The organism is Flavobacterium myungsuense (genome assembly GCF_042677265.1).
GTDB classification, from domain to species: Bacteria; Bacteroidota; Bacteroidia; order Flavobacteriales; family Flavobacteriaceae; genus Flavobacterium; species Flavobacterium myungsuense.
Map to the genome: position 1 here is coordinate 1 of NZ_JBHTIZ010000004.1, position 57,671 is coordinate 57,671.

Below are 57,671 nucleotides of genomic sequence, written 5' to 3' on the forward strand. Positions count from 1 at the left end.
ATAGCACTCTTACAACTGGTTGTCAAATTTGTTATTGTAACGGTATAGGTTCCTGCAATTGTTGTCGGAAATGAGGCAACATTTCCTGGATTAGTGACTCCCGCTGGTACTTCCCATTCATAAGTATAGGTTCCTGCTATTGCTGGTGTAGCCGTTAGTGTTGCTGTCTCTCCCGGACATATCGACGGACTGTTTAAACTTACTGTTGGTAATGGCAAAACTGTTATTGTAACACTTCCAGTCTGATTTTGACTACAACTTGGTGTGCCACTAGTAGCTACGCTAACTAATTCGAAGGTGTCATTTTGAGTAGTATTCAACCATGCTTCTCCGTCTGGGTCTAGAACAATAGTGTTAATCACACCGTTCACCGTATATGTTACTGTTGCTAATGGAGTTCCTTCAAAATCTATTCTAGAGGGCGTTCCTGAACAAACTGTTGGCCTTTTAGTTGAAATAGAAACTGTTGGTAATGGCAAAACAGAAATAGTTACTTTTGAAGTGGATTTCGCACACTTTGTAGAAGTAGAAACCTCATAATTAAAATTATAATCTCCAGGCAATAGGGAAGAAATATTAACTTTTCCTAAATACCCATCTATTGTTGGTAAATCTCCTGACCAAACACCAGTTTTGTCTGGATTTCCGCCAAGTAAATCATACAAATCAAAAGGTGGAGTTGTCGGTAAGTCAGAAATACAAAAGCCTTTAGCGCCATCACTACCTGCATTATTTGGGTCTTCAAAAATTGCGTAAACTGACAAACCAAGACTTTCGCATGTATTATCTGATTGTGTTACCTTATAAAGATCACCTTCTTGTATAAATGTATTAAATGGATCTACTATTTCCACTCCTGAAGGAAAATACCAAGAAATCGTATTACTGGGATCTATATTTACAGTAAAGTCTGAAATTCTTGGTGAAGGACTTGAACATATTTGCTGAACAGGATTACCCGTTGGAGGTGCTAGAATTATTATCCTAACCCTGATTCTACTCCTTAAAGTCTCACAACCAGAACTAGATATGAATTGACTTGCATAATAATCTATGTTATTACTTAAAGGCCACGAACTTGCTAATTGAGAACCTCCAGTTGGATTAAGATACCATCTTAAATCGTTACCATTTATTTTTTGTTGAAGATTTGCTACCGTAGATTCAACACAAAAAGTTGGGGAAGGCAAGTCAAATGGTGATGGCCTTGTAAAAAATGTTACATCTACTCTAGGTCGTACTCCACAATTGCCCGCATTACTATCTGCATAATATGACCCAGGATTTAAAACAGTTGTCGCATTTAAGGCAGTACCACCAGTAGGCACTATATACCATCTAACACCACCACCATTATCTGTAGCAATAAGATCACTAACTCTAGCAGGGGTAGGTCGAGAGTCGCAAAAAGATTGAATAGCATTTACAACTGTAGGACATTGTGCAAAGGAATAATTTAAGCTTATAAAAAAAGCAAAAAAAGATAAGAAAAATGAAGGTTTTTTTGTACTAAGAGTAATAATTCTCATAAGCATATATAATTGACACATTAAAAAAATATAGAACAATGAACTAAAAACATTTAAAAAAAAATATTTTCTATTTATATAACATTACAGTATAATTTATAAGAAAATTCTACTAAAAATAACGAACTATATTCCAAAACGATATTAATGAATTAATCATGATGAAAATTTTAATAGTTTAAATATTATGAACAAATTGATTAACAATTTCACTCAAATAGTTGATTACTTGCTGTTTTTTTTAAACATTTAAAATCAAGTATTTATAAAAAATATTCATTAATAAATTTAAAAAAAGGAACTCAAAAACTAAAAAAATCTATTAAAAACAATTTTGGATTGAATTTAAAAAAAATGAAGAAAAAAAAAGGTTGAATTTAAATTCTAATAAGTTGCTTTAATTAAAAAGAAGATTAAACTAAACAAATTAATTTAAAAATAAAAATAGAATCATTTATAATGCTAACCTATAAAATTTTTAATATTATAAACAACAATAACATTTTTTTGATTAATATAAAGTTGCTTTCTATTTTCTTGATTTTTCCTTTTGATTATTGAAATCACAAAAGGCTCACCGTCATCATTTCGGCATTGAAAAGTATATATTTCGTCATTTTCATTTTCTTGAACTTTCTCATAATTCATAATTTCGTAAAGCTGAATTTCTTGAGAATAAACGACAATTCTATTTTTAGTAGTATCTAATGTAATAACTATTGAAGCGTCTTGTAAATCAGACCATTTACCCCAATTCCCTTTTTCGTTTTTTTCTAAAACACTAAAACCTGTGGTTTGAAATTTGTAGACTTGACAATAGGATTGTTGAATAAATGTTGTCAAAAACAAGAATAGTATTATTTTTTTTATTGATTTCATTGTATAAATTAAGTGTCCAAAAATAGTAAATTAAAAGCTAATTCTTTTTAAATCATTTTTCGAAATCTCAAATTCAGAAATTAAATCATTTATTATCTTGTGAACTGATTCAATTTCATGAATTAATCCTGCAACTTGACCAATCTCTAATTCGCCTTCAATCATATCGCCTTCAAACATACCACGTTTTGCTCTTGCCCTTCCCAATAACTCTTTTAGTTCTTCTTTTGTACCACATTTTGCATATAATTGCTGAATATCTTCAAAAAATTTGTTCTTAATTAATCGAACAGGAGCAAGCTCTTTCAATGTCAATTGTGTATCACCTTCTTTGGTTTCTAAAATCTTTTTCTTGAAATTTTCATGCGATGACGACTCTAACGAAGCTGCAAAACGACTCCCTATCTGAACACCATCTGCGCCTAAAATCATAACGGCAAGCATTGCTTTTCCGGTAGCAATTCCACCAGCGGCAATCAAAGGTATTGTAATTTGTTCTTTTACCATCGGAATTAAAGTAAGTGAAGTCGTTTCTTCTCTTCCATTATGTCCGCCAGCTTCAAAACCTTCTGCAACTACCGCGTCTACTCCTGCTTCCTGAGCTTTTAAAGCAAATTTAGAACTGCTCACAACATGTACAACTGTAATCCCCCTATCTTTTAGATAAGAGGTCCACGTTTTGGGATTTCCTGCTGAAGTAAATACAATTTTTACCCCTTCATCGACAATAATTTTTATAATTTCTTCGATATTTGGATACAACATTGGCACATTTACTCCAAAGGGTTTATCTGTAGCTTTCTTGCATTTTTGGATATGCTCTCTCAATACTTCAGGATACATCGACCCTGCACCAATTAGTCCCAAACCACCCGAATTACTGACAGCACTTGCTAATTTGTAGCCACTATTCCAAATCATTCCACCTTGAATTATTGGGTATTTTATATTAAAAAGTTGAGTGATTTTATTCATTATTGTTTCACTATTTTTCCTGTTTGAGAATACCTATTTGAGGTAAGATTGTAGAAATAAATTCCAGAATTTAAATCATCTAAAAAAATACTTTTATTTTCTTTTGAAATCTCTTTTTCAAAAACCTTTTGACCTAAGTTATTATAAAAGGTGACATTAGCATTTTCGAATCCATTTGGAAACGAAATTAAGATTTTATCTTGTGTAGGATTTGGATAAAAAACAAACTCTTTTTTTGAAAACTGTTGTTTACCTAAAGCATTATTTAAGGCCAAATTAAAATCTGGAATTCCATATCCTACCTTTTCATTTGGAGTAGTAAATATACTTGACGATTGTTTAATTAAATCCACAATTTCTGTATTCGTTTTATCAGGCAATGCTTGCCAAAGACTTGCTACCATTCCAGCAATTATTGGCCCAGAAAAAGAAGTTCCGTTAGCAGTAGTTATTGCTCCATCGGTATTAGATAAAACCGATTGCTGTCCTTGAGCAACAACATCTGGCTTTACTCTTCCGTCATAAGAAGGGCCTTGAGAGCTAAATGACGCATAATTTCCTGTTGCATCAATGGCGCCTATTGCAAGTGCATGAACAGCATCAGCAGGAGCTGATATATAACGCCATGCTTTTGAGCCTTGATTTCCAGCAGAAACTACACAAACGATTCCTCGACTAAATGCGAACTCGACCCCTTTTGAAATAAAAGTTGAAGAACCATTCATATCATTATAAGTAAAATCATAATTAGGATTATCAAATTGGGTATACCCTAATGAAGTTGTAATAATATCGACTCCAAGTCTATCTGCCTCTTCAGCCGCTTCAACCCAAAGCGATAATTCTAGTGGACTCTCATTTTTATCATCCTCAGTAATAAATAAATAATAAGAAGCGTCTGGTGCTGTTCCTACCAATTGATTTTCTAGAAAGCCGCCCATTGTTGAAAGAACCAATGTCCCGTGAGAATCGCCAGAATAAAAATCTATATTTCTGTTTACATAATCATAACCTCCTAAAAGTTGATTATTATCTCTTAGCCTTTTAAATGTTTCTGCTGAATTTACACCAGGAAACCCTGCATCCATAACTGCAATTATTTTTCCTGAACCCGTATAGTTTTGTTGATGCAATAAATGTCCATTTAACATTTGAATTTGATTAGCTGAACTTGCATAATTAAAAAAAGACTCCGTTTCATAAGTTTTACTAATTTTCTTAATACGTTTTGGAGCTGTAACTTTTCCCGTAACATTCAAACTTCTGTTAGCAAAATCAATGCGTTCAACAAAGTTTAAAGTTTTAAGTGCTTGAATGTCGGATTGCAATCCTTGAACATGAATAGCATTAAACCACTTCGATTTTGCCATAACTTTTATTCCTTGAGTTGCTGCTACTTGATTAATAAAAGGTTGATAGATAGGAATATCTATAAAATCTATAGGAATATTTTGAAGCTTCCTCCTATCTAATGCTCGTTGTGTAAGCATTGTTAATGGATTTTCGAAATAGGCTTGTGAATCTGGTTTTGAATTAAAATATACCCAGGCATCTTCTTGTGAAAACGCAATAAAATTGGAAAACAGAAATACGAATAGGGCTATTTTTTTCATAAAAAACTGTTCTTATGAAGTAAACTTACGAAATTACTCCTGAACCAACTAATTCATCGTCAAGATACCAAGCCACAAACTGACCTTCAGTAATAGCAGATTGCGGTTCGTCGAAAGCAACATATATTCCGTTTTCATATTGATGCAATGTGGCGTTTTGTAATGGCTGACGGTATCTTATCCTAGCCATAACTTTCATAGTTTCTCCATTAGAAATTCTCAAATCTTTTCGGATCCAATGCACTTCTGATGGCGAAATAAAAAGTGCTTTTTTGAATAATCCCGGATGATTTGTTCCCTGACCAGTGTAAATGGTATTTGTTTTTACATTAGTTGCAATTACAAATAATGCTTCTGGAGTTCCGCCAACATTCAAGCCTTTTCTTTGACCCGTTGTAAAATAATGTGCCCCTTGATGTTTGCCTACAACCTTGCCCATTTCTGGAGTATAATCAATTGAAGTCGATTCTGAAATTAATAATTCTTCGATTGATTTATTTTCTGATTTATTTAAAGTATATATCTCTTGATTGGCATCGATTTCAAAAATTAAACCCGCTTTTGGCTGTAATTTTTGTTGTAAAAAATCGGGCAAACGAACTTTTCCTATAAAACACAAACCTTGAGAATCTTTTTTATCAGCAGTTACTAGTTCCATTTCTGCAGCTATCTCACGAACTTGAGGCTTTGTTAATTCTCCTATTGGAAAAAGGGATTTTGCTAATTGCTCTTGCGATAATTGACATAAAAAATACGATTGATCTTTATTTTCATCTTTTCCAGATAACAATTGATAAACTGGCTGCCCGTTAACTTCAATTTCACCTTTTCTACAATAATGTCCTGTAGCAACATAATCGGCTCCAAGACTTAATGCAATTTTCATAAAAACATCAAACTTTATCTCTCTATTACACAACACATCAGGATTTGGCGTGCGACCTCTTTCATATTCGCTGAACATATAGTCAACAATTTTTTCCTGGTATTGTTTGCTTAAATCTACAGTTTGAAAAGGAATTCCTAGTTTCTCAGCAACAAGCAATGCATCATTACTATCTTCTAACCATGGACATTCATCTGAAATAGTTACTGAATCATCATGCCAGTTTTTCATAAAAAGCCCAATGACTTCATAGCCTTGTTGTTGCAACAAATAAGCAGCAACACTAGAATCGACTCCCCCAGAAAGACCAACAACGACACGTTTCATTGTGAAAAAAATTTAAAAGCAAAAGTACAATTTAAAATTTATTTGCTTTTAGGTTTTACGAGTTTCTTAACCTTTGACATATTTTCTTCGCTAACTAATTTTCCGTTTTCAAAAAACTGCCAAATTCCTTTTTTCTTTCCGTTTACATATTTGCCTTGAGCAACAATATTTCCGTTTGGATCTTTATAAACTGCTGGTCCGTCAAACTCGCCATTATTGTAATTAGAATCTTCTAGAATTACTCCGTCTTTTTCAGAATGTTTTCTATATTTTCCGTGCTTTACTCCTTTAAGATAATAGGTCTCTTCGGCAATTTTTGTGCTCGGATAATACACGCTTCTCAATCCGTCAAGTTTTCCATTTTTATAATTTTCGATAGTCATAATTTCTTTAGAAGCTTTATGATAATACTTCCATTGACCATCATAAAGCCTATTTACTTGTTTGCCTTCGCTTACTTTATTCTTAGCTTGATCGTAAAAAATGGTATAAACCGAATTGTCTTTCGGATTGAACTCTCTTGTCGCAATTATTGATTTTGCATTCGTATCATCAAAAAAATAAAAAATGCCAGTCTCTTTACCATGCAAAAATGTCCCTTCGTATTTTGGTCTTTTAGATTCTGGGTGGAATCCTTTCCAAAGCCCCTGTTTTCTTCCTTTATCATCTAACTTATTAAAATCAGATTGTGCTGCAATTATTTGGAAGGCTAATAAAACTATAGTAACCATAAAATACAAAAACTTATTTTTTTTCATTCCGATTATTTTTGATGTTAGTAAAAAAAATAAAATTAAAAAAGCTTCCGTAATTGGAAGCTTTTTTTTTACTTTTTCTTTTGAATTTTTTTCTGCTCTTCGGCTTGTTCCATCATCTCTCTCATTTTTCTCTGAAACTTTCCTTCGGCTTTAGGCTCTTTTAATTTGTTTTCTTGTATTTGTAAATGAATTTTATTTTCGTCGACTACATACTTTTTAATTACAACCATGATACCAATGGTAATAAGATTAGAAATAAAGTTATACAAACTTAATCCTGCGCCATAACTGTTAAAGAAAAACAACATCATTATTGGAGAAACATAAATCATTATTTTCATTATTTTTCCCATATCAGGCATCCCTTCTTGTTGTGGTGCTGCCATTTGCTGGTCGCCAGATGTCATTTTCATATAAAAGAAAATAGCTATTGACGCTAAAACTGGAAACAAACTAATATGATCGCCGTATAATGGGATATGGAATGGTAATTTTACTATTTCATCAAATGAAGATAAGTCATCCGCCCATAGGAAACTCTTTTGTCTTAACTCGAATGCGGATGGAAAAAACTGAAACGAAGCATACATAAAAGGAAGCTGAATCAATGCAGGAATACAACCTGCCATAGGATTTACACCGGCTTTATTGTACAACTTCATTGTTTCCTGTTGTTTTTTCATGGCGTCTTTCTTGAATTTTTCTCCCAATTCAGCAATTTCTGGTCGCAATACTTTCATCTTGGCTTGCGATAAAAATGATTTATATGTGATTGGAGACATAGCAATTTTTATAATAATTGTAAATACTATAATTGCAATTCCCAATGAAAGCCCAACAGTTGAACTTAAAAATCCGAAAAGTGGAATGAAAATAAACATGTTGATCCAGCCAAAAATGCCCCAACCAAGAGATATTATTTTTTCGATATTTTTATCATAACTATTCAAAGTATTGTAATCTGTAGGACCAAAATACCAATTCATTTTGTAATCAATCTCACCATTATTAAACGCTAGAGGAACATTAGCTTTGAATTGTTTGGTGTAAACCGTATCGACTGTTTCGTCATTAACAAGATTGTTAGAGAACATTTTACCTTTCTCAAAAGGTTTTGAAGTTAGCAAAATTGACGAGAAAAAGTGTTGTTTGAATGCAATAAAGCTTACTTTTTCTGCATTTTCTTCTTTATCTTGACCTTGTGCTACATAATCAATTTTTTCATCTTCGTATTCAAAATATACTTCAGCATATCGGTTTTCGTAAGCTATCCCTTTTTCGTTTCTAATACTTTTAAGATTCCATTCTAAATCTAAATCTTTACTTGTATTTAAAACTTTGCTTAAACCTTGAGAACGAATATCGAAATCAAGCATATACTCATTTGGCTTTAATACATATTTGTATTCTAAAAATTCATTTGCTCCAGCTTTTAAACGCATGGATAAAATTTGATTTTCTCCAACTTTAGTAAGTGTAGGTTCAAAAAATAAATTTTTTGTTTGAAGCGTTCTGTTGTCTTGCGTTTGTAAACTAATATTCAAATCGGAGTTATTGTTTTTTATAAGCGTAACCAATTGACCAGAACCTTTTTTGATACTTTCGTATTTTTTAAGTATGGCTTCAACTATATACCCTCCTTTATTGGCAATTTTTATTTTTACAAGATTGTTCTCTAAAGTTGTAAACGATTCCTTGGCCGAAGGTAATGTTGCAGAATAAGCGAAATTTCCTAATGTTGATTTTAATTGTGCTATTTGCAAAGAGTCGTCAAGCACTGGATTATTTATCACTTGCGCTACTTTTACTTCCTGAACTTTAGCTTTTTTAGCTTTTTCTACCTGCTCTTTTTTAGCTTTCTCGGCAGCAATTTCTTTTGGAGTGGGTTGGTTTTGATACATGATCCATATCAAAATTCCGAAAATTAATATAAAACCAATTATTGAATTAAAATCTAATTTTTTTTGTTCCATTTTTTTTATTTTTTGCTTAAAGTTTTATGACTTTAAGCGATAAGCATTGATTTTATTCTTTAAAAAATTAATAAATACACAACTAATTTATTCCCTAGCCCTGATTATAGTGAAAATCCTTGTTATTGTGAGATTGCCGCGCAAGCTATCAATGACAAGATTGAAACGGAAAGCAGGAATTGCATTTATAAACAAAACTACTATTTCGCTCCTGATTTTTTATTTTTTACCATTGCGGCGACAAAGTTAACAAATAATGGGTGCGGATTTGCAACCGTACTTTTATATTCCGGATGGTACTGCACGCCAATGAAAAAAGGATGGTTTTCTAACTCGATGATTTCTACCAAACCCGTATCAGGATTGACACCAGAAGCCTTTAATCCTGCATTTTCTAATTGTGCTAAATAATTTCCATTAAATTCATACCGATGGCGATGACGCTCTAAAATAGTTGTTTTTTTGTATATTTTGTATGCTAATGTGTTAGGCGAAATATCGCATTTCCAAGCTCCTAAACGCATCGTTCCGCCTTTGTCAGTAATGTCTTTTTGCTCTTCCATTAAATCAATAACAGGGTGTGCTGTCCCTTGATTCATTTCGGTAGAATTGGCATCTTTTAAGCCCAAAACATTTCTTGCGTACTCAATAACCGCCATTTGCATTCCGAGACAAATTCCGAAAAACGGTAAATTATTTTCTCTAGCATAACGAACGGCTTCTATTTTGCCTTCTATTCCTCGTTCTCCAAAACCTGGAGCTACTAGAATTCCGTCTAATCCTTGCAATTTTTCTGCAACATTTTCAGCATCTATATATTCAGAGTGAACAGAAACTACATTTACTTTCGTTTCATTTGTTGCGCCAGCATGAATAAAGGCTTCTAAAATAGATTTGTAAGAATCTTGTAATTCAACATATTTTCCAATTAATCCAATATTTACAGTATGCTTTGGATTTTTTAATCGGTGTAAAAAAGTGTTCCAGTTTTTTAAATCGGGAGCTGCTTTTTTAGGCAAATTTAATTTCTTTAGAGCTACTATATCAAGTCCTTCTTCCAACATTAAATTTGGCACTTCATAAATGGTCGATGCATCGATAGATTGAATCACCGCCTCACGTTTTACATTGCAAAACAAGGCTAACTTATGACGCAATTCGTCTGATATTTCATGCTCTGTTCTACAGACTAAAATATCGGCTTTTATACCGCTTTCCATTAACGTTTTAACGGAATGTTGTGTTGGTTTTGTTTTTAATTCGCCCGCTGCTGCTAGATACGGCACTAAGGTTAAATGAATTACGATACCGTTGTTTTCGCCTAGTTCCCAAACCAACTGCCTAACAGATTCTATGTACGGTAAAGATTCGATATCGCCTACAGTTCCTCCTATTTCAGTAATTACAATGTCGAAATCGCCTGAATTTCCAAGCAATTGCATTCTATCTTTAATTTCGTTGGTAATATGAGGAACCACTTGAACGGTTTTACCAAGAAATTCTCCTCTTCGCTCTTTTTCTATAACCGAAAGATAGACTCTCCCTGTGGTTACGTTATTGGCTTGAGAAGTGGGAACGTTTAAAAAACGCTCGTAATGACCTAAATCCAAGTCGGTTTCAGCACCATCATCGGTCACGTAACATTCGCCATGTTCGTAGGGATTTAGTGTGCCTGGGTCGACATTTATATACGGATCAAATTTTTGAATCGTAGTTCTATAGCCTCGTGCTTGTAATAATTTTGCCAAGGAAGCTGCAATTATTCCTTTCCCTAAGGAAGAAGTCACACCGCCAGTAACAAAAATATATTTCGTTTGATTCATTACTTGTTGTTGTTTGTAGTTGTATTGTTGTGTAAAAAACGAGGCAAAAATACAATTATAATTCGATTTTTAGATTTTTAGATTGTTGGATTTTTAGAAAAATTAATTTGTTATATTTTGGTCCAATAATCTAATTTATCTATGAAGTCTAAAATCTAATTTACGGTTTTGGATATTGCTTTTTTATGTTGCGAATTAATTCTTCCAAACCATTTAATTTGAGTTCATAAATGAGTTGGAGTTGTTCGCCCAATTGTCCTTTTGGGAATCCTTTGTTATTATACCAAACCACATAATATTCGGGCAAATCGATAAGATGCCAGCCTTCGTATTTGCCGAAGGGCATTTTAGTATGAGCGAGTTGGATGAGTTTTTTTTGGTCTGGATTCAAGGTTTGATGTTTTTTAGAGGTTTACTTGCTACACATGTGGCGCATTAAGGAAGCCTAAATTTAAGATTAATAAGTAATTTTACAAGTACAAAGACATATATAAAATAAGCCTAAACCCTTTACATTGAAAAATGGAGGTTGGCTGAAGTATTATATTCCTATTTGTGGTAGTCATACAGATGAAATATTATCTTCCGCCACTAATTATATTGAGAACCGTATACTTTTTGGTTATTATAAACAATATATATGTAAATACAAGAGCAGCAATAATCTGAGTAACTATAAGAAATAATTGGTTTTCTATAAACATCTTCAAAATAGGATATGAAATTACTATAATTGGAGAATGATATAAGTGAAGTAAATAAGAAAATTTCCCCGTGTTATAAAATTTGAATTGAAAATCAATTAATAAAATGAAAATCAAAAATGAAATAGGAAATTTTAGATAGTCAATAAAATAATTCCAAATAATAACTCCTATTATTACGGATATAATTATAAGTGTTTTTTTATCAATACTATTTTTGAATTTTGAATATAAACATCCTATAAAAAATAAAAAAGCAACATCTTCTCTTAAAATTAGTGTCCCAAACAGCAGAAGGGGAACGATAACAAATAAAGTTTTTAAGTTTCTTTTAGTAATTAATGCAATAATCGAGAATATCACAAAAATATCTCTCACGAAATAAGTAGGAGGGTTTATTGGGGGCGAATTAAGTGCAAAAACACCTTCTGTAATTAATGAGAAATCATAGGATAGTCGGTTAAGAGAATTGTATTCCAAAACATAATTGCAAAACAAAGCCATCAATAAAATTAAAATATTAGATATAAAGTAAGGTATGGCCAAACTTTTAATCTTACTTATAAATAAAATTTTTTTAAAGCGGGAAATTTCAAAATACAGATATCCCGACACTATAGAAAGAATGGCTGTACCAAAAGTTGGAATTTTCTCAACTATAAAATAAGCAATTCCATTTGTTAATTCATTTCGGGTATGTGTAAATACAATGAGTATTACAGCAATCAGCCTAATTATTTCAATACTTGATTTCTTCATTAATATTTGTGATCACGGTCGATTCTAAAGCTCATGGCGACTTAAGGAAATCATTATTACCATAATCGACCAAGCGAAGTTATGAAAAGTAAACGAACAATTTACCGCAGACTAGCCATGAAAATTAGTATGTTTTATTCTTTCGCACTTCTAATCTAAATCAATTATTATAGAAATGTTTTCTTTTATTTTGTCAATTAATTCATTTGGTAAATTTCCAACTTTTTTGATCAATCGTTTATTGTCTATTGCTCTAATTTGATCTATCATTATATCACAATTCTCATGTAAATTTGCCATTCCTTTTTTCAAATGAACTCTTAAAATATCAGAATCTTTTTGAACATTAGTTGTAATTGGACAGACAACTGTTGATGGATGCGGGATTTTATTTAATAAATTTGTCTGAACAACTAAAACAGGCCTAGTCTTTCCAGCTTCAGTTCCTATTTGTGGATTTAAATCGGCAATCCAAATTTCGTATTGATTAATCTGCATAGTCCATTTTTTCAAAATCCTTTAATATGTTCATAGAATCTTTTTTGACTAAGCCAGATTCGACTTTAAGTCTTTTCTCTAAAATTTGCCTTTTTTGTACTTTGTTATAGTAATCAATTGCTTCATTGATGTATCGATTTCTAGGAATACTGATACGTGAAAGTATTTTTTCAGTTTCTCCGAATATTGAATCGTCTATTTTTAATGATACTGTTTTCATATACTTTTATTTATATCACAAATGTATATCATTTTAGTATATCATTTTCGATTATATAGCATTTTTTTTGCATGAGGAACAACATCAGTCAGTAAAAAAACTGCTTATCAATTTAAAAGGATTCTTGCGGAAGTTGAGCCAGCCATAGTATTTGCCGAAAGGCATTTTTGTATGAGCGAGTTAGATGAGTTTTTTTTGGTCTGGATTCAAGGTAGATTTTTCTTTAACGTTTTGCCGCTTCAAGCCGATTGCGTCATATAGAACTGCGGTTTTTCCGCTATAAAAAAACGAAGTTATGAACATTAATGTTTTTATTTAAACAAAACGAGCAAATGGCTTGAAACGATTAGCAAATCGGTTTTTAATCTGATTCCACGTTTAGTTTTTCCAATACTGCATCCAATTCAGAGAGTGAATTTGGTTCAATTATATGCGTGTTGATTGTCAATTCCGCTTTGTCAGTTTTCAATGTATAATCTCCAGCAAATTTTTTAATTTGCTTTATTTCAGTAAGATTTATTTTTTTTTCAAATGGTTTATTTACTGAAATTACACCATTTTCTATAGTCATATATTGATTCTTTTTTTCGTATAAATAAGTTCCTAAATATAAAAATGAAATTATAAGAAAACCATAATCTGTCCACGAAGAATTTTCCTTTGTAAATATTCCGAGTAAACTTATTGATAGCCATAAGATTCCAAATATAAGGCTAAAATTAAGTCGTTTTTTTCTGTATTGTATTTTCATTTTCTAAACTGTTTGCTAACTTGTTAACTGTCGCATTTTCCTTATATAATTAAATTGTATTGGAGAGTTATGATTATATCGTATACTATAGATTACTTTGCTTCGTGCCTCGCAACTCCTCGCAATTACATTACTTCCAATTAAAAGTAATTCTCTTATCAATCTCAGGATGTAAACTCAAAAAAACAGGACAGGTCATTGCGGCTCTTTCTAGGATGATTTTGGTTTTTTCATCGGGAGCATATTTCATGTCGAATACAATTTCTATAGCACTTATTCTTCTCGGCTCAGCTTGCATGATTTTAGTTACTGAAGCAGTAGAACCTTCAAGATTGATATTCATGTCGCGAGCTTTAATTCCCATGATGGTAAACATACAACTGCCTAGGGCATTGGCAACTAAATCAGTAGGAGAGAATGCTTCTCCTTTACCGTTATTATCCAATGGTGCATCGGAGAGAATTTTGGTTCCTGATTGTAAATGAGTTGATGTAGTTCGTAAATCGCCTAAATAGGTTACTTTTGAAGTCATTAGTTTACTTGTTTTACTGATAAATCTTCTTGAAACTCCATGATATAAACTCCTTTGTTTGTATAGCCTTCAGAGTTCTTTTTTGAATATTCAAACTTGCTTTCTATTTGTTCGGTTTTATCTTCATTTGCTGACACTTCAAAAGATTTTCCTTGAGATAACCGCAATAAAGTATCAAATGTAATGTCGAAACCTCGAGTGGCAAATTGACTCGGAAATACTTTATTTTTTTCTTTATACTGGTTTTCAAAAATAACTGCTTCTGGCGAATCATTTTCTCTAGTGAGCGAAGGATAAAGCATTTTTAAAATAGTGAGTCTTTTCATAGAAATTTCTTCAAAATCAAGAGTTCCATTAGGTTCGATAATCACCAATTGAAGTTGAAAATTAACCAATTCGTTTAGTAAAACATTGGTTGTACTTAAAATCATTCCTGTTCGTTCTGAATCCATAACCACATAATTCATCTTGTCTTTTACAAACAACGTTTTAAAGGTTATAATATCTAAAGCTCCAGTTTCAGTAAAAGGAACAAACTTGGCCGACGGATATTTTTTAGTAATAAACTCTTTATTGGCAATTTTTTTAGGATCACTGACAACAATAATATTCGCTCCTTTAGCCATCATAAAATCGAACATAGCCGTTTTTGTGAAGTCACTTGGTGGCATGGCTTGGTATAAATTGCTATAGGATTTTCCTATTTCTTTAGATAATGGAGAAATAACTGGAACGTTGGCATCATTTAAAAGTTCTGCCACTTTCTCTACATATTGTTGGTAAAAAGGCCCGATAACAGCATTAGCTTCTTGAAGATTATTGTTTTTAACTACATTAACAACGTTAGAAGTTAACTTACTTTCCTCAGAATCGAAAATCTTAACCTCAACATTTAAACCTAATGTTTTAGCGGAATCAATTGCCATTAAAGCACCTGAATAAAAATCGAGTGTCATGTTTAAAAACGCATCTTTTTTTAATCGAACTCCAATGGTTTTTAAGGTATCTCCTTGTATTTTTGAAGCATTAAAAGGAAGTAATAATACCAATTGCTTTTTGTCTTTAGCGTTGATGGTTTTAGTTAAGTCAGAAAATTTAGCATTTGAATTGGAAAGATTTACAATTTTACCTTTACCTGGTACTTTTAGAATCATACCAATCCTAACTCCGTCTTTTAAAGTCGGATTTAAAGTCATTAATTCCTCTTGAGAAATATTAAAAGACTGCGACAAACTATAAAGTGTTTCTTTTGGCTTAACTTCATAATTAGCAAAACCATTAAACTTTTGTGTTCTAATAACTTCCGTTACCACGGTTTCTTGTTGAATAATTTCTTTAATTACGGGTTTTGGTTTTTGAACTTCTTGAATTACAACTGCCTTTTTTGTTTCATCTCCACTAATTAGTAGTTTAAAACCTATCGTTAAATTGGATACAATTTCTGGGTTTCGTTCTTCTAATTCTTGAACCGTAATTCCATATTTTTTAGCAATTCCGAACTTGGTTTCTTTGGGCTCTACTATATGGTAAATTGCTTTTTCTGCTTTAGAAACTATTGGTTCTTTGGCTACCTTTTTAACAACTGGTATTTCTGCAATTACAGGTTTTGATTCTGTAATAGCAGTTGCTTCACCACTTGGAATTTTAATAACTTGACCTATTTTTAAACCATCTTTAAGCGCCACTTCGTTCAAACTTTTTAAATCATCAACACTTACATTATAATCTCTAGAAATACTGTAAAGATTTTCTTTAGGCTTTGCTGTGTGAGTTTTTGGGTTCGAATTTGAAACTTTAGGCTTAGATGCAATTTCAGAAACAGGCTTGCTTTCTTGTTTTAAAACTGTTTCTTTTTGTGCTACTGTTGGTATCAACAAAACATCATTTTCATTTAAACCAGTTTGAGAGTCCGGGTTTATTTTATAAATATCATAAGGCGTTACTTTATATTTAGTGGCTATTTCTTTAATCGTTTCGCCTTTCGAAACAGTATGCTTAGTAAAACTATTATCTTGTGCAAAAAGGGAACAAGAAATGGAAAATGCTACATATAATGAGACTATAAAATTTCTCATTTTTATGATTTTTTCTGTTTTTAAAATGAAGTAGCTCAATGTAAATCTTATTTTAATTGTTACTTTTAATGATCAGTGTTTGACCTATTTGCAAACCATTTTGCAATAAAAACTCGTTATGTTGCTTTATTTCGTCAATACTTATATTGTACTTCTTAGATATGGCGTATAACGTTTCTTTAGGTTCTACTTTATGTCTGAACTCAATTTCAGCTTTTTTTTGCTTATTTAGCGATTTAGATTCAGTACTTTCTAAAGCCTTTTTTGAAGAAATTTTAATGACTTGACCTATTTTTAAACCTTCAATTAATAGTTCTTTATTATTTAATTGTATCTCCTCTACTGAAACATTGTATTTCTTAGATAAACCATACAAGGTTTCTTTTGGTTCAACAACGTGATTGATTTGAGATGAATCTTCTACTGCAACAATTGCTTTCTCAACAGTATTTTCAAGCGATTTTACTAATGGTTTTTCTTCTATCTTATTCACAGAAATAACCTGAGTAACTTCTGGAGATGGTTTATCTTGGGTTATCGCCACAGGAATAGAAATATCTTTTCTAAGAACTGGAATTTTCAAAACCATTCCTTGGCTTATACCATTTATAGCAAACCTATTCAATCTGTATATTTCCGCAGGATCTACCAAATATTTTTTTGATACAATCATAACAGATTCATTAGATTGTACTTCGTGATTCACAATATCAAATTGTTGGTCATTTGATATATTTTGACCAAAATTATTTATTGATACACAAGTTACAAAAAAAAATAAAATAAGCTTTCTCAAATTTTGAATTTAAAATTATTCCCATTCTATTGTTGCTGGTGGTTTAGAACTAATATCATACACCACTCTATTTACTCCTTTAACTTTATTTATAATATCGTTAGACACTTTCATTAAAAAATCATAAGGTAAATGCACCCAGTCAGCAGTCATTCCATCAGTAGATTCTACGGCTCTTAGAGCAACAACCTTTTCATAAGTTCGCTCGTCTCCCATTACCCCTACACTATTTACAGGAAGTAATATAGCTCCGGCTTGCCAAACTTTATCATACAATCCCCACGATTTTAAACCATCAATAAACACAGCGTCAACTTCTTGCAAGATACGAACTTTTTCTAAAGTTATATCACCTAAAATTCGAATTGATAATCCTGGTCCTGGAAAGGGATGCCTACCCAATAATTCAGGGTCAATTCCTAAGGTGGCTCCTACTCTACGTACCTCATCCTTGAACAGCATTCGCAAAGGTTCAACTATTTTTAACTTCATAAAATCAGGTAAACCACCTACGTTATGATGCGATTTGATAGTTGCTGATGGGCCTTTAACTGAAACCGACTCGATAACATCGGGATAGATGGTTCCTTGAGCCAACCATTTTACATCTTCAATTCGATGTGATTCATCGTCAAAAACTTCGATAAAAGCATTCCCAATAGCTTTTCTTTTCAACTCTGGATCAGTAATTCCTGCTAAAGCATCATAAAAACGTTGGGAAGCGTCTACTCCTTTTACATTCAAACCCATTCCTTCGTATTGATTCAAGACGTTTTGAAATTCATTTTTACGAAGCAAACCATTATTAACAAAAATGCAGTATAGGTTTTTACCTATTGCTTTGTTTAATAAAACCGCTGCAACTGTTGAGTCTACACCTCCTGAAAGTCCTAAAACCACTTTATCGTTTCCGATTTTTTCTTTCATTTCAGTTATAATTTCTTCAACAAAAGCGTTTGGTGTAAAATTCTGAGGAACATTTGCGATTTTTACTAAAAAATTCTCTAACAATTGTTTCCCGTCTGTAGAATGATAAACTTCGGGATGAAACTGAATGGCATAAGTAGTTTCTCCTTCAATTCTATAAGCAGCATTCTTAACATCATTTGTACTGGCAAGGTGAACACCGTTAGTTGGTAATTTTTTAATGGTATCACTATGTGACATCCAAACTTGAGAATTTTCAGAAATTCCTTCAAAAAAAGGTTCTTCACTTTTAATGAAAGATAAATTAGCTCTGCCATATTCTCTAGTATTGGATGGCGCTACTTCGCCTCCGCTAAAATGAGCCAAATATTGGGCTCCATAACAAACTGCCAGCAAAGGTAATTTGCCCCGTATTTGTGATAAATCAGGATGTAACGCATCGTCAGATCGAACTGAAAATGGGCTTCCTGATAGAATTACCGCCTTGTAACTAGACAAGTCTGTTGGAAAATGATTGAATGGAAAAATTTCGCAGAATATATTTAATTCGCGAACGCGTCGGGCAATAAGTTGTGTGTATTGCGATCCGAAATCTAAAATAAGTACGTTGTGTTGCATGTGCAAAAATACCTTTTATATCCGAAAATTAAAATTTAGATACCAAAAAACTCTTTTTGTTTTATAAAGGAATACTTAATCAGCAAATTTTTCGTTATTCACATAATAATAAAAAGTCTGTTCATAAATAAATTCTAATATAGAGCAGTTTTTTAAAAATTTATGCACTTTTGTAAACAAAATAAAAACAACTACAATTTATGGTCATTTTAAATTTTCTATTACAAGCAAATCCCGTTACTGACACCATTGCAAATGCTATTGCAAATCCAGCAAATACTGAAGTTAGCGTTACAGAAAATATTTCCTATTTAGATTTTTTATTAAAAGGCGGAATCATGATATATCCGCTAATTATTCTACTTTTTTTCTGTATTTATGTCATTATCGAGCGGTATTTATCTATCAAAAATGCTTCTAAGCAAGATGTCAATTTGGTAAACGACATTAAGATGCAATTAAAAACCGGAAAATTAGACAACGCAATAATGTTGTGTAGTAGAGAAAATACCGCATCAGGAAATATTTTAAGAAGTGGAATTTCTATTATAGGTAGGCCAATAAGCGAAATTGAATCGGTAATGGAAAAAACAGCAAACATTGAGATTGCTCAAATGGAAAAAGGTCTTGGGCATTTAGGATTAATTTCTGGTATTGCTCCTATTCTCGGATTTATTGGAACCATTTCGGGAGTTATTAAAATTTTTCATACCATTTCTAATACTGGGAATTTGAATATTCAAACCATTTCAGGAGGGTTATATGAAAAAATGATTAGTAGCGGTGCGGGATTAGTGGTAGGGGTTATTGCTTATTGTGGCTATCATTTATTTAACATGATGATTGACAACTTTACTTTAAAAGTACAAAGACAAACGCTTGAAATAATTAATGTAATTCAAGAACCACAAAATGGCAATTAAAAGAAACAAACGATTTCATCCCGAAATCCCGACTTCGTCTTTGAGCGATATTATGTTCTTTTTGTTTTTGTTTTTTCTAATCATTTCAACATTGGCAAATCCAAATGTGATAAAATTAACATTGCCTAAAGCAAAATCAAACGAAACAACCAATAAAGATCATGTATCGTTATCCGTTACAGAAGATAAAAAATATTATATTAATAAAACCGAAGTGTCTTTCGATCAATTAGAGCAAGCATTATACGATGCAACTACTGCAGCCAATGATAAAGTAGTTGTGGTTCGAGTTCCAGCTGATAATAAAGTACAAGATTTAGTCGACCTAATGCAGATGGGGGTAAAATTGAAGCTGAATTTTGTAATCGCAACTTCAAAATAAACCAAGAAATATTTAATAAAGAACCTGTCATTTTGATAGGTTTTTTTGTAAAGCATTTTGATTACTTTTATTGTTTTTTAAACTTTTTAATTTGAATTATTATTCTGAAAATTTTTCTATTAAAACCCTTTTCAAATGGACTATAATTTGTTTGATTATTGGAATACTTTCAGGGTCTACATCATCGTTTTTTTTAGTTTCTTTAAATTGGGTTACTGAATACCGGGAAAATAATTCATGGATAATATGGTTGCTGCCAATTGGAGGATTATTCATTGGTTTGGTGTATCATTATTATGGAAAAACGGCTGTAAAAGGCAACAATCTGATTTTAGAGGAATACGAGAATCCTCAAAAACCCATTCCATTATTAATGGCACCTTTGGTTTTAATTGGAACATTAATCACTCATCTTTTGGGTGGCTCGGCTGGACGTGAAGGAACTGCAGTACAAATGAGTACGGCAATTTCAGATCAACTAACAAGGGTATTCAAATTAAACAATTCTGAGAGAAAAACCATTTTAATTTTAGGAATCAGTGCCGGTTTTGCTTCTGTTTTCGGAACACCCTTAGCAGGGGCAATATTTGCTTTAGAAGTTGTCTTTTTCAGCAGAATTAATTTCAAAAGTGTTTTTACTTCGTTCTTAGTTGCCTACATATCCTATTATGTAGTTGAATTATGGCATGTAAAACATACACATTACTTTATTTCTAGTGTTCCAAATTTTTCGTTTTTAAATCTATTTTGGGTTAGTATTTCAGGTATTTTATTTGGATTAACAGCTCTATTTTTTTCAAAAACCACCCATTTTTGGCATGAATTATTTTCAAAATATATTTCATATCCACCGGTTCGACCATTTGTTGGAGGAGTAATTTTGTCTATAAGCTTTTACTTCATTGTAACTACAAAATATATTGGTTTAGGAATTCCTTCAATAGTGGATGCCTTCAACCATACCAGTGCAAATTATGATTTTTTACTTAAAATTCTCTTTACAGGCTTTACACTTGGTGCAGGTTTTAAAGGCGGAGAAGTAACTCCACTTTTCTTTATTGGAGCCACTTTAGGAAGTTCACTTTCATTATTTATTCCTTTACCAATTGCCCTTTTAGCGGGCATGGGATTCGTTGCCGTTTTTTCGGGAGCTACTCATACTCCTATAGCTTGTACAATTATGGGAATGGAATTATTTGGACTAGAAAGCGGCATTTATATTGTAATTGCTTGTGTTATTGCTTACTTTTTTTCAGGATCTATAGGCATTTATAGTTCCCAAATTGTTAGAGGACCAAAATATAAGCTATACAGAAAATGGAATAGTTCTAATTTAGAAGATTTATAGCAATGAAAATCTTAGATTATTCATAAATGTTTTCAGGATTAGTGTAAAAAAATGTAAATTCGCTGCCTATGAAAAAGGAAGACATTCAAGCACTGGCATTATTGCTTTCAGTACCCAAAAAAATAGCTATAATTCCGCACCGAAGTCCAGATGGAGATGCCATGGGTTCGACATTGGCTCTATATCATTTTTTACTGAAATTAAATCATGAACCAATCGTCATTGCACCAAACGAATTTCCAGATTTTTTAGCTTGGCTTCCAGGTTCTGAGAACGTTTTGATTTTCGAAAAAGATAAAGAAAACACCACTAAAATTCTTCAAGAATCGGAACTTATTTTTACATTAGATTTTAATGCTTTACATCGCACAGGAGAAATGGAGCACGTTTTAAACAAACTGCAAACTACTTTCGTAATGATTGACCATCATCAAAGCCCTGATGATTTTGCCCAATTCACCTATTCTGACACTAGTTTTGGTTCTACTTGTGAAATGATTTATAATTTTATTGCACAACTTGATAAAAAGCAATTCATTGACAAAACGATTGCCACTTGCATTTATACTGGAATTCTAACCGATTCTGGCTCTTTTCGTTTTCCAAAAACAACAGGAACAACACATCGAATTATTGCCGATTTAATTGATTTAGGGGCAGAAAACACTGAAATCCCAACCTTGCTTTTCGATAATAATTCTTATGATAGATTGCAATTACTAGGAAGAGCATTACAAAACATGAAAGTTTTTCCAGAATTTAAAACCACCTATACCTCGCTTTCTCAAAAAGAACTCGACACTTTTCATTATGTAAAAGGCGATACTGAAGGCATTGTAAATTATGGTTTGACAATAAAAGGCATTAATTTTGCAGCCATTTTTATTGAGCATCGTGATGAAAACATTATTAAGATTTCTTTTCGTTCTCAAGGCGATTTTGATGTAAATCAATTTGCACGTAACCATTTTAATGGCGGCGGACACATCAATGCCGCTGGGGGAAAATCAAGTCTGTCTTTAGAAGCTACAATTTCAAAATTTGAACAATTGATTACCCAAATAAAAATTTAAGCTATGATGAACTATAAACAAATTGTTATTTTAATTCTTGGAAGCTTTCTTTTTATAAGTTGCTCTCAACATCAACAGGCACGCAGACCTATATCGCAATCTTCAGGAACTTTCCTTAAAGAATCGGTTGAACGAAATAAAAAATTAATTTCAGGTGAAGAAGCTAAAATAGATTCTATCATTAAAAGTGATCCAAATATAAAATACATCGCTTCAAATAAAGGCTATTGGTATCGTTATGACACTAAAAATACTCAAGATACTTTGCGACCAAGAAAAGGTGATATTGCTCATTTTAATTATGAAATAAAGGATTTAGACGGTAATATTATTTATTCAGAATTGGAATTACGACCTCAAACTTATTATATAGACAAAGAACAAAAAATGATTATTGGTTTACGACACGGTTTAAAATTGATGCGTAAAAACGAAACGGTAACTTTCCTTTTTCCTTCTCATATGGGTTACGGATATCATGGCGATAACAGAAGAATCAGTCACAATCAACCGTTAATGTACACTGTTACATTGACCGATTTTGCATCAGAAACTAAACAAAATATTGAGCCAAAAGAACCATTAAAGACAATAACAGAATAACAATTAAATTTAAAAAATGAAAAAGCAGCTTTTCCTATTACTATCTATAAGTATTTTATTTAGCGCTTGTAAAGACGAATACAGTAAATTACCTGATGGGTTGTATGCTAATATTGAAACCAATAAAGGCAACATCATACTTGAACTTGATTTTGAAAAAGCTCCTATTACGGTTGCAAATTTTGTAAGCTTAGCTGAAGGCAAAAATACTTTTGTTAGTGAGCAACTGAAAGGAAAACCATTGTATAACGGATTAAAATTTCATAGAGTGATAAAAGATTTTATGATTCAAGGTGGAGATCCATTAGGAAATGGTTCAGGAGATACAGGTTATAAATTTAAAGATGAAATTACTGATTTACGTTTTGATAAAGGCGGCATTCTGGCCATGGCTAATTCTGGACCACGAACCAATAGCTCTCAGTTTTTTATTACCCATGTTGAAACACCTTGGCTTGACGGAAAGCATACTATTTTTGGTCATGTTGTTGAAAACGGAATGGAAGTAGTTAATAAAATTGAGCAAGACGATTTTATAAAAAAAATTACTATTATTCAAAAAGGAGAAAGAGCAAAAAAGTTTGATGCTGTAAAAACCTTTACTGATTTTTTTAGTAAAGAAGCAGAAAATCAAAAAAAGCAAGCGCTAATTGATGCCGAAAATCAAAAGATTTATGATGCAAAATATAAGGTAGTTAAAGAAGAAAAAATCGCTTACTTTGAGTCTATTAAAAAAACAGCTACTAAGTCAAGTTCTGGATTGCGTTACAAAATCATTTCTAAAGGAACCGGTAAAAAGCCTGCAAATGGTGCAAATGTATACATACATTATTCTGGGTTTTTAGAAAATGGCGAATTATTTGATAGTAGTGTTCCTGAAGTTGCAACTGCATTTGGAAAATTTGATCAACAAAGAGCAAATGCCAAACAATATGTTCCTATTCCATTTCAAGCAGGAAGAAAAGACGGAATGATACCTGGGTTTATTGAAGGTATAGAAAAAATGGCTTTTGGAGATAAAGCAGTGCTATTCATTCCACCTAATTTGGCTTATGGAGCTCAAGGTGCAGGGGGAGTAATTCCGCCAAATGCTACTATTATTTTTGAATTGGAATTATTAGAAAGTATGCCAAATCAATAAAGAAATTAATTGCAATGAAAATTTCAATTTCAATAAAATAAAAACTAAAAAAGGGAATAAACCTGAACATCCCTGCAATTGCGAAATAAGTAAGGAGAATTAAACATACAACAATGAAATTTAAAGTTATCGTTTTATTATTTTTAGGAATGATGAGCGGGTTTGCTCAAAATACAAAAAAACCAACTGGACCAAAAAAAGCAATTACAACTGCATCTAAAAAAACAGTATCTAAAACGCCTCTTAAGAAAATAACCCCTACTGCTTCTAATGAAGGAATTTTTGCTGAATTTGAAACCTCTAAAGGTAAAATAGTAGTTCAATTAGAATATAAAAAAACACCCATTACAGTTGCTAATTTTATAACTTTAGCTGAAGGGAAAAATACTTTTGTTACTGATGAAAAACTAAAAGGAAAACCGTATTACGATGGATTAAAATTTCATAGAGTAATAAAAGATTTTATGATTCAAGGAGGTGACCCTGCAGGAAACGGTTCTGGAGGAAGTGGTTATAGTTTTAAAGATGAATTTGTACCAGATATGAATTTTGATAAAGCCGGAATTCTTGCAATGGCGAATTCGGGACCAGCCACAAACAGCAGTCAATTTTTTATTACTCACAAAGATACTCCATGGTTAAATCAAAAACATACTATTTTTGGTTATGTTACAACTGGTCAAAATGTAGTAGATGCGATTGAACAAAATGATGAAATAAAAAAGTTAATCATTGTTAGAAAAGGCGAAGAAGCTAAAAAATTTGATGCAGTAAAAACATTTTCTGATTATTTTGCAAACAAAGGAGAAGATGATAAAAAACAAGCAGCGATTCAGGCTGAAGCTAGAGCAAAGCAAATCGCAATTGAGGCTGAAGCTAAAAAAGTTTATGACGAAAAGTATGCACCTGTAAAAGCTGATAAAGTAAAATATTTAGCGGGTGCAAAAGCAACTGCAAGCAAATCGGCTACTGGATTAGAAACAAAAATTCTTCAAACAGGATCTGGTAAAAAGCCAACTGATGGGTCAACAATTTACATACATTATGCTGGTTATTTAGAAGACGGAAGTCTTTTTGATAGTAGCTACGAAGAGGTTAACAAAGTTTATGGTAAATTTGATGCAAATAGAGCTTCTCAAAACGGCTATCAACCATTTCCTTTTGAAGCAGGAAAAAAGGACGGTTTGATTCCAGGATTTCTTGAAGGAATAAGTAATTTATCCTTTGGAGACAAAGCACTATTATTTATACCCTCTAATTTAGGATATGGAGAACGTGGAGCAGGAAATGTAATTCCACCAAATTCGAATATCATTTTTGAAGTAGAATTGTTTGAAACCATACCAACTGCTGAACCAAAAAAATAGTTGTTATTATGAATAAAAAATGGGATTCACTTTGCTGTAAATCCCATTTTTATTTTTGATTACCTAATTTATAATTACTTACTGTTAAACTTCCAGTCAAACTCATCTTTACTATTAATAATGGCTCCAAGTTCTACTTTTACAACCTCTTCAAATTCAGTTTGCAGGATTAGCCAATGATCTTCGTTAAAGTAGTTCTTGAAAGTATCAAATTCTTCTTGCGTAAATTTTACGAGTCCTTTCTCAGCCAATTCCTTTTTAACATCACTGATTTTTTTTCCGATTACTGTTGTTCCTAATACCTGCAATTCAGAACTAGAAGCCACAATATAACCTAATTTAAACGCTTCGTCTTTATAGAAAGTCAAACGCATTTTTAAAGAATTATAAGCTAAAATAATGTTATCATCCTCATCTTTATAATTCCTATTGGGCTGCCCGTAAATAGCAATTACATCGTTTTGTTTCATCCCGAAAAGGAGTTTATCTATTCCTGATTTTAGGTTTACTTTCATTTTATGTCAATTTTACCCAAAGATATTTAATTTGATTGTTTTATTAATTAGAATCTGAACTATAATCACAAAACAAACTATAAATAATTTTTATGTATTGTATTAAAAAATAATATAAAAATTTATGCTTTATTATTTATAGATTTGTTTAAAAATATAAAAAATCATGAAACAATTTATTTATTTATCAGCAATTTGTCTCCTATTTACTAATTGTGTAACCATTAAGCCAGGAGAAGTAGGTTTAAAACAAAAATTAGGAAAACTTTCCGAAAAAGTACATCCGCAAGGACCCGTTTTTTTTAACCCATTTATTTCAAGAATTATTCGAACTTCAATTCAAACAAGAAACTTAGAATTAAGTTTAAATCTACCTAGTAAAGAGGGTTTGAGTATTAACTCACAAATATCAATACTTTATCGACTTGAAAAAACTGAAGTGGTAAAGATTGTAAACGATTTAGGTTTGAATTATGAAGGTATCATTGCTAATGTATTTAGATCAGCGTCGGCAGATGTCTGCTCTCAATATTTTGCAAAAGACATGCACTCTGGGAAAAGGTCAGATATTGAATCTGATATTCAAAAAAGGATGTCTAATAATTTACTAAATAAAGGAATTGTTATAGAGTCTGTGTTGATGAAAAGTATTCAACTACCACAAGGTCTATCACAATCTATAGAAAGCAAATTACAAGCGGAACAAGATGCAATGCGTATGGAATTTGTTTTAAAACAAGAAAAATTTGAAGCCGAAAGAAAAATTATTGAAGCTACAGGAACAAGAGATGCACAAAAAATTATTTCAGAAGGCTTGACTGATGAAATACTAAAACTTAGAAGCATAGATGCATTTAATGAATTATCAAAATCTCCGAATGCAAAAATAATAGTAACCGATGGTAAAGCACCATTTTTAATAAATTAATACCTAAAAAATGCAAAGAATCACAATCGCAAAAGGCGACGGAATTGGTCCAGAAATTATGGACGCCACTCTAGAAATTATTAAAGCTGCAGGTGCACAACTTGAGTATGATGAAATAGAAGTAGGTGAAAAAGTATATCTTTCAGGGAACACTTCAGGTATAGCTTCTGAATCATGGGACATTATAAGAAGAAACAAAGTCTTCCTTAAAGCTCCAATCACAACTCCCCAAGGTGGTGGATATAAAAGTTTGAATGTAACGACACGAAAATTTCTAGGATTGTATTCAAATGTTAGACCTTGTGTTAGTTTACACCCTTTTGTAGAAACGAAACATCCTAAAATGGATATTGTTATTGTTAGAGAAAATGAAGAAGATTTATACGCAGGAATTGAGCACCAACAAACAGATGAAGTTGTTCAATGTTTAAAAATAATTAGCCGCCCAGGTTGCGAAAAGATTGTTCGTTATGCTTTTGAATATGCAAAAGTATACGGAAGAAAAAAAGTTACTTGTTTTACAAAAGACAACATCATGAAACAATCGGATGGATTGTTTCATCAAGTTTTCGATGAAATTGCAACAGAATATCCAGAAATTGAAAACGAACACTGGATTATTGATATAGGAGCTGCAAAAATGAGTGATACTCCAGAAGTTTTTGATGTAATTGTTACATTAAATTTATACGGCGATGTATTGTCTGATATTGCTGCACAGATTGCTGGATCTGTTGGTTTAGCTGGATCTGCTAATATTGGAGAAGAGTGTGCTATGTTCGAAGCAATTCATGGATCAGCTCCCCGTCGTGCAGGACAAAATTTAGCTAACCCTTCTGGATTGTTAGAAGGAGCTGTTATGATGTTGAATCATATTGGTCAAACAGAAATTGCAGAAAAAGTACAAAATGCTTGGCTTAAAACTATTGAAGATGGTATTCATACCTATGATATTTTTAAAGAAGGAATCAGTAAACAAAAAGTGGGCACTAAAGAATTTGCACAAGCAATAGTGGCTAATCTAGGTAAAAAACCATCTCTACTTAAAGAAGTTTCATATGCCAAAGAAGCTGTTCTTAACTTACCTAAATATGTAAAAAAACCTGCTGCTAAAAAAGATTTAGTTGGTGTCGATATTTTTGTTCATTGGAATGGAACCAACCCTGATGAATTAGCAGAAAAAATTCAAAAGCTAAATAATGACAGTGTCAAACTTTCTATGATTACTAATAGGGGAATTAAAGTATGGCCTGACGGATTTAGTGAAACCTTTTGTACTGATCATTGGCGTTGTAGATTTAAACCTTTCAACAGCCATCAAATAGACAAACAATCGATTATTAAACTGTTGTTAAGTGCAATCGATAATGGAATAGATTCTATAAAAACAGAAAACCTATATGAATTTGACGGAAAACCTGGCTATTCATTGGGTCAAGGACAATAATTCAATACTTTTAATTTTATTCCAAATTAAAAAAGTGCTTAGTTATAATTTTTAACTAGCACTTTTTTGTTTTATTTATTTTTTGAATTTATTTTTTCTAAAATTAATATTCAAAAACCCCGTATTCACTTCTAATAGTTAGTTTTTTTGTAGTAGATTCCTCTACACTACCAACAATTTGCGCCGCTACACCAAACGATTCTGAAATAGCAATTATATCATTAGCCATATTTTCTGGAACATATAATTCCATTCGATGCCCACAATTGAAAACTTGGTACATTTCTTTCCAATCGGTTTTAGATTGTTCCTGTATCAATTGAAACAAAGGTGGTATTGGAAATAAATTGTCTTTAATAATGTGTAAATTTTCTATAAAATGTAAAATCTTAGTTTGGGCACCACCGCTGCAATGCACCATTCCATGAATCTCTTTTGAGGTATAGTTTGATAAAATTTCTTTAATAATTGGCGCGTAAGTTCTTGTTGGAGAAAGAACCAACTTACCCGCATCTATTGGGGAGTTTTGTACAGCATCGGTCAATTTTACTTTACCTGAATACACCAAATCGATTGGCATTTGCGAATCGTAACTCTCTGGATACTTATGAGCTAAATAGTTATGAAAAACATCATGTCGAGCCGATGTTAATCCGTTGCTTCCCATTCCGCCATTATAAGAAGTTTCATATTTAGCTTGACCAAATGAAGCCAAACCTACGATAACGTCTCCAGCTTTTATATTTGCATTATCTATCACATCGCTTCGCTTCAACCTAGCGGTAACGGTAGAATCGACAATTATTGTTCGAACTACATCGCCAACATCAGCCGTTTCGCCTCCAGTTGAAAATATCGTTACACCGTAATTCTTTAGTTCGGAAATGAGCTCTTCTGTTCCATTAATTATTGCTGAAATTACTTCGGCTGGAATAAGATTTTTGTTTCTGCCAATTGTAGAAGAAAGCATAATATTATCAGTAGCTCCAACACATAACAAATCATCAATATTCATGATTAATGCATCTTGGGCAATACCTTTCCAAACAGAAACATCACCAGTTTCTTTCCAATACATATAAGCCAAAGACGATTTAGTACCAGCGCCGTCTGCATGCATAACCATACAATAGTCGCTATCTTGCGTAAGGTAATCTGGAACTATTTTACAAAAAGCTTTTGGGAATAATCCCTTGTCGATATTTTTTATAGCATTATGAACATCTTCTTTTGAAGCCGAAACGCCTCGAAGTGCATATCGTTTTGAAGTATCTGAACTCATTTGTTGTAGTTAGTTATGCCTGTCTGCCAACAGGTAAATTGTTGTGGAGCAAAGATAGGAATTTGAATTAGGATTCTGAATAATGAAATTTAGTTTTGTGAAACTAATTTTCTATAATCAAAACCTCAACTCTACGATTTTCATCTTCTTCTTGAGGATTTTTCTCTGGAATTGGGTGAATTGGTTTTGAATTTCCAAAACCTTTATACGAAAGCCTATTCCTATTAATTTTATTTTGAATTAAATACAAATATATCGCTTTTGCTCGGCGTGTTGAAACATCTTCATAATCAATAACTTTTTGACAACAAATATGACCCTGTATTTCGATTTTTAGTTTTGGATATTGTTGTAAAACGCATAATAATTCATACAAACTCTCATTAGATTCTGAAACAATTTTAGCCGAACGATCTTTGAAATAAATATTTTTAAGTAATAATAAATCTCCCGCTTTTGCATCCTTTATTTTCTCAGTAAATGTATCATTCTGAATTTCTTCCTTAGTCTTTGCAATAGCAGCTACCGATTCAACAATAATGGGTTCCTCTAAAGATTCTGAATTTGATTCTTTATTTGTATCAGCTTCTTTGTTATAAAAAATAGTCACTTTTCTGTTTTCGGATTGTGTTTTAGACTGTTGAAAATCTTCACCAAAACCAATTGCTTCGTAATTATCATAAACAACAATATTATTATTTTTCAAAAAAGCATAAACTTCTTTAACTCTTCGAATAGAAAGTGTGTCATTATATCTATTCGAACCTACCCAATCGCAATACCCATATATTTTTGAAACTTCTATATTTGGATCATTGTTATACCAATTTAGTATTTTCTCCTTTTCTATTGCATTGATTTTTGGTTCATTAAAATCAAAATAAACATCAAATTGTTCTTGAACATAGCCATTTATGGTAAGTACTTGTGCAAAACTATTTAAAGTAAATAATAGCAATAGGAATGGTATGATTTTTTGTTTCATATATGTAAGTTTATTATTTAATAGTCATATATGGTATCGATTTATCTATTTGTAATCATAATTTCTACCCTTCTGTTTGCTGCACGTTGTGTTTCATCTTTTTCAGGTAATGTATAAATGGGCTGCGAACTACCAAATCCTTTAAAAGTCAACCTGTTTTCGTTAATGCCATTTGCCACTAAAAAGTTATTGATGGCTTTAGCTCTTTGTGTCGATAAATCTAATCTATCAACTGGCATACAACACAAATGTCCTTGAATTTCGATTTTGAGATTTGGATTTTTTTGCATCACAACTAGCAATTCATAAATTTTCCCTTTTGAATTTGGAACAACAATATAAGTATTAATTTGAAAATTCAAGTTCTCTAGTTTTAACTTTTCTCCTATAGAAGCTTCGCTCATTTTTTGCATAAAATCAACATCTAGCTTGTATTCTGATTGAGATCCGTCAGGATTATCAAAAACTAATTTTTCAGGATATTGTATGGCTACTTTAGATAATTTTGTTGGATTTTCTTTAATTCCAAGGATTTCATTTTCATGAATAAAATCTTTAGACTCGATATAAAAAAGAGTTACTTTCCTGTTTTCTGCCTTAATTTTAGAATAAGAATGTAACTCTCCAAAACTTCTTGTTTTAAAATCTTCTCTAATATTTACCTTATCTTTAATTACATTATAAACAAAATTGATTCTTTTTTTGGCTAAAGTATCATTAAATCCAAAAGAACCATCCTCATCACAAAAACCATGAATTCCTAGAACTTTTATCATTGGATTTTCATTAATCCATAGACTCAATCTTTGACTTTCGCTAGGAGTAAACTCATATTTATTACTTTCAAAATAAATCGAAAATTGCTCTTGTGCTATAACTGAAGTTATAGAAAACAAAAAAAGTAGAAGTAAAAAATTGAGTTTCATTCGTTAGTTTAAGAATACCGAAAGTTACAAAAATTTTATTTCGTTAATAGTAATTCTCTATATTTTGTTAAGGTCCAAATTTGGTCGTCTACAAGCAACTCTAATCTATCACAATGATTTCTAATAACTTCGAAATAAGGCTTCACATTATTACAATAGGCCTCAGCCATTGACTGAGCATTTGTCAAATTATTGGCTTTTTTTCTTTCATTAGTCATTTCTTCTACTTTAGAATTAATCCCTTCAATGTGTAATGAAATTTCTTTAATAAGTAAGATTTGCTCTTTGGCAATGGTTTCAAATTCAGTTCCAAAAATCTCTTTTAATCCCTTAACATTTTCGATTAAAGTATTTTGATAACGAATCGCTGTAGGGATTACATGATTCTTAGAAATATCTCCTAAAACCCTACCTTCTATTTGAATTTTCTTGGTATATTCTTCTAATTCAATTTCATAACGAGCCTCAACTTCAATATGATTCATAACTCCCATTTCAGAAAACAAATCTAATGCTTGCTTAGAAGCCCTTGCTTTTAAAGCTTCTGGAGTAGTCTTAAAATTACTCAAACCTCTTTTTGCTGCCTCAATTTCCCATGCTTCACTGTAACCGTCTCCTTCAAAAAGAATTTTCTTAGACAGCTTGATATATTCTCTCAAAACATTAAATACCGCCTCATCTTTTTTTAGCCCTTTTTTATCAATTAAAGCATCGACTTCAATTTTGAAATCTTTTAATTGTTTCGCAACAATCGTATTTAATGTAGTCATTGCATTCGAACAATTTGCAGACGAACCCACAGCTCTAAATTCAAATTTATTACCTGTAAATGCAAATGGAGAAGTTCTGTTTCTATCGGTATTATCTAAAAGCACATCAGGAATTTTACCTACTACATTTAATTTTAAATCTGTTTTTTCCTCTGGAGATAATTTTCCTGAAGTTACGCCTTCTAATTCGGCTAAAACTTTGGTTAATTGTTCGCCAATAAAAACTGATATTATAGCTGGAGGCGCTTCATTTGCTCCTAACCTATGGTCGTTACTTGCCGTTGCAATTGCAGCTCTCATCAACGATTCGTAATCATTTACGGCTTTAATAGTATTGATAAAAAAAGTTAAAAATTGCAAATTACTCATTGGCGTTTTACCTGGGCTTAGCAAGTTTACTCCTGTATCAGTAGCTAATGACCAGTTATTGTGCTTACCAGATCCATTTACGCCTTTGAATGGTTTTTCGTGTAAAAGCACCTTAAAATGATGACGTTCAGCAACTTTTTCCATTATATCCATCAACAAACAATTATGATCTACTGCCAAATTGGTTTCTTCAAAAATAGGGGCCAATTCAAATTGATTTGGCGCCACTTCATTGTGTCTTGTTTTTACTGGAATGCCAAGCAACATGCATTCTTGCTCTAAATCTCGCATATAGGTTAGAGCGCGACTCGGAATTGAACCAAAATAATGATCGTCTAATTGTTGTCCTTTTGCAGAAGTGTGACCTAATAAAGTCCTGCCAGTCATCACTATATCTGGACGAGAATTGGCTAATGAACGGTCTATAAGAAAGTATTCTTGCTCCCATCCTAAAGTAGCAGTAACTTTTTTTACATTTTTGTCAAAAAATTTACAAACCTCTGCCGCAGCCTCATCCATAGCCGATAATGCTCTTAAAAGTGGAATTTTATTATCTAAAGCCTCACCAGTATAAGAGATAAAAACAGTTGGAATACATAAAGTAGTACCGTAAATAAAAGCAGGTGATGTAGGATCCCAAGCCGTATATCCTCTCGCCTCAAAAGTATTTCGTATTCCTCCATTAGGAAAACTAGAAGCATCTGGTTCTTGCTGCACTAATTGACCACCACCAAATTTCTCAACAGGATCACTACCATCATAAGAGGTCTCAAAAAAAGCATCATGCTTCTCAGCTGTTGCTCCTGTAAGCGGCTGAAACCAATGAGTATAGTGAGTAACTCCTTTAGAAAGTGCCCATTCTTTCATTCCCATGGCTATGTAATCAGCTAACTTTCTATCTATTTTTGTCCCGAATTGGATTGCACCTTTAACACCTTTTAAAGCATCAGAAGTCAAATATTGCTTCATTGCTTTTTCATTAAAAACATTTGAACCAAAAAGTTTAGATTTTCTATCAATTTCTTCAAAATGAATTGGTTTTCTTCTTGAAGCATCTTTTAAAGCCTGAAATCGTAAAGTTGCCATAATTATTATTTTTTTATCAAATGTAATTATTATTTATTATATACAAAAAATATCAATTTTAAAATTTTACCCTACCAAAAATAGGGTATTCATAAAAATCATTCTTAAAAAGACATATTTTACCCTTAATTTTTACTCCTAAGGAATTTAATTTATATTTGCATAGAAATAGAATTAAAAAATTAATTTATATAATTATGGCTAAAATAAAATTAGAGTACATTTGGTTAGATGGATACGAACCAACTCAAAATCTTAGAAGTAAAACTAAAGTTGAAGAACACGAAAATTTTCAAGGAACATTAGCAGAATTAGGAAATTGGTCTTTTGACGGTTCTTCAACAAGACAAGCTGAAGGTGGATCATCTGATTGTTTGCTTGTACCCGTAGCTATTTATCCAGATCCAACTAGAATCAATGGTTATTTAGTAATGACTGAAGTAATGAATGCAGATGGAACTCCACACCCTTCAAACGGAAGAGCAACTATTGACGATGATGGCGATTTTTGGTTTGGATTCGAACAAGAATATTTCATCATGGATACTAAAACATTATTACCTTTAGGTTTTCCTGTAGGAGGCTATCCTGCCCCACAAGGAATGTACTACTGTTCAGTAGGAGGTAAAAATACTCACGGTAGAAAATTAGTTGAAGAGCATGCTGACTTATGTATTGCAGCTGGAATCAACTTTGAGGGTATTAACCAAGAAGTTGCTTGCGGACAATGGGAATTCCAATTATTTGCTAAAGGTGCTAAAAAAGCAGGTGATGAAATTTGGGTTGCCAGATATTTATTAGATCGTTTGACTGAAAAATACGGTTACTATATTGAATACCACCCTAAACCATTAGGAGATACTGATTGGAATGGTTCTGGTATGCATGCTAACTTCTCTAACGAAGTACTTAGAACATGCGGAGACCAAGCTACATATGAAAAAATTTGTGAAGCTTTCCGTCCTGTAACTGCTGAGCACATCGCTGTTTATGGAGCTTACAATGACCAACGTTTAACTGGAAAACATGAAACAGCATCTATACATGATTTCTCTTACGGAGTATCTGACAGAGGGTGTTCTATTCGTATTCCTTTAATGACTGTACAAAAAGGTTGGAAAGGTTGGTTAGAAGATAGAAGACCAGCATCAAATGGAGATCCTTACAAAATTGCAGCAAGAATTGTAAAAACTGTTAAATCAGCTTTGTAATTCCTAATTTTATATAATTAAAGTGCTTTCGTTTTGAAGGCACTTTTTTTTTAAAGTAGTTTAGAAATATTAAATACATAAAGTATCTTTGAACTTTAAAACTCAATATCATGATTGTTTGGATATCTTTTCTAATACTAATTTTATTAATTCTTGCATTAGATTTAGGTGTTTTCAACAAAACACCTCATATTATTTCTAGTAAAGAAGCCAGTAAATGGACTGCAATTTGGTTCTCGTGTTCGATGCTATTTTCTGGAGCAGTTTATTGGCTATATACCACTGAATATATTTCGAATCCAAACCACTATACTTCTGAGATTGCAGCCATGAAATTTATTACGGGTTATTTAATTGAGCTTTCACTGAGTATAGATAATATTTTTGTAATCGCTCTGATTTTTGCCGCTTTTAAAATCCCTCAAAAATACCAACATCGTGTTTTGTTTTGGGGAATTATAGGTGCTATCGTGTTTCGTGGTCTAATGATTTTCTTTGGCGTCTTGTTGATTAACAAATTTACTTGGACAACCTATATTTTTGGAGCCTTTTTACTCTTTACAGCTATAAAAATGCTTTTTACTGGAGAAGAGAGTGAATTTGAACCTAAAAAATCTTTTGTATACAAAACTTTAGGGAAAATTATCCCAATAACTAGTATAACAGATAAGGAACACTTTTTTATAAAAATTGAAAATAAAACATTTGCAACTCCATTATTTGTTTCCTTAGTAGTCATAGAAGTAATGGATGTAATTTTTGCTGTTGATAGTGTACCAGCAATTTTAGCCATTACCTCTGATCCGTTTTTGGTATTTAGCTCTAACATTTTCGCTATCTTAGGATTACGATCGATGTATTTCTTTTTGGCAAATATGTTAGAGAAATTTAGTCATTTAGAATATAGCTTAATTGCAATTTTAAGTTTTGTAGGTTTAAAAATGTTATTACATGACTATATAGAAATTCCTGAATGGTTTTCGTTAGGATTTATAGCAACTTCATTAATTATAGGTGTACTAGTTTCTATAAAAATGAGTGAGAGTGAAAGTGAGAGTGAGACTGAATAAAAATTAATTTAAAAAAATGTTTATTTTTTTAAATTACTTACGATTCCTTTTATTTCTTGTTCCTTACTTTTAGGATAAATGAGCAAAACATTGTCTTTATCTACAATTATAAAGTCTTCTAATCCGTCTATAATCACCAATTTATCTTTAGATGTGCTAATAATATTGCTTGATGCATTATTTAATAAAACGGTTGCGTTTACTACGGCATTATTATTTTCATCTTTATGTAGCTTTTCGTGCAATGAACCCCAAGTTCCCAAATCATTCCAATCGAAAGTAGCAGGTAAAACATAAACATTTTTTGCGTTTTCCATAACAGCATAGTCAATCGAAACATCTTCCGATAAACCATAATTTTGGTCAATAAATGACTGTTCTTCTTTAGTATTATAACTTTCAAAACCTTTTAAAAATAGGGTATTCATTTTTGGTTGAAATTTTTCGAAAGCTTCTAAAATTGATTTTACGCTCCAAATAAAAATCCCTCCGTTCCATAAAAAATTACCACTGGCTAAAAACGATTTTGCCGTTTCAAAATCTGGTTTTTCTCTAAATTGATTTACTTTCTTTATTGAATTTGTATCTTTTTTATCAAACTCAATATATCCAAAACCTGTATTTGGAAACGTAGGCTGAATTCCTAAAGTCATCAATGCGTTCTCTTTAGTACAAAAATCAAAACAGTGTTGCAAATTTTCAGTAAAAGTTCTCTCATCCTCAATCCAATGGTCGCTTGGTGCAACTACCATAAGCGCATCAGGGTTTTGCTTTTTTATTTTTAAAGAAGCATATAAAATACATGGAGCGGTATTTCGCATGGCTGGTTCTAACAAAACTTGCTCTTGTTTTACCAATGGTAATTGCTCTAAAACAAGTGAATTGTATTTTTCGTTTGTTAAAATCAATATGTTCTCAACTGGAATTAATTGAGACAATCTACTAAAGGTTTTCTGAATTAGTGTATCGCCAGAACCCAACATATCGTGAAATTGTTTAGGAAACTCGGTGGTACTTACTGGCCAAAATCGAGATCCTACTCCACCTGCCATTATGATTGCGTAATAATTTTTATTCATTTTTTAATTTTAAAGCAATAAAGTTACAAAGTTACAAAGTTGCATATTCATTTGCTCATTATCCTGGAATTATTTCTACCTCAGCATTGGCATTAAAGAGAAATAATTTGCCCGTTTTTATTTCTAAACATTCGTATCGTTTTACACGAAGTCCATTTTTTTTAAAAACTCTACCATTTTTAATTCTAAACAAACTTCCGCTTGGCACTTCATGAATAAAATGTATATCTACTTTTCGTTCGTCAAATTGTTTTAATGCAAATGCCAATCGTGCATCAGTATCGCTACTAGCGGTAGGATTTCTAAAATGATTGGCAACTAAAGGCAATACTGAATGTGGGAAAATCTCTGGTCTAATAAACGGAACCATCATTCGCTGAAAAGTAATTTTCCATTCATTACCATGAGGCTTGATGTTTCTTCCAAATTTTTCAAAAGCAACCAAATGTGAAATTTCGTGGACTAAAGTAATAAGAAACCGATACTTATTTAGATTGGCATTAACTGTAATTTCGTGTTTTCCGCCAATTGATTTTCTATAATCGCCATGACGAGTTTGTCGTTCATTAACAATTTTGAGATGAACGTTATTGCCCTTAATTAATTCAAAGCAAATTTCAACTGAATGTTCTGGTAAATATTTTGATAATACTTCGCTCAAATTTTAAGGAGTTGATGATGAAACTTGCAACACTTTTCCGTTGTAATATTTATTTCCTGTCAAAGCAAAATTAAAAATATAATCTGCCATTGCTGCTGCAGAAAGCGGCGCTTCATATCCAGGAAAAGCTTCTTGTAACATTTCGGTATTTACAGCACCAAGGGCTAAAACATTAAAAGCAATACCATTTTCTTTATATTCTTCGGCTAACAATTCTGACAAAGTAATAACCGCACCTTTGCTAGAACTATATGCCGATAACCCAGCAAATTTCATACTGCCTTGTATGCCTCCCATAGAACTTATGGTAACCACATGACTGCCTTTTTGCAAATACGGCAACACAATTCTAGTTAAATTAGCCACTCCAAAAACGTTGACTTTGTATATATTTTCAAATTCCTGAGCTGTTGTTTCGGTAAAAGGCTTTAACAATAAACTTCCCGCATTATGAATAAGTATATCTACAGTTGCCCATGAAGAAGAAATAAAATCTTTTACTTGATCTAAATCATCTTCTATAGATAAATCGACTGAAAGACAGGATATGTTTTCGTTTCCTAATAATCTTTTCGGAATGGTTCTAGACAATGCCAAAACTTGATGTCCAGCATTTGCAAATTGCAAAGCCAATTCTAGACCAATTCCGCGAGAAGTTCCTGTTATGATGATTTTTTTCATAAACCTTTTAAATTTATGCTAAAATAAAAAAAATCCCATCGAAATGGGATTTAAACAAACAAATAGTAACAACTTAATTTATTTTAACATTTCTAATTCTTGATTTTTTTAAACACTATACTAAACCAAACCTCTAGAAATAACTATACGTTGAATTTCAGAAGTGCCTTCATAGATTTGAGTAATTTTAGAATCGCGCATCATTCTTTCTACATGGTATTCGGCTACATAACCATTTCCGCCGTGAATTTGAACTGCTTCATTAGCAACTTCCAAAGCAATTTCTGATGCATATAATTTTGCCATAGCGCCTGAGTGAGCAATATCTTTACCTTCATCTTTTTCGCAAGCTGCTTTCAATATTAATAATTTAGCAGCCGTAATCTTAACATACATATCGGCCAATTTAAAGGCAATAGCTTGATGCTTAAAAATTTCTTTCCCAAAAGCTTTACGTTGTTGCGAGTACCCTAGTGCCAATTCGTAGGCACCTGTTGCAATTCCTAATGCTTGTGAAGCAATACCAATTCGTCCAGCATTTAATACATTCATGGCAAATGCAAACCCAAATCCATCAGCTCCAATTCGGTTTTCTTTAGGTACTTTTACATCATTAAATAGTAACGAATGTGTGTCAGAACCACGAATTCCCATTTTCTTTTCTTTTGGACCAATTTCAAATCCAGCCCAACCTTTTTCAACAATAAAAGCATTGATTCCTTTATGTCCTTTTTCGATATGTGTTTGCGCAATGACTATATAGGTTGAAGCCGTTGAACCATTAGTAATCCAATTTTTTGTTCCGTTCAACAAATAATAATCTCCTTTATCAATAGCCGTAGTTTTTTGAGAAGTGGCATCACTACCAGCTTCTGGTTCAGACAAACAAAAAGCACCTAAAACATCACCTTTTGCAAGCGGAACCAAATACTTCATTTTTTGTTCTTCGTTTGCATATTTTTCTATACCCGCACAAACTAACGAATTATTTACAGACATAATGACGCAGGACGAAGCATCAACTTTTGCAATTTCGATCAACGCTAGAGCATAAGAAACATTATCTAGACCTGAACCACCATATTTAGGATCTACCATCATACCTAAAAAACCGAGCTCTGCCATTTTCTTTACCTGGTCTGAAGGAAATCTTGAATGTTCATCTCTTTCAATTACACCCGGCAATAACTCATTTTGAGCAAAATCTTTAGCCGCTTGTTGAATCATTAAATGTTCTTCAGTAAGATTGAAATCCATAGTTAAATTAGATAAAAATTGTGATTTATTTCAAATTTAATCAAAGGTAATTTTTTATTGCCATATTTTCAATTTTGATTTGTATTTTTGACTGATGCAACAGCAAAAGTACAATGTTATTGGAGTCATGTCTGGAACCTCACTTGATGGTATTGATTTGGCACATATTCTTTTTACAATTATTGATAATTTTTGGACTTTCGAAATTCTTGAATCTGAAACTGTTCAGTATAACCAAGATTGGATTTCTGAATTAAAAAAAGCGGTAGATTTCTCCACAAACGAGTTAAAAATCTTAAACACTAACTATACAGAACTATTAGGCACTGTTATTTTCGATTTTATTAAAAAATATAAAATTTCAAATCTCGATGCAGTATGTTCACACGGACATACTATTTTACATCAACCTCAAAAAGGAATTACTTTACAAATTGGCAATTTACCCAAAATTGCTTCTATTTGTAAACAGACTGTGGTGTGTAATTTCAGAATTCAAGATGTGCTTTTGGGCGGTCAGGGTGCTCCATTAGTGCCAATAGGAGATCAGATACTATTTTCTGAATATGATTATTGCTTGAATCTAGGGGGATTTTCAAACATTTCTTTTGAATCAAATAAAATACGTATTGCTTTTGATATTTCTCCTGTAAATACAGTTTTAAATTACTACTCAAATAAATTGGGCTTAGAGTATGACGATAAAGGGCAAGTATCTCGTTCAGGAAAAATCAATGAAACCCTTTTGAAAGAATTGAATACTATAGATTTTTACAAGTTAAGTTTTCCTAAATCCCTTGGATTTGAATTTGTAAAAGGAATTGTTTTACCCATAATTGAAAATCATTCGATTTCAATTGAAGATAAAATGCGAACTTTTACTGAGCATATTGCCCAGCAAATAGCATTGGCTTTAGATAGTTTTGAATCTTGCAATGACAAAAAAGGGAAATTATTAGTAACAGGCGGTGGAGCTTATAATGATTTTTTAATAGAAAGAACACAATATTATATACCAAAAATAGCAATAGTAATTCCCGATTCTAAATTGCTTGAATATAAAGAAGCCTTGATTTTTGCATTATTAGGTGTTTTAAAATTGCGTAATGAAATAAATGTTTTAAGTAGTGTAACAGGCTCTAATAAAGACCATTGTTCTGGTTATGTTTATAATTCAGATGAGGATTTAGATTTAAAATTGAATTAAACCAATAAAATAAACAATTTATTTTTTATATATTCGTTATGAAAAACAAGACAATCAATTAAAAAAATATGGAATTGACAGATTTAGAAAACAAAAAAAAGTCACTACTCATGACAACTGCATTATTTGCACTTTTGTTTTTACTGTTTTTTTATTTAAAATTCTCCAATCAAATTATACTTCCTACTCTTGAAGGTGGCGGTGGTGGCGGAGAAGTAGCTGTAAATTTTGGAGATAGTGATGTAGGCTCGGGCGATAATTTTCAATCCGTTGAAAAAGTAGTAGCCACTCCAAAACAAATACAACCAACTTCCTCTAATGAAAAAGAAATTGTGGTTAGCGAAAATGATGATGCTCCCGCAATTGCCGAAGTAAAAAAGCCAACTGAAAAACCTAAAAAAGTCGAAGTTGTAAAGCCCATAGTTAAAGAAGTTCCAAAACCTTCAAAATCAACTTCTGATGCCTTATCCAATTTATTAAACGGATCAAATAAAGCTGGAGATGGTGATGATAAAGAAGCTGGAAATAAAGGAAAATCTAATGGTGATAAAAATGCCAGCGGTTATAATGGCGGTGGAGGAAGCGGAACAGGAAGTGGCGGAGGAAACGGTTCGGGACAAGGTATAGGGACTGGAAGTGGTTATGGTACTGGTTCTGGGAGCGGTACAGGAAATGGCAACGGAAATTATCAATTAGGAAATAGAAAAGCTTTAAATAAACCTCAACCGAATTACATTTGCGATGAACAGGGAATAGTTGTAGTTCAAATAGCTGTAGATAAATCGGGTAAAGTTATTACTGCAAATCCTGGTATTAGAGGAACTACAAATGCTGCTAAATGTTTATTAGACCAAGCGAAAATTGCCGCATTAAATACCAAATGGCAATCAGACGATGCAGCTCCCGAAAAACAAGTGGGAAAAATTATTTATAATTTTAAATTAACTGATTAGGTAATTACTTTATTCCTCATACATTGTATATTTAATGGATTATCAAGAAACGGCGCAATGGATGTTTAATCAACTTCCTGTATATCAACTACAAGGCGCAATTGCTTATAAAAAAGATTTAACCAATACCATTCTTTTAGCCAATCATCTAGGAAATCCAGAGGCAGAAATTAAATGCATTCATGTTGCTGGCACAAACGGAAAAGGCTCAACATCACACATGCTGGCTTCCATTCTACAAGAAGCAGGTTACAAAGTTGGCTTATATACTTCGCCACATTTAAAAGATTATAGAGAACGAATTAAAATTAACGGAGAGGAAATTGACGAAGATTTTGTATGCAATTTTATAAATGAACACAAAAGTTTTTTTGAAAATAATGAATTAAGTTTTTTTGAAATGACTGTGGGTTTAGCTTTTGATTATTTCAAAACAAAAAAAGTTGATATTGCTGTTATCGAAGTAGGAATGGGTGGTAGATTAGATTCTACTAATATCATTACACCGCTAATTTCTGTAATTACAAATATTGGTCTAGATCACACTCAATTCTTAGGCACTACATTAGAGCGTATTGCTTTTGAGAAAGCAGGAATCATTAAATCAAAAATTCCTGTCGTGATTGGCGAATATACAAATGAAACTCGAACCGTTTTTCTAAATAAAGCTAAAGCATGTAATACTGAAATATATTTTGCCTCCGATAATTTTGATGTAACATATCCATCAGTCTTGAAAGGCGATTATCAAAATCAAAACAAAAAAACTGTTTTACAAACGATACAAATTTTGAATTCACAAAATGAATTTAATATCACAGAAACGAATATTATTGATGGATTATTAAAAATCATAAAAAATACTGGCCTTTTTGGAAGGTGGCAGCAAATAAATGAATTCCCAAAAGTAATTTGTGATACAGCACACAATAAACATGGACTAAATATTGTTTTACATCAAATTCAAAATGAAATATTCGACACGCTACATTTTGTTTTAGGAGTTGTAAATGATAAAGATTTAGATGATATTTTACCTTTATTTCCAAAAAAAGCTACTTATTATTTTTGTAAGCCTGATATCCCTAGAGGATTAGACGCGTCCTTTTTACAACAAAAGGCACTAGAATTTGGTTTGATAGGCGAAGTATATAATTCTGTTTCAGAAGCTTATAACAAAGCCTTAAAAACTGCTCAAAAATCAGACTTTGTATATGTAGGAGGTAGCACATTTGTAGTCGCAGAAATTTTATAAAATTTATTAATTTTTACTTGCATATCCAAAAAAGTGACTTATATTTGCACTCGCAATACGGAAGTAGTAATACCGAAAATATTGTATCCCGAAAGGGCGATTAGCTCAGCTGGTTCAGAGCACCTCGTTTACACCGAGGGGGTCGGGGGTTCGAACCCCTCATCGCCCACCATACCGGACAAATTCAATTTTTTTGAATTTGTCCTTTTTTTTGCCCTCTGTGAAAGGCTGTTAATACTAGTAATTCTCAAAAATAAGGGGTTTAAATCGGCGGTTCGAACTTTTTTATTTTCGAATTGAAACTTTTTCGGAAATATCGAACCAATTATTCTTCGTTTGCCCTCTATATCTGATTCATTATATTGATATTCAATAGATTTGAGCTTCATCAAAACATTTTCATAGATTTCAATAATCCTCTTTTTGTCTTCTAGTTCAACTTCATTTGATTTTAATTCTTGATGAATTTTATCGTACCGTTCTTTTGCAATTTTATATTCTGATTTGTCAATATTTCCTTCAACATATAAGTCTTGTAATCTAACTAATTTATCTTCTATACTTTTAACTTTTTCATAATGTTTAGGTCCCAATGCTTCTTTTCCAGATTGCTTTACTAATTGGTCTTTTATCATTTCAACTAATATTTTCTGAAATGGTTTTTCTATTGTAATTGATTGGAGGAAATCCGCAAACCAAAGATTCACGTCTTCAAGTCGGTATCTCTGATTACAAGGGCTAATGCAATGGTAATAGGTGTAATGTTTAGACCTGCCTTTTGAAGAACTTGCAGTTAATGGCGTTGAACATGCCGGACAAATTAAAAATCCTTTAAGGGGAAATTTTTCATTTATTTTTTTATGTGCAGTATGGTACTTTTTACATCTGTTATTCAATATGTCTTGTACTTTTAGAAAAAGTTTTTTAGTAATTATTGGTTCGTGTATTCCATCAACAACAGTTTCTTCTTCGTCTTTATAACCTTTTATAAAAACACCTCCATAATATAAGTGGTTTCTAAAAATAGATGCAATTGCGGTCATACTACTTTTAAAACCTTTTGCTTTTAATTTATTGAAAACTTCTTTTTGATTGTAAATTCCAGTTGACATTAACTCAAATCCTTCTTGAATATGTTTAGCATCGCCATTTGGCACTAATAATGGCTTCTTACTTGAATCAATTCCGTTCGAATATCCTTTAGGTGAATTTCCCACATATCTACCTTCTTTAAAAGCGCGTCTCATACCAGAGATAACATTCAAAGAACGGCGTTGGTTTTCTACCTCAGGAATTGAAAGATAGACAGCCAACATCAAACCTTGTTCAGGAACTGTTAAGTCAAGTGGTTGTTCAATCGCATTTACTTGGATTGAAAGTTGATTGAAAACTCCAATCATCTGATAGGACTCTGCTGTATTTCTAGAAAATCTATCCCATTTGATAAATATCATTTGGTGAATATCCTTTTTGTTTTTCTTACAGTACTCTAATAACTTCTTGAATTCTGGACGCTGAAAAGTTTTAGCTGAAAAATCTTCCCTAAAAATATGTAGAACATTGAGATTATTGCTTTCACAATAGGTCAATAATTTTTGTTCCTGATCGCGCAGGGAATATCCTCTACCTGCTTGTTCATCTGTAGAAACCCTAACATAAAGAATTACGTTTTTCATTTTTTGTTGACTTTAAAAGGTTATTCACCCAAACATCAGCAAATACTGCAAGCATTTGCATTATTTCTGTTATTTCTTGGTCTGTGTACTTTTTATCTGCTTCTGTGTTTAAAATTTGTTTTACTTTTTCAAATTCCATTTTTTACCTTTATGAGCCAAAAGAAGTAGAACATACTTGTTTGTGCTTTTAGGCGGTTTGGTGCTAAGGGACACTTAGGACATTATTCTTTTTTTAAAATTTCTTTTCTTGTATTGTTAATAATCAAATGTTTTTCATTTCTATAAACCAACTCAATTTTTTCATATTGTTTTAAACCCAATATCCTCCTTACTTCTTTAGCGTGTTCATTTTTAACATCTGCTTCAAAAGTCAAATTCAGAGTAATATCACCGCTTTGATGTTTGTTAACTTTTATTTCTTTGCACAAATCATCATTTAGGGCGTCAATAATTTTTTTTTCGTTTTGATTGAACAAATCAAATTGGAAGTTGTACTTATCAAAGTTGGAGTTTTCAAACATTTTAGCTACTAAAGGCAGCATCGGAACGTTTATAAAGGTATCTTTAATTATACTATTAGATATTGATTCCGCTATGTGAACAGAAGAATTACCACTATTGTTTTTCAAAAATTCCACTTCTACAGCATCGCTATTTTTTTTTATAATTAAAGACACAGCAATTTCTCTAACTAAAATATCAAATAAAATTCCGCCAATATTTTGAAATAAGATGACATTTCTTTTATCAATAATCTTGTCAATTAATGTAAAAAAACTTCCATCAAGCAAAAGTGGTTTAATTATTTCTTGATATTCATCGGGAATTTTCTTAAGTATTGTATTTATAAATTCATCTTTTGATGTTGAGTCTAATTTATCTTGATTTAATTGAATATTAGAATACAAAACATCTTTTACAGCTCTGATGGTTGGAAAATCAATATTAAACTCTCTAAGTTCTTTGATGATTGATAACCACAGCGCATCAAATACATTTAACAATACCTTCTCTCTTTTTTCAATACTATCTGATTTATTTTCTTTTGGGATATTTAATAAATTCTCTTTTTTCCAGTGGAGGTAATTTCTTGAAGGTATATCCAACAAGTTAATGGGGATTTTCTTTTCAAAAATTTTCGGATAAAAATCGTATATGCTCATTGTACTGTTTTTTATATATCACAAACGTACTATAATTTAATTTGATTACATAATTGTAATTAATATTTATTTTATATTTTTGCTTAAAATAAACAATTGATATGAAAAAACCAATAAAATTTTGTAAAAACCCAAACTGCCAAGATGAAATTCTTGATTACAAATCTTCAAAAAGAGAATACTGTAATGATTATTGCAGAAACCATCACGGTCATAAAAGGCGAACGGAATATAATTTAGAATTTACTAATTTTAAAAATGGTATGACTGCAAACTATAAAGTTTTAAAATTTTTACGAGATGCAGGAATTCTAGGAGAAAAACTTGAAAGAATAATTAAAATGGGATTTGACCCAAAATACCTTCCGCAAAAAAATATAGATAACGAATTTAGCCCTAACATAGCTTATTACATTATTAAAGATATAATATTCGGATTAGACCCAGAAACAGATACGATAATATTTTATTCACCTAAAAAATTAAACAATGAAAAATAATACCCTAACCCCAAGACAACTAATGTTGTCGCCTAACGTATTAGCTTATGACTTAGGTCAAATTCCTACGCCAGAAAAAATAGAAAACACCAAAATAGCAACCTACGTTTTAATTGGTGTATTGGTAACAATGACATTAGGATTAATTTCCTATCGAGTCTACGAAATTCACCAAGACAACAAAAGCAAAAAACTAAATTATGTCTAATAAAAAAAATCAGTGATAATAGCTGATAATCGATAATCACTGATTTAATCTAGTTGTTATTAGTAATAACTAGTTTTCATCAGTAATTACCGACGATTACTCGTTTTAAGCATTATTATTTACCGATTAAAATTCGATAATTCATCGGTAATTTACAATTGAGATTTAATACTTAAAAAATGAGTTTTTATAAAATTAACAAATCAGGATTTAATAATAACAGTAGTCTTCGAATTAACCGAATTATATTTCATCCATTTCGTTATTATTTAGAGCTATATATCCATCAGTCCAATTATACTATCTGCGAAATTTATATAAAAACCCAAATCAATTTTTTTATGCAATGGATACAAATATTAACACCTAGTTTTTTTTTAAGTGAATTATCACATAATTCTTGTCAGCTATTTTTGGATAATTAATATGCAAACTTTTATGCGCAACACTGGCTTTTAATCTACAGGTAGAATACCTTCCATCCGTTGTTTTTCCATCTCCTTCAATATGTTTGTTACCTATTGAATTAACCTCTTATGCTACTTTATATGTTTTTTATAAAATTTTTGGAAAAAGATTGGAAGTTCCCTTTCAGACTTAACATCGAATATAGTTTCAATTTTGGCATTTATTGGTAATGTCGTCTGAGGGTAACAATTATAAATAGCTCCCGAAACAATAATTGAAACAAGTAAACAAAATAATATTTTCTGGTAGAGAACTAGTGGTTGGATAAATAGAAAACTCATTTATTCCTCTTTAGAAGACCCTTCCTCTTTTTTCCTTTTAGCTCTTTTTGACAGCATTATCACCGTTATTATAAATATGGGAAGAAGAGCTGGCATAGCAGGGAGTTCTAATTCTCTTCGCCAGGTCAAAACTATGAATGCTACCAAACTAATAAGAGCTAAAGCCAAAGAAAATTTATAGAGCCATTTTAATTGATTCGAGTTTAGTTTTTTCATAATCGTTTTTTGTATTTGTTGTTAATTTATTCTCCTTTAGAAGACTCCTCTTCCTTTTTTTTGCTTTTAGCCTTTTGTAATACTATGACTGAAATAAACATAAATAGTAAAGGCAACCATGGCATTTTCGGATGTTCTATCCAGTTGTTCCAGTCTAAACCAACTTGTAGTAGTATGGTAATTAATGTCAACGCTGCAAAAACTTTAGTTATTACATTTAATTGATTCGAGTTCAGTTTTTTCATAATCGTTTTATTTAATTTCTTATTTATATATTTCTTCTAAAATATCTTCACTTAGTGTAGTTATATTTTGGTAGTTTTCGATAGAGGATTTTGACATTAGGATTATATTTTGTAAATTTATTTGAACCTTTTTATTAAAAATAATTTTTTTTCCATTTCCATCAATGTCTGATATTATTTCACTTGTTTTCAATGTTATTTGTCTGATATACTCATCCTGAATAGATGCAGCCGGCATGGCTTGTTCATAATATTCAAGTATTAATTTTTTTAATTTTTTATTTTCAATAAACCCAATTTTTCCGCTTGATTTGAAGCCTTCATAATTGCCACTCCTGCTTTTTAACCATATACTTGGAAATGAAGATATCTTAGTCGATAAATTACTTTTAAATAATGTACTATCTTTTCCGCCACTTAAACTATCATACTTCTTCTCGCTAAGATTTATGATGTAATTGAAATTTTCAATAGTTCTTTGATAAACCTTTTTAGCGTCAATTTGGCTTTCAATGTCAGCCTTTAAGTCCTCTTTCAAATCAGTTAAAAACTCTTTTACTTCTTTTTGTTGGTGTCTGTGTTCACTCCATGAATGCAACCATATTGAGAAAGATACAGCAAAAACAATGATAAATATTTCGATACCTATTTCTTTTATTTTTTCAACTGTGGAATGGTCAGAATTTTTTATTATGCTGACCGCTTTTTTTGAATGCTTTCTTATTTCGTCTTGCATAAATTATCTTTTTATTGTTTCTTTTTCTTCTTATTGTGTTTGATATCTAACCGAAATATCAGATAACAATCGATGCTCTAGCTCGTGTCGGCTTATTGAAAGCTTTTTCCTTAATCGTTTTATTTAATTATTATTAATTATTCTTTGATTCATTTGCTTTCTTTCTTTTTGCAACAGCAGAAAATCCCATACTTAAAAAAACAAGTGAGATACCAACAGGTTTTAATTCTGAATTTAGACTAGGATAGGCTTCTAAATAATTACTAAACTTTAAAGCTATTAAGCAAAAACTTAAAACAATAAAAGCAATCGCTACATTTTGATACACTTTTGATGAAATTTTCATAATTTAATATTTTACTATTTTCCTACTCGTTTAGCTTTTCGGTTACGCTTCGTTTTTTAGTGGTTTCTGGACTCCATTTTTTAAATAGTATAGCGATTTGAAGCTTGGCATTAATTATGTGAATCAATTTTTAATCTCAATATCAAGTTGTCGTCCCTCATTTATTGCTTTTTTGTCCATCGACATTCCAACTGCAATTCCGATTCCCATTCCTATTGGTAGACCAGCACCTAAAACACCCATATTTCCAGAAACAGAACCTATTGCAGCACCAATTGGTAGGCCAAATGCGCTCATCCCTAATAACATCCATAAATTTCTGTAATAATTTTTAGGCACTATTTTGTGTGTTTTTTCTACTTGTTTCAAAATTGCTGTTTGTTTTTGTTTTAACAGTTTAGTCAATTGAGTACCATTAAGAGTTGTTACATTTAATGTGTCAACACTTTCGTTTATTAATTTGTAAATGTCTTGACTCAACTCCTTTTTCTTTAATTCGTTAAGAAGTTCACCAAATTGCGCATACGTTCTATTCAGTTTTTCATCGTTAGAAAAGTCTGCTCTATTTTTAAGTTCTTTGATATTCATATTTTGTCTGTTTTTATTTTAAGCTGCCCGCCAACAAAAGGTTTCAAACAATAACCATAAATTCTAGAATAAGCTATCGTTTTATTTTAATAATTCTAACTGACGGGTTGATGTTAATTTATTTTGGTTCCTTATTCCTTATTCCTATGTTTATATACTAGAGTGAAAAAATCAGAGCATTCAGGTTTCACATATTACTCAATTCCTTGAAGCGGATGAAAGAACTTTATTTTGACATTTTAGCTGCTTCTGATTTTTGACTCCATTCTTTTTCCAGTTTCCTATCTCTTTTTACACTCCTGTCTCCATACGCATAAATTTCTACCAGTAAATCCATAGCCTCTGTATGCCCTTTATCTGCTGCAGCTGTTAAATACCGGACAGCTTCTTTTTCTGCACTCACATCTTTAAAATTATAGTCTTTGTAAATTTTACCAACTTTGTATAATGACCAAGTATCTCCATTTTCAATAGCTTTTTTATAACATTCCATAGCCGCCCCTGCACTTTTATCCCTACCAAGTCCACCTTCAAAAAGCAATCCTGCATATACCCAAGCATCTTTGTTGGTTGAATCTAGCTCTACAGCCTTATTATAAAAATCGTAAGCTAGTTTGTAATCTATTCCTACACCTTCACCATAATGATACAACTTGCCGATTTCTAAACAGCCTCGAGAAGAATTTTTCTCACAAGCCATACCGAACCATTTTGAAGCTTCAATATTATTTTTTGGAACTCCATTTCCGTGGTAGTATAACCATCCTATATTCAATATAGAAGTATCATATCCCAAATCCGCACCTTTACGATACCATTTCATGGCTTCTGTATTATCCTTAGAAACTCCTTTACCATCAGAATACATAACCCCAATTTTATTTATTGCTTCAGTGTGTCCGTTTTTCGAAGCCAATTTAAACCACTTCATTGCTTCAAGATAATCTATCGCCACCTCTTTGCCTTTATAATATATATAACCTATGTTATATGCTGCTAAAGCACATCCTTTTTGAGCACCCAACTTGTACCATTTTAAAGCACTACTAATGTCTTTTTCTACCGTAAATCCCATTTCATATATACCCGCAATCCTATCATCGGCTAGTCCATTGCCTAAATTAGATGCTTTTTTAAACCATTCTATAGCAAGCAAATGTTTTTCTTTTTTGTATTCTTCATTGCCTTTTATGTAGTCGGGCATTTGTTCCCATTTCTGAATTTGTAGTAGTGGCTTAACTTTTTGTTCTATTTCATATACTGTTTTGAATTTATCAGGAACAATGGCATCCTCATTTTTTTCCGAGAAATTCATGTATTTTTCTACTTCTGCAATCAACATTATAGTTTTTTTGTCTTTGACATTAGTGTAGTCGAATGTTTTGTCTAATGCCTGTATTTTTAAGAAAGACACATTAGGCGTCCATTTTTGAAGCAAATTTTCAACTTCTAATAAGCTAGTTAACGCATCCTCATACTTTTCTTCTGCAAACGCTTGTTCAGCGTTTTCATACTCTATTTTTGCTTTTAAATTTCCTTGAGAAAAGGAATAATTAGAAATTAGTAGAACCGTAAATGTTAGTAGTATATGTTTCATATTTTCTATGTTTATTGTAAATATCCATCGACAAGTTTTTCGTTATTTAAAAAACTAATTGCCACCGTACCATATTCCTGATGATATTCTAATACAATATAAAAATTAATGGAAGTATCTTCAGTAGAATTAGGCACCCTAACAATAATTCGTTGCCAACCAAATACTTCTTTACCTTCAATAATATATTTTTTATCATATTGGTTTAATGCTTTTTTAAAATAATTATAAATTGATAAACAATATTCATAAGGTTTATTTGTAGGGCCTGTAGAAACACTATACATTACAACTGCATTATCTTTATTTACTGCTGCTGATATTACGAAATCTTTTTTTCGTTCTTTTCTTGAGTATAAATTTTCTACAAAAAAATAAAAAAGTGGCATCCCGGAAATATTATTATTTTCATCTCCCCTTTTTAAGTTTGAATTTCTAAGAACTTCGTTTTGAGCCATGAAATTGTCATAACTAAGACCCAGTTTACACTGGAATTTTTTACATAAAGTATCGGCATAACGGATTAAATTTTTAATATTTTCTTTTTTTATCCTACCCTTTTCAATCTCTTGCTTTATTGCTTCATCTGAATCTGAAATGTTTTTTATTTCTCTACTTATCTGATAGATTTCTCTAAATTTGTCTTGAACAGCTTCTATAGTTTCGTATTTATTCATATAAAATCTACAATCTGCTTTCAAACTTTTTATTATGGCGTAATCATCTTTTAGTAATTTATATTTGGCCATGATTTTTAAATAGAGTGTTTTAGGATTGACGTTTTTTAATAGTTGTTCTGTCTCTTCAATCTTTTCTAATGCTAAGGCATAATTTTCTTTATCAAAAGCTTCCTCAGCTTCTTCGTATTTTATTTTTGCAATAGTGTTTTGAGCCTTACTACTTGTGGCTAAAAAAAAGAGTACACTAAAAATAAATAGATGCTTTTTCATGTGTTTATTATTTAATTGGATTGCCCCAAAAATCTGTTTTAGCATTAGTTTGGGATGGCTTGGATGCTGGCTTTTTAACGGGTGTTTTTTTAGTTTCAGAGTTTATAGGGTTGCCCCAATAATCTATTTTTTCTGATTGGAGTGAAGAATTGTCCTCATTAGTATTTGAAGTGTGCTGGTTACCATTCTCAATGGTGCCATTGCCCCAGTAATCAACATTTGTTGAAGATTCTGAAGTGGCTGGTTTTCCCTTATACTGAAACTCTGTTATGCCCATTTTAGAGGTATTGGCCAATGTAACAAATGCATTTCGCATTTCGTCAGCCATTGCTCTAGTCGTATAATATCCCATAAGCGTAATAGGAGAACCCGTTACTGTTTTAGTTAATTCACTTATCAATCGGTTTTTGAACAACCAGGTGCCATCATTATATTTGGCTATAGGAAAAACATTGCTAAGGGTGATTGTTGGATAATTGTCATTAATAGCATTTGGATTAAAAACATAGGAAAAAAAGTATAATTCATTCGAATTTACGGGATGAGAAGAAAGCGGAAGACCACCATCTGGAAACTGTGAAAAGAATTTTTTTCTAAGTTCAAGAAGGTTTGCTTTTTGTAATTTTATCAATCTGGATTCCGCGGCTTCTCTTTGCTCTCTGAGTTCTTTTTTGGCTTTTCTTTCTGCTGCTTCCGCTTGCATTTGCCCAACATAGTTGGACACATCAGTAGCAAATTGTCCAATAATTCTACCGTTTTCATCTGTGTTTTGATTGTAGATATTCAAATTAGCTTGATTTTTTTGAGTATTTGCCTCTTGTAGTGTTTGATATCCTTGGGTTAACGCCTGATATTTTTGACGGTAATCTGCTTGCAGTTCGGCCGCATTGGTGTAATTACCTGAAAGCTTAGCATTATCGCGAATTTGTCCTTTTGCTTCATCAACAGCTTTTGCTGCATAGTAACTGGTTAACCAGTTTTGATAGGATATTTCGGATTTTCTTTGGGTCTCTTCAACATCTGCCCAATATTTATTAGTAGAAGCTTGAAGTTCATCCTTTGTTTTTTTTATCAATTCCTGGTCTTGTTGCTGTTTTTTTGCCCTAGCCTCGGCTAGTTTCCCTTCGGATTCTTTTTTCTTAGCTTGAGTGTATTCATCATAAGAAATTTCGTGATAATTATTGTCTTCGTCTTTTTCGTAATATTTTCCGGTTGTTGCTTCTTTAGCATATTTAGGAAGCTTTGATCGGTCTATACCATTAACCATATTAGGATTTCTTGAGTTGCTTTTTTTAGGGGAGTTCGATTGATTTGATGCCGCATTATTAGTGCTTTTGGATGCATTTGAAGCTGCTTTATCAGTTGTGGTATTTTTGTTATTCTTTGATGCTTCTGTGTTATTGCTAGAACTTTCCTTTTTTTCATCAATCAATTTCTGATTTGCTTTTTCATCATTTTCAATTTCTTTAATTTTATCTAATTGCTCCTTAGGATAAGGATCATTGTATAATAATTTGGAAGCTTTTGAATAATTAACTTTTGCATCCTCCCAGTTTTTTGATTTAAACGAAATATCAGCTTTATTTATTAACTCTTTATAATTATCCCTATCTTTCATTAGCTTTTCCATTTTATCAATCCTAGCAGTCAATTCAAAAGAGTCATCGAAATTAATTCTATTGGCTCGAGATCCAACCAAACTTAAGTTTAAATGATTTAGATCTAAGTCTTTAGATATACTGCCAATATTATATACATTATCATATGAACTATTCATACTAAACGAATTTCCAATATTATCAACTGATATTTGAATATCTATTAAAGTAATTTTAATTTTATCAAACCCTACCATGCTTAAACCATCAGTTCCATGCATTTCATCTTGTCTATAAATTCTATTTTTATACTTATATCTTAATGCTCCAAAAGTTGCTGTATAAGTAAGTTTTAATTTATAATTAATATTAACATGAGTATCACCTCCTGAAGTTTCTTTTACAAAGTAGTATTCAAAATCAACAGAAACATCCATTGGGCCACTATGTTCAGTTTCTGGTAATATATAGGACCAAATTGAATGCTTTGTTATAGACCTATTAACTTCTTGAGCAAAAGTTAATGAACAACTAAAAACTAAAATACTAATTAATGTTTTTTTCATAATTTGTTTTAATATTTATAAAAGCCATAAATAATAGCGCTTTTATTTGTATTGAAATAAAAGGCATAAAGAAAGTGATTAACACCCCTTTTAGTTTCACGGATTCTACTTTTTCATCTAATTGTTACAAGCATATACTATCTAGTTTATGATACTATTCTTTTACTTTTAAAACTGTTCTTCCCTATCATTCGATTAACAACCTAAACTTTAGCTTCTCTTCTTTGTTAAAAAGCATCATAATATACATGCCTGATGCCAAATTAACATTTATATCTTTTACTTTAGTTTCTATATTAACATGGCTTTCTTGATGTACTAGTTTTCCAGTTAGATCGAAAATAGTTAATGTACAGTCATTTAAAACTCTATTTGTATGTATTGTAAATTGCCCTTTATTAGGTATTGGGCTAATAAGATTTTTACCAACATTAATATTGGAATCAATATCAAGTGTTTCATCATTAACAGTTATAACTACACCAAAAGAAGAATTCCCTCCAGAATTAGAAGCAATTACGGTATAGGTTGCGGTACTAGCAATTGTAGTAGGAATACCCGTAATACTTCCTGTTGCTGGATTAAATGATAAACCAGAAGGTAAACTAGGCGAAATACTATAGCTAATTACAGTTCCTCCAGAAACCGAAGGGTTTAGATTAGGAATAATTGAATTTTTAGTAAATACATTTGGATTATTATATGACAGTGCACTCGGAGCACTATCATTTACCGTAATAACAAAATCAAATGAAGCAATACCACCAGAATTAATTGCAGTTACTGAATAGATTGTGGTGCTAGAAATTGCAATAGGAGTTCCTGAAATGCTGCCATTTACTGCATTGAATGATAAACCTAAAGGCAAACTTGGCGAAATACTATATTTAATAACGGTTCCTCCCGATACCGAAGGATTTAAATTATTTATAATTGAATTCTTAGTAAACACATTCGGAGTGTTATACGACAGTGCACTAGGGGCAATATCATTTACTGTAATAACTACACCAAAAGTAATAGAACCGCCAGAAATCAACGCGGTTACTGTATAAGTAGAAGTAGTGGAAATTGCAGTAGGAATTCCTGAAATACTTCCAGTTGTCGTATTTAATGATAGACCAGATGGTAAATTTGGAGAAACACTATAACTGATTACCTTGCCAGCAACAGTGGGATTCAAGTTTGAAATTGAACTTCCTAAAGTAAACACATTTGGAGTAGGATAACTCAGTAGATTAGGGGTAATATCGTTTATAGTAATAACTACTCCAAAAGAAGTAGAACCCCCAGAGTTGGCAGCAGTTACGGTATAAGTAGCTGTACTAACAATAGCAGATGGCGTTCCAGATATAACTCCAGAAGTAGTATTTAAAACGAGACCACTAGGCAAACTTGGATTTACACTATAACTTAAAATTAAACCGCCAGATGATGTAGGATATAATGGTGCTATTATTGAGTTTTTAATATAAATATTTGGAGAATTATAGGATAGCGCACTCGGAGCAATATCATTAACGGTTATTACCACACCAAAAGAAGAATTTCCTCCAGAGTTACTAGCAGTTACGGTATAGGTTTTGGTGCTAGAAATTGTAGTAGGAGTTCCTGAGATGCTACCGGTTACAGTATTGAATGATAAACCAGATGGCAAACTAGGGGAAATACTATAACTAATTACGGTTCCTCCAGAAACCGAAGGGTCTAAATTAGGAATAATTGAATTCTTAGTAAACACATTCGGAGTGTTATAGGACAGCGCACTCGGAGCAATATCATTAACCGTTATTACAACACCAAAAGATGAATTTCCTCCAGAGTTACTAGCAGTTACGGTATAGGTTTTGGTGCTAGAAATTGTAGTAGGAGTTCCTGAGATGCTACCGGTTGCAGTATTGATTGATAAACCAGTTGGCAAACTAGGGGAAATACTATAGCTAATTATGGTTCCTCCAGAAACCGAAGGGTTTAAATTAGCAATAATTGAATTCTTAGTAAACACATTCGGAGTTTTATATGAAAGCGCACTTGGAGCAGTATCTTTTACCGTGATAACTACATCAAAAGTAATAGAACCCCCAGCACTTAAAGCGGTTATCGTATAAGTAGAAGTGCCAGAAATTGTAGTAGGAGTTCCTGAAATTACCCCATTAGTTGTATTTATAGACAATCCAGAAGGTAAATTAGGATAAACACTATAACTGACAATGTTTCCAGTGCCAGTAGGAAACAAGCTTGAAATTGAACTTCCCAAAGTAAACACATTTGGTGTAGGATAACTTAATAGCTCTGGCGCACTATCTTTTACAATTACGTTTTTAGTTGCGGTTAAAGTACAATTTAAAGGAGTTTGATATCTAAGAATTAAAGATTGCGTGTTCAGTTTATTCCATTTTACTGTTACCGTATTTACAGTCGACGATATAATTTCCCCGTTTATAATAATCCAATCATACTTATTCATAGTATTAGTGGCTGTGTAAGTATAAATATCTTTCATATTAGGATTTTCGTCACCAGAAATTGTTATCGGATATTTGGCTGAATTTCCAATTTCTTTACTTTCAATTAAAAATCCATTCAAGCCACTCCACTTTTTACTAATCTTTGTTTTATCAATTTCTAAAACAATCGAACCATCATTCAAATTTTGAATATTTTCTAATGTGTATTTTTTATCGGTTATTCTTTTTACTATGACACCATTTTTTGGGATTACGACACCCGATGATTTTAATGTAATCGCATCAATAGAAAATGAGTTTGCTTTAATATCCTCGGAAAAATTCACATTGACATAATCAAAATCTGTACAATCGTTACTTATTTCATTAACTGGTTGAATTTCTGTTATTATATCTGTAAAGTCAATGAATGCTGATACTATCTCAGCATTGCTCCTGTTTCCATTAACATCATAAGCAACTACTTTAAATTTTTTGGCCCCGACCTTATCCTTAAGAGCAATACTATACTCTGCTGATTTATCTCTAAATTGTTTATCAATTAATACTTCACTGGTTCCCAAAAGTTCATAGACTTCAACAGTAATATTAGCTACTAATGTTTTATACATTAATTGAATATCAGCTCCAGAAGTAATATTATCTGTCCCTGAAATACCCCTATCTGGACTTACTTTTACATTTGAAATAGCATTTAAAGCGGCTAACCTCACTGTCCATGAATTATCTGCAATACCTTCACCAAAATTGTCATTTTCATCCCTAAAAGTCGATTGATCTATTGTTAAGCGATACGTTCCATTATCAGCAGTGTAACTTCCAAGCCCAAATATTTTATAATGTAAATCATCAATTTTTTGAATAATCACTGGAATATCAATTTTTTGACCATTCTTGGTAAAT

The 57,671-nt window shown here is 31.8% G+C and carries 54 protein-coding genes and 1 tRNA gene (1 of these 55 running past the window's edge); 17 read left to right on the plus strand and 38 right to left on the minus strand.

The features are described 5' to 3' along the window. The 17 genes from ACFQ0S_RS00190 to guaA all read right to left on the minus strand — a co-directional run. Positions 1-1,529, minus strand: a 1,529-nt coding sequence (locus ACFQ0S_RS00190; RefSeq protein WP_379819036.1) for a hypothetical protein, incomplete at its 3' end; no start/stop codon positions are given. Positions 1,530-1,991: 462 nt separating this feature from the next. Beyond that, entirely contained in the window at positions 1,992-2,408 is a 417-nt protein-coding gene (locus ACFQ0S_RS00195) for a hypothetical protein (protein ID WP_379755100.1), read from the minus strand. A 30-nt stretch (positions 2,409-2,438) separates the two neighbouring features. Next, on the minus strand, positions 2,439-3,383 hold the full coding sequence (locus tag ACFQ0S_RS00200; protein ID WP_379755097.1) for an NAD(P)H-dependent flavin oxidoreductase: 945 nt from the start codon (positions 3,381-3,383) through the stop codon (positions 2,439-2,441). Further along, complete coding sequence (locus ACFQ0S_RS00205) at positions 3,383-4,996, minus strand: S8 family serine peptidase (protein WP_379755094.1); 1,614 nt, start codon at positions 4,994-4,996, stop codon at positions 3,383-3,385. Before ACFQ0S_RS00205 ends, ACFQ0S_RS00200 begins: the two co-directional genes overlap by 1 nt. Positions 4,997-5,021: 25 nt before the next feature. Continuing rightward, complete coding sequence (gene mnmA / locus ACFQ0S_RS00210) at positions 5,022-6,209, minus strand: tRNA 2-thiouridine(34) synthase MnmA (protein ID WP_379755091.1); 1,188 nt, start codon at positions 6,207-6,209, stop codon at positions 5,022-5,024. A gap of 38 nt (positions 6,210-6,247) precedes the next feature. Beyond that, positions 6,248-6,967, minus strand: coding sequence for a toxin-antitoxin system YwqK family antitoxin (locus ACFQ0S_RS00215; protein ID WP_379755088.1), 720 nt, complete (start codon positions 6,965-6,967; stop codon positions 6,248-6,250). Positions 6,968-7,035: 68 nt separating this feature from the next. Next, positions 7,036-8,940: a membrane protein insertase YidC gene (gene yidC, locus ACFQ0S_RS00220; protein WP_379755085.1), complete on the minus strand. Its 1,905-nt coding sequence runs from the start codon at positions 8,938-8,940 to the stop codon at positions 7,036-7,038. A 200-nt stretch (positions 8,941-9,140) separates the two neighbouring features. Further along, a complete protein-coding gene (locus ACFQ0S_RS00225; protein WP_379755082.1) occupies positions 9,141-10,763 on the minus strand; it encodes a CTP synthase in 1,623 nt (540 codons plus the stop codon). A gap of 160 nt (positions 10,764-10,923) precedes the next feature. Beyond that, positions 10,924-11,154, minus strand: coding sequence for a DUF3820 family protein (locus ACFQ0S_RS00230; protein WP_379755079.1), 231 nt, complete (start codon positions 11,152-11,154; stop codon positions 10,924-10,926). Positions 11,155-11,341: 187 nt separating this feature from the next. Then, positions 11,342-12,226, minus strand: coding sequence for an acyltransferase family protein (locus ACFQ0S_RS00235; RefSeq protein ID WP_379755076.1), 885 nt, complete (start codon positions 12,224-12,226; stop codon positions 11,342-11,344). Between the two features lie 150 nt (positions 12,227-12,376). After that, a complete protein-coding gene (locus ACFQ0S_RS00240; RefSeq protein ID WP_379755073.1) occupies positions 12,377-12,724 on the minus strand; it encodes a type II toxin-antitoxin system PemK/MazF family toxin in 348 nt (115 codons plus the stop codon). Continuing rightward, a complete protein-coding gene (locus ACFQ0S_RS00245; RefSeq protein WP_379755070.1) occupies positions 12,714-12,944 on the minus strand; it encodes a hypothetical protein in 231 nt (76 codons plus the stop codon). Before ACFQ0S_RS00245 ends, ACFQ0S_RS00240 begins: the two co-directional genes overlap by 11 nt. Positions 12,945-13,305: 361 nt before the next feature. Next, positions 13,306-13,695: a hypothetical protein gene (locus tag ACFQ0S_RS00250; RefSeq protein ID WP_379755067.1), complete on the minus strand. Its 390-nt coding sequence runs from the start codon at positions 13,693-13,695 to the stop codon at positions 13,306-13,308. Between the two features lie 130 nt (positions 13,696-13,825). Then, positions 13,826-14,227 carry an OsmC family protein gene (locus ACFQ0S_RS00255; protein ID WP_379755064.1) on the minus strand — a complete coding sequence of 134 codons (402 nt, stop codon included), beginning with the start codon at positions 14,225-14,227 and terminating at the stop codon, positions 13,826-13,828. Then, on the minus strand, positions 14,227-16,302 hold the full coding sequence (locus tag ACFQ0S_RS00260; protein ID WP_379755061.1) for a LysM peptidoglycan-binding domain-containing protein: 2,076 nt from the start codon (positions 16,300-16,302) through the stop codon (positions 14,227-14,229). Before ACFQ0S_RS00260 ends, ACFQ0S_RS00255 begins: the two co-directional genes overlap by 1 nt. Before the next feature lie 52 nt (positions 16,303-16,354). Further along, positions 16,355-17,008 carry a LysM peptidoglycan-binding domain-containing protein gene (locus tag ACFQ0S_RS00265; protein WP_379755058.1) on the minus strand — a complete coding sequence of 218 codons (654 nt, stop codon included), beginning with the start codon at positions 17,006-17,008 and terminating at the stop codon, positions 16,355-16,357. Between the two features lie 105 nt (positions 17,009-17,113). Beyond that, complete coding sequence (gene guaA, locus ACFQ0S_RS00270; protein ID WP_379755056.1) at positions 17,114-18,643, minus strand: glutamine-hydrolyzing GMP synthase; 1,530 nt, start codon at positions 18,641-18,643, stop codon at positions 17,114-17,116. Positions 18,644-18,843: 200 nt separating this feature from the next. Here guaA and ACFQ0S_RS00275 point away from each other — a divergent pair, with 200 nt between their 5' ends. From ACFQ0S_RS00275 to ACFQ0S_RS00305, 7 genes are all read left to right on the plus strand, one after another. Next, positions 18,844-19,566: a MotA/TolQ/ExbB proton channel family protein gene (locus ACFQ0S_RS00275; protein ID WP_379755053.1), complete on the plus strand. Its 723-nt coding sequence runs from the start codon at positions 18,844-18,846 to the stop codon at positions 19,564-19,566. Continuing rightward, the gene (locus tag ACFQ0S_RS00280; RefSeq protein WP_379755050.1) at positions 19,556-19,948 is read left to right on the plus strand and encodes an ExbD/TolR family protein; all 393 of its coding nucleotides are present in this window, start codon (positions 19,556-19,558) and stop codon (positions 19,946-19,948) included. Before ACFQ0S_RS00275 ends, ACFQ0S_RS00280 begins: the two co-directional genes overlap by 11 nt. Positions 19,949-20,039: 91 nt before the next feature. Then, positions 20,040-21,296 carry a voltage-gated chloride channel family protein gene (locus ACFQ0S_RS00285; RefSeq protein WP_379755046.1) on the plus strand — a complete coding sequence of 419 codons (1,257 nt, stop codon included), beginning with the start codon at positions 20,040-20,042 and terminating at the stop codon, positions 21,294-21,296. A 68-nt stretch (positions 21,297-21,364) separates the two neighbouring features. Continuing rightward, a complete protein-coding gene (locus tag ACFQ0S_RS00290; RefSeq protein ID WP_379755043.1) occupies positions 21,365-22,369 on the plus strand; it encodes a DHH family phosphoesterase in 1,005 nt (334 codons plus the stop codon). Between the two features lie 3 nt (positions 22,370-22,372). Beyond that, the gene (gene gldI / locus ACFQ0S_RS00295; protein WP_379755040.1) at positions 22,373-22,972 is read left to right on the plus strand and encodes a gliding motility-associated peptidyl-prolyl isomerase GldI; all 600 of its coding nucleotides are present in this window, start codon (positions 22,373-22,375) and stop codon (positions 22,970-22,972) included. Between the two features lie 16 nt (positions 22,973-22,988). Beyond that, a complete protein-coding gene (locus tag ACFQ0S_RS00300; RefSeq protein ID WP_379755037.1) occupies positions 22,989-24,113 on the plus strand; it encodes a peptidylprolyl isomerase in 1,125 nt (374 codons plus the stop codon). A gap of 113 nt (positions 24,114-24,226) precedes the next feature. Continuing rightward, positions 24,227-25,480, plus strand: a complete 1,254-nt coding sequence (locus tag ACFQ0S_RS00305) for a peptidylprolyl isomerase (RefSeq protein ID WP_379755034.1) — start codon at positions 24,227-24,229, stop codon at positions 25,478-25,480. 74 nt (positions 25,481-25,554) lie between these two features. Here the strand turns inward: ACFQ0S_RS00305 and ACFQ0S_RS00310 are convergent, their stop codons facing one another. Continuing rightward, a complete protein-coding gene (locus tag ACFQ0S_RS00310; protein WP_379755031.1) occupies positions 25,555-25,995 on the minus strand; it encodes a hypothetical protein in 441 nt (146 codons plus the stop codon). 166 nt (positions 25,996-26,161) lie between these two features. Between ACFQ0S_RS00310 and ACFQ0S_RS00315 the strand changes: the two genes are divergently transcribed. Beyond that, positions 26,162-26,923, plus strand: a complete 762-nt coding sequence (locus tag ACFQ0S_RS00315) for a prohibitin family protein (RefSeq protein WP_379755028.1) — start codon at positions 26,162-26,164, stop codon at positions 26,921-26,923. A gap of 10 nt (positions 26,924-26,933) precedes the next feature. After that, positions 26,934-28,370: an NADP-dependent isocitrate dehydrogenase gene (locus ACFQ0S_RS00320; RefSeq protein ID WP_379755025.1), complete on the plus strand. Its 1,437-nt coding sequence runs from the start codon at positions 26,934-26,936 to the stop codon at positions 28,368-28,370. A 103-nt stretch (positions 28,371-28,473) separates the two neighbouring features. Here the strand turns inward: ACFQ0S_RS00320 and ACFQ0S_RS00325 are convergent, their stop codons facing one another. The 4 genes from ACFQ0S_RS00325 to ACFQ0S_RS00340 all read right to left on the minus strand — a co-directional run bounded on the left by ACFQ0S_RS00325 (position 28,474) and on the right by ACFQ0S_RS00340 (position 33,788). Next, positions 28,474-29,652: an AIR synthase related protein gene (locus ACFQ0S_RS00325; protein WP_379755022.1), complete on the minus strand. Its 1,179-nt coding sequence runs from the start codon at positions 29,650-29,652 to the stop codon at positions 28,474-28,476. Positions 29,653-29,755: 103 nt separating this feature from the next. Beyond that, on the minus strand, positions 29,756-30,637 hold the full coding sequence (locus tag ACFQ0S_RS00330; protein ID WP_379755019.1) for an OmpA family protein: 882 nt from the start codon (positions 30,635-30,637) through the stop codon (positions 29,756-29,758). 41 nt (positions 30,638-30,678) lie between these two features. After that, positions 30,679-31,563, minus strand: a complete 885-nt coding sequence (locus ACFQ0S_RS00335) for an OmpA family protein (RefSeq protein ID WP_379755016.1) — start codon at positions 31,561-31,563, stop codon at positions 30,679-30,681. A 35-nt stretch (positions 31,564-31,598) separates the two neighbouring features. Then, positions 31,599-33,788 carry a glutamine synthetase III family protein gene (locus ACFQ0S_RS00340; RefSeq protein ID WP_379755013.1) on the minus strand — a complete coding sequence of 730 codons (2,190 nt, stop codon included), beginning with the start codon at positions 33,786-33,788 and terminating at the stop codon, positions 31,599-31,601. 197 nt (positions 33,789-33,985) lie between these two features. Between ACFQ0S_RS00340 and ACFQ0S_RS00345 the strand changes: the two genes are divergently transcribed. Both ACFQ0S_RS00345 and ACFQ0S_RS00350 read left to right on the plus strand, forming a co-directional pair. After that, positions 33,986-34,999 (plus strand): glutamine synthetase beta-grasp domain-containing protein, encoded by a 1,014-nt coding sequence (locus ACFQ0S_RS00345; protein WP_379755010.1) that lies wholly within the window; start codon positions 33,986-33,988, stop codon positions 34,997-34,999. Positions 35,000-35,109: 110 nt separating this feature from the next. Further along, positions 35,110-36,069 (plus strand): TerC/Alx family metal homeostasis membrane protein, encoded by a 960-nt coding sequence (locus tag ACFQ0S_RS00350; RefSeq protein ID WP_379755007.1) that lies wholly within the window; start codon positions 35,110-35,112, stop codon positions 36,067-36,069. Positions 36,070-36,089: 20 nt separating this feature from the next. Here the strand turns inward: ACFQ0S_RS00350 and ACFQ0S_RS00355 are convergent, their stop codons facing one another. The 4 genes from ACFQ0S_RS00355 to ACFQ0S_RS00370 form a co-directional block, all read right to left on the minus strand. Next, positions 36,090-37,148, minus strand: a complete 1,059-nt coding sequence (locus ACFQ0S_RS00355; protein WP_379755004.1) for a mannose-1-phosphate guanylyltransferase — start codon at positions 37,146-37,148, stop codon at positions 36,090-36,092. A 58-nt stretch (positions 37,149-37,206) separates the two neighbouring features. Next, a complete protein-coding gene (locus tag ACFQ0S_RS00360; RefSeq protein ID WP_379755001.1) occupies positions 37,207-37,809 on the minus strand; it encodes a SprT-like domain-containing protein in 603 nt (200 codons plus the stop codon). Positions 37,810-37,812: 3 nt separating this feature from the next. After that, positions 37,813-38,490 carry an SDR family NAD(P)-dependent oxidoreductase gene (locus ACFQ0S_RS00365; RefSeq protein WP_379754998.1) on the minus strand — a complete coding sequence of 226 codons (678 nt, stop codon included), beginning with the start codon at positions 38,488-38,490 and terminating at the stop codon, positions 37,813-37,815. A gap of 120 nt (positions 38,491-38,610) precedes the next feature. Further along, positions 38,611-39,747, minus strand: a complete 1,137-nt coding sequence (locus tag ACFQ0S_RS00370) for an acyl-CoA dehydrogenase family protein (protein ID WP_379754995.1) — start codon at positions 39,745-39,747, stop codon at positions 38,611-38,613. Positions 39,748-39,841: 94 nt separating this feature from the next. On the opposite strand from ACFQ0S_RS00370, the gene ACFQ0S_RS00375 reads away from it, so the two are divergent. From ACFQ0S_RS00375 to ACFQ0S_RS00390, 4 genes are all read left to right on the plus strand, one after another. After that, positions 39,842-40,954, plus strand: a complete 1,113-nt coding sequence (locus ACFQ0S_RS00375) for an anhydro-N-acetylmuramic acid kinase (RefSeq protein ID WP_379754992.1) — start codon at positions 39,842-39,844, stop codon at positions 40,952-40,954. 68 nt (positions 40,955-41,022) lie between these two features. Beyond that, positions 41,023-41,907 carry an energy transducer TonB gene (locus ACFQ0S_RS00380; protein ID WP_379754989.1) on the plus strand — a complete coding sequence of 295 codons (885 nt, stop codon included), beginning with the start codon at positions 41,023-41,025 and terminating at the stop codon, positions 41,905-41,907. Between the two features lie 34 nt (positions 41,908-41,941). Further along, the gene (locus ACFQ0S_RS00385; protein ID WP_379754986.1) at positions 41,942-43,162 is read left to right on the plus strand and encodes a bifunctional folylpolyglutamate synthase/dihydrofolate synthase; all 1,221 of its coding nucleotides are present in this window, start codon (positions 41,942-41,944) and stop codon (positions 43,160-43,162) included. 94 nt (positions 43,163-43,256) lie between these two features. Next, a tRNA-Val gene (locus tag ACFQ0S_RS00390) sits at positions 43,257-43,334 on the plus strand. Here the strand turns inward: ACFQ0S_RS00390 and ACFQ0S_RS00395 are convergent. The 3 genes from ACFQ0S_RS00395 to ACFQ0S_RS00405 form a co-directional block, all read right to left on the minus strand. Then, a complete protein-coding gene (locus ACFQ0S_RS00395; RefSeq protein WP_379755106.1) occupies positions 43,291-44,838 on the minus strand; it encodes a recombinase family protein in 1,548 nt (515 codons plus the stop codon). The two genes, ACFQ0S_RS00390 and ACFQ0S_RS00395, sit on opposite strands and share 44 nt — an antisense overlap. Then, entirely contained in the window at positions 44,813-44,977 is a 165-nt protein-coding gene (locus ACFQ0S_RS00400) for a hypothetical protein (RefSeq protein ID WP_379754983.1), read from the minus strand. The genes ACFQ0S_RS00395 and ACFQ0S_RS00400 overlap by 26 nt, the downstream gene beginning before the upstream one ends. Positions 44,978-45,059: 82 nt before the next feature. Then, a complete protein-coding gene (locus ACFQ0S_RS00405; protein WP_379754979.1) occupies positions 45,060-46,001 on the minus strand; it encodes a hypothetical protein in 942 nt (313 codons plus the stop codon). Between the two features lie 101 nt (positions 46,002-46,102). On the opposite strand from ACFQ0S_RS00405, the gene ACFQ0S_RS00410 reads away from it, so the two are divergent. Next, positions 46,103-46,501: a hypothetical protein gene (locus ACFQ0S_RS00410; protein ID WP_379754976.1), complete on the plus strand. Its 399-nt coding sequence runs from the start codon at positions 46,103-46,105 to the stop codon at positions 46,499-46,501. Continuing rightward, entirely contained in the window at positions 46,491-46,709 is a 219-nt protein-coding gene (locus ACFQ0S_RS00415; protein WP_379754973.1) for a hypothetical protein, read from the plus strand. The genes ACFQ0S_RS00410 and ACFQ0S_RS00415 overlap by 11 nt, the downstream gene beginning before the upstream one ends. A 749-nt stretch (positions 46,710-47,458) precedes the next feature. Here ACFQ0S_RS00415 and ACFQ0S_RS00420 read toward each other — a convergent pair. The 9 genes from ACFQ0S_RS00420 to ACFQ0S_RS00460 form a co-directional block, all read right to left on the minus strand. Next, a complete protein-coding gene (locus ACFQ0S_RS00420) occupies positions 47,459-47,674 on the minus strand; it encodes a hypothetical protein (RefSeq protein ID WP_379754970.1) in 216 nt (71 codons plus the stop codon). 26 nt (positions 47,675-47,700) lie between these two features. Further along, the gene (locus ACFQ0S_RS00425; RefSeq protein WP_379754967.1) at positions 47,701-47,919 is read right to left on the minus strand and encodes a hypothetical protein; all 219 of its coding nucleotides are present in this window, start codon (positions 47,917-47,919) and stop codon (positions 47,701-47,703) included. A gap of 19 nt (positions 47,920-47,938) precedes the next feature. After that, positions 47,939-48,655, minus strand: a complete 717-nt coding sequence (locus ACFQ0S_RS00430; RefSeq protein ID WP_379754964.1) for a DUF6090 family protein — start codon at positions 48,653-48,655, stop codon at positions 47,939-47,941. A 133-nt stretch (positions 48,656-48,788) separates the two neighbouring features. Further along, positions 48,789-49,001, minus strand: coding sequence for a hypothetical protein (locus tag ACFQ0S_RS00435; RefSeq protein ID WP_379754961.1), 213 nt, complete (start codon positions 48,999-49,001; stop codon positions 48,789-48,791). 123 nt (positions 49,002-49,124) lie between these two features. After that, positions 49,125-49,589: a hypothetical protein gene (locus tag ACFQ0S_RS00440; protein WP_379754958.1), complete on the minus strand. Its 465-nt coding sequence runs from the start codon at positions 49,587-49,589 to the stop codon at positions 49,125-49,127. Between the two features lie 226 nt (positions 49,590-49,815). Next, positions 49,816-51,186, minus strand: a complete 1,371-nt coding sequence (locus tag ACFQ0S_RS00445; protein WP_379754955.1) for a tetratricopeptide repeat protein — start codon at positions 51,184-51,186, stop codon at positions 49,816-49,818. Between the two features lie 11 nt (positions 51,187-51,197). After that, positions 51,198-52,136: a hypothetical protein gene (locus ACFQ0S_RS00450; protein ID WP_379754952.1), complete on the minus strand. Its 939-nt coding sequence runs from the start codon at positions 52,134-52,136 to the stop codon at positions 51,198-51,200. 7 nt (positions 52,137-52,143) lie between these two features. Next, a complete protein-coding gene (locus tag ACFQ0S_RS00455; protein WP_379754949.1) occupies positions 52,144-54,300 on the minus strand; it encodes a hypothetical protein in 2,157 nt (718 codons plus the stop codon). 187 nt (positions 54,301-54,487) lie between these two features. After that, positions 54,488-57,671, minus strand: the final stretch of a protein-coding gene (locus ACFQ0S_RS00460) for a putative Ig domain-containing protein (RefSeq protein ID WP_379754946.1). It continues 6,992 nt past the right edge of the window; 3,184 of the gene's 10,176 nt are visible here — the last part of the coding sequence; its start codon lies off the right edge, out of view; its stop codon occupies positions 54,488-54,490.

Bases quoted from the DNA above. Each gene is read 5' to 3' on its own strand.
- ACFQ0S_RS00385 (WP_379754986.1), top strand. From the start codon at position 41,942: ATGGATTATCAAGAAACGGCGCAATGGATGTTTAATCAACTTCCTGTA.
- yidC (WP_379755085.1), bottom strand. From the start codon at position 8,940: ATGGAACAAAAAAAATTAGATTTTAATTCAATAATTGGTTTTATATTA.
- ACFQ0S_RS00340 (WP_379755013.1), bottom strand. From the start codon at position 33,788: ATGGCAACTTTACGATTTCAGGCTTTAAAAGATGCTTCAAGAAGAAAA.
- ACFQ0S_RS00380 (WP_379754989.1), top strand. From the start codon at position 41,023: ATGGAATTGACAGATTTAGAAAACAAAAAAAAGTCACTACTCATGACA.
- ACFQ0S_RS00260 (WP_379755061.1), bottom strand. From the start codon at position 16,302: ATGAGAAATTTTATAGTCTCATTATATGTAGCATTTTCCATTTCTTGT.
- ACFQ0S_RS00350 (WP_379755007.1), top strand. From the start codon at position 35,110: ATGATTGTTTGGATATCTTTTCTAATACTAATTTTATTAATTCTTGCA.
- ACFQ0S_RS00430 (WP_379754964.1), bottom strand. From the start codon at position 48,655: ATGCAAGACGAAATAAGAAAGCATTCAAAAAAAGCGGTCAGCATAATA.
- ACFQ0S_RS00250 (WP_379755067.1), bottom strand. From the start codon at position 13,695: ATGAAAATACAATACAGAAAAAAACGACTTAATTTTAGCCTTATATTT.
- ACFQ0S_RS00300 (WP_379755037.1), top strand. From the start codon at position 22,989: ATGAAAAAGCAGCTTTTCCTATTACTATCTATAAGTATTTTATTTAGC.
- guaA (WP_379755056.1), bottom strand. From the start codon at position 18,643: ATGCAACACAACGTACTTATTTTAGATTTCGGATCGCAATACACACAA.
- ACFQ0S_RS00370 (WP_379754995.1), bottom strand. From the start codon at position 39,747: ATGGATTTCAATCTTACTGAAGAACATTTAATGATTCAACAAGCGGCT.
- ACFQ0S_RS00330 (WP_379755019.1), bottom strand. From the start codon at position 30,637: ATGAAACAAAAAATCATACCATTCCTATTGCTATTATTTACTTTAAAT.
- ACFQ0S_RS00315 (WP_379755028.1), top strand. From the start codon at position 26,162: ATGAAACAATTTATTTATTTATCAGCAATTTGTCTCCTATTTACTAAT.
- gldI (WP_379755040.1), top strand. From the start codon at position 22,373: ATGATGAACTATAAACAAATTGTTATTTTAATTCTTGGAAGCTTTCTT.
- ACFQ0S_RS00305 (WP_379755034.1), top strand. From the start codon at position 24,227: ATGAAATTTAAAGTTATCGTTTTATTATTTTTAGGAATGATGAGCGGG.
- ACFQ0S_RS00410 (WP_379754976.1), top strand. From the start codon at position 46,103: ATGAAAAAACCAATAAAATTTTGTAAAAACCCAAACTGCCAAGATGAA.
- ACFQ0S_RS00290 (WP_379755043.1), top strand. From the start codon at position 21,365: ATGAAAAAGGAAGACATTCAAGCACTGGCATTATTGCTTTCAGTACCC.
- ACFQ0S_RS00455 (WP_379754949.1), bottom strand. From the start codon at position 54,300: ATGAAAAAAACATTAATTAGTATTTTAGTTTTTAGTTGTTCATTAACT.
- ACFQ0S_RS00240 (WP_379755073.1), bottom strand. From the start codon at position 12,724: ATGCAGATTAATCAATACGAAATTTGGATTGCCGATTTAAATCCACAA.
- ACFQ0S_RS00215 (WP_379755088.1), bottom strand. From the start codon at position 6,967: ATGAAAAAAAATAAGTTTTTGTATTTTATGGTTACTATAGTTTTATTA.
- ACFQ0S_RS00275 (WP_379755053.1), top strand. From the start codon at position 18,844: ATGGTCATTTTAAATTTTCTATTACAAGCAAATCCCGTTACTGACACC.
- ACFQ0S_RS00400 (WP_379754983.1), bottom strand. From the start codon at position 44,977: ATGGAATTTGAAAAAGTAAAACAAATTTTAAACACAGAAGCAGATAAA.
- ACFQ0S_RS00245 (WP_379755070.1), bottom strand. From the start codon at position 12,944: ATGAAAACAGTATCATTAAAAATAGACGATTCAATATTCGGAGAAACT.
- ACFQ0S_RS00205 (WP_379755094.1), bottom strand. From the start codon at position 4,996: ATGAAAAAAATAGCCCTATTCGTATTTCTGTTTTCCAATTTTATTGCG.
- ACFQ0S_RS00195 (WP_379755100.1), bottom strand. From the start codon at position 2,408: ATGAAATCAATAAAAAAAATAATACTATTCTTGTTTTTGACAACATTT.
- ACFQ0S_RS00440 (WP_379754958.1), bottom strand. From the start codon at position 49,589: ATGAATATCAAAGAACTTAAAAATAGAGCAGACTTTTCTAACGATGAA.
- ACFQ0S_RS00450 (WP_379754952.1), bottom strand. From the start codon at position 52,136: ATGAAAAAGCATCTATTTATTTTTAGTGTACTCTTTTTTTTAGCCACA.
- mnmA (WP_379755091.1), bottom strand. From the start codon at position 6,209: ATGAAACGTGTCGTTGTTGGTCTTTCTGGGGGAGTCGATTCTAGTGTT.
- ACFQ0S_RS00200 (WP_379755097.1), bottom strand. From the start codon at position 3,383: ATGAATAAAATCACTCAACTTTTTAATATAAAATACCCAATAATTCAA.
- ACFQ0S_RS00375 (WP_379754992.1), top strand. From the start codon at position 39,842: ATGCAACAGCAAAAGTACAATGTTATTGGAGTCATGTCTGGAACCTCA.
- ACFQ0S_RS00325 (WP_379755022.1), bottom strand. From the start codon at position 29,652: ATGAGTTCAGATACTTCAAAACGATATGCACTTCGAGGCGTTTCGGCT.
- ACFQ0S_RS00225 (WP_379755082.1), bottom strand. From the start codon at position 10,763: ATGAATCAAACGAAATATATTTTTGTTACTGGCGGTGTGACTTCTTCC.
- ACFQ0S_RS00320 (WP_379755025.1), top strand. From the start codon at position 26,934: ATGCAAAGAATCACAATCGCAAAAGGCGACGGAATTGGTCCAGAAATT.
- ACFQ0S_RS00355 (WP_379755004.1), bottom strand. From the start codon at position 37,148: ATGAATAAAAATTATTACGCAATCATAATGGCAGGTGGAGTAGGATCT.
- ACFQ0S_RS00310 (WP_379755031.1), bottom strand. From the start codon at position 25,995: ATGAAAGTAAACCTAAAATCAGGAATAGATAAACTCCTTTTCGGGATG.
- ACFQ0S_RS00280 (WP_379755050.1), top strand. From the start codon at position 19,556: ATGGCAATTAAAAGAAACAAACGATTTCATCCCGAAATCCCGACTTCG.
- ACFQ0S_RS00365 (WP_379754998.1), bottom strand. From the start codon at position 38,490: ATGAAAAAAATCATCATAACAGGAACTTCTCGCGGAATTGGTCTAGAA.
- ACFQ0S_RS00335 (WP_379755016.1), bottom strand. From the start codon at position 31,563: ATGAAACTCAATTTTTTACTTCTACTTTTTTTGTTTTCTATAACTTCA.
- ACFQ0S_RS00395 (WP_379755106.1), bottom strand. From the start codon at position 44,838: ATGAAAAACGTAATTCTTTATGTTAGGGTTTCTACAGATGAACAAGCA.
- ACFQ0S_RS00405 (WP_379754979.1), bottom strand. From the start codon at position 46,001: ATGAGCATATACGATTTTTATCCGAAAATTTTTGAAAAGAAAATCCCC.
- ACFQ0S_RS00235 (WP_379755076.1), bottom strand. From the start codon at position 12,226: ATGAAGAAATCAAGTATTGAAATAATTAGGCTGATTGCTGTAATACTC.
- ACFQ0S_RS00345 (WP_379755010.1), top strand. From the start codon at position 33,986: ATGGCTAAAATAAAATTAGAGTACATTTGGTTAGATGGATACGAACCA.
- ACFQ0S_RS00425 (WP_379754967.1), bottom strand. From the start codon at position 47,919: ATGAAAAAACTGAACTCGAATCAATTAAATGTAATAACTAAAGTTTTT.
- ACFQ0S_RS00435 (WP_379754961.1), bottom strand. From the start codon at position 49,001: ATGAAAATTTCATCAAAAGTGTATCAAAATGTAGCGATTGCTTTTATT.
- ACFQ0S_RS00255 (WP_379755064.1), bottom strand. From the start codon at position 14,227: ATGACTTCAAAAGTAACCTATTTAGGCGATTTACGAACTACATCAACT.
- ACFQ0S_RS00415 (WP_379754973.1), top strand. From the start codon at position 46,491: ATGAAAAATAATACCCTAACCCCAAGACAACTAATGTTGTCGCCTAAC.
- ACFQ0S_RS00420 (WP_379754970.1), bottom strand. From the start codon at position 47,674: ATGAAAAAACTAAACTCGAATCAATTAAAATGGCTCTATAAATTTTCT.
- ACFQ0S_RS00445 (WP_379754955.1), bottom strand. From the start codon at position 51,186: ATGAAACATATACTACTAACATTTACGGTTCTACTAATTTCTAATTAT.